General features: G+C 40.4%; 56 protein-coding genes (1 of these 56 running past the window's edge). 25 read left to right on the top strand and 31 right to left on the bottom strand.

Going from position 1 to position 57,671, the window contains the following annotated elements; genetic code table 11:
* The 3 genes in view from RM529_RS02425 to RM529_RS02415 are tightly spaced (at most 21 nt apart) and all read left to right on the top strand, a layout consistent with a single transcriptional unit that may run on beyond the window.
* On the top strand, positions 1 to 897 hold the final stretch of the coding sequence (locus tag RM529_RS02425; protein ID WP_311483154.1) for a xanthine dehydrogenase family protein molybdopterin-binding subunit. 1,377 nt of this gene lie to the left of the window's left edge; only the last 897 of its 2,274 coding nucleotides appear in the window; the start codon falls outside the window, past its left edge; it ends in the stop codon at positions 895 to 897.
* Between the two features lie 21 nt (positions 898 to 918).
* A complete protein-coding gene (locus tag RM529_RS02420) occupies positions 919 to 1,932 on the top strand; it encodes an XdhC family protein (RefSeq protein WP_311483153.1) in 1,014 nt (337 codons plus the stop codon).
* A gap of 1 nt (position 1,933) precedes the next feature.
* Positions 1,934 to 2,530: a nucleotidyltransferase family protein gene (locus RM529_RS02415; protein ID WP_311483152.1), complete on the top strand. Its 597-nt coding sequence runs from the start codon at positions 1,934 to 1,936 to the stop codon at positions 2,528 to 2,530.
* A 278-nt stretch (positions 2,531 to 2,808) separates the two neighbouring features.
* On the opposite strand, the gene RM529_RS02410 is transcribed toward RM529_RS02415, so the two are convergent.
* Positions 2,809 to 4,092, bottom strand: coding sequence for a UDP-N-acetylmuramoyl-tripeptide--D-alanyl-D-alanine ligase (locus RM529_RS02410; RefSeq protein WP_311483151.1), 1,284 nt, complete (start codon positions 4,090 to 4,092; stop codon positions 2,809 to 2,811).
* A gap of 62 nt (positions 4,093 to 4,154) precedes the next feature.
* Positions 4,155 to 5,837 (bottom strand): gliding motility lipoprotein GldJ, encoded by a 1,683-nt coding sequence (gene gldJ / locus RM529_RS02405; protein ID WP_432264523.1) that lies wholly within the window; start codon positions 5,835 to 5,837, stop codon positions 4,155 to 4,157.
* 430 nt (positions 5,838 to 6,267) lie between these two features.
* On the opposite strand from gldJ, the gene porV reads away from it, so the two are divergent.
* The 9 genes from porV (at position 6,268) to RM529_RS02360 (ending at position 15,745) form a co-directional block, all read left to right on the top strand.
* Positions 6,268 to 7,416, top strand: a complete 1,149-nt coding sequence (gene porV, locus RM529_RS02400) for a type IX secretion system outer membrane channel protein PorV (protein WP_311483150.1) — start codon at positions 6,268 to 6,270, stop codon at positions 7,414 to 7,416.
* Positions 7,417 to 7,505: 89 nt separating this feature from the next.
* On the top strand, positions 7,506 to 7,988 hold the full coding sequence (gene cdd, locus RM529_RS02395) for a cytidine deaminase (protein WP_311483149.1): 483 nt from the start codon (positions 7,506 to 7,508) through the stop codon (positions 7,986 to 7,988).
* A gap of 110 nt (positions 7,989 to 8,098) precedes the next feature.
* Positions 8,099 to 9,100 (top strand): pyruvate dehydrogenase (acetyl-transferring) E1 component subunit alpha, encoded by a 1,002-nt coding sequence (gene pdhA / locus RM529_RS02390; protein ID WP_311483148.1) that lies wholly within the window; start codon positions 8,099 to 8,101, stop codon positions 9,098 to 9,100.
* A gap of 3 nt (positions 9,101 to 9,103) precedes the next feature.
* On the top strand, positions 9,104 to 10,789 hold the full coding sequence (locus RM529_RS02385) for a pyruvate dehydrogenase complex dihydrolipoamide acetyltransferase (RefSeq protein ID WP_311483147.1): 1,686 nt from the start codon (positions 9,104 to 9,106) through the stop codon (positions 10,787 to 10,789).
* A 147-nt stretch (positions 10,790 to 10,936) separates the two neighbouring features.
* The gene (locus RM529_RS02380; protein WP_311483146.1) at positions 10,937 to 11,923 is read left to right on the top strand and encodes a M28 family peptidase; all 987 of its coding nucleotides are present in this window, start codon (positions 10,937 to 10,939) and stop codon (positions 11,921 to 11,923) included.
* Position 11,924: 1 nt separating this feature from the next.
* Positions 11,925 to 12,605: an SDR family NAD(P)-dependent oxidoreductase gene (locus tag RM529_RS02375; RefSeq protein ID WP_311483145.1), complete on the top strand. Its 681-nt coding sequence runs from the start codon at positions 11,925 to 11,927 to the stop codon at positions 12,603 to 12,605.
* Between the two features lie 6 nt (positions 12,606 to 12,611).
* Positions 12,612 to 13,211 carry a SprT-like domain-containing protein gene (locus RM529_RS02370; protein WP_311483144.1) on the top strand — a complete coding sequence of 200 codons (600 nt, stop codon included), beginning with the start codon at positions 12,612 to 12,614 and terminating at the stop codon, positions 13,209 to 13,211.
* An 11-nt stretch (positions 13,212 to 13,222) separates the two neighbouring features.
* The gene (locus tag RM529_RS02365) at positions 13,223 to 14,302 is read left to right on the top strand and encodes a mannose-1-phosphate guanylyltransferase (RefSeq protein WP_311483143.1); all 1,080 of its coding nucleotides are present in this window, start codon (positions 13,223 to 13,225) and stop codon (positions 14,300 to 14,302) included.
* 3 nt (positions 14,303 to 14,305) lie between these two features.
* Positions 14,306 to 15,745, top strand: coding sequence for a DUF389 domain-containing protein (locus tag RM529_RS02360; RefSeq protein ID WP_311483142.1), 1,440 nt, complete (start codon positions 14,306 to 14,308; stop codon positions 15,743 to 15,745).
* Between the two features lies 1 nt (position 15,746).
* Here the strand turns inward: RM529_RS02360 and RM529_RS02355 are convergent, their stop codons facing one another.
* A complete protein-coding gene (locus RM529_RS02355; RefSeq protein WP_311483141.1) occupies positions 15,747 to 16,511 on the bottom strand; it encodes an ABC transporter ATP-binding protein in 765 nt (254 codons plus the stop codon).
* Position 16,512: 1 nt separating this feature from the next.
* Positions 16,513 to 17,250, bottom strand: a complete 738-nt coding sequence (locus RM529_RS02350; protein WP_311483140.1) for an MlaE family ABC transporter permease — start codon at positions 17,248 to 17,250, stop codon at positions 16,513 to 16,515.
* A 112-nt stretch (positions 17,251 to 17,362) separates the two neighbouring features.
* Between RM529_RS02350 and pafA the strand changes: the two genes are divergently transcribed.
* Positions 17,363 to 19,012, top strand: a complete 1,650-nt coding sequence (pafA, locus tag RM529_RS02345) for an alkaline phosphatase PafA (protein ID WP_311483139.1) — start codon at positions 17,363 to 17,365, stop codon at positions 19,010 to 19,012.
* Here the strand turns inward: pafA and RM529_RS02340 are convergent.
* The 4 genes from RM529_RS02340 to gcvP form a co-directional block, all read right to left on the bottom strand.
* Positions 19,004 to 19,855, bottom strand: a complete 852-nt coding sequence (locus RM529_RS02340) for a glycosyltransferase family 2 protein (protein WP_311483138.1) — start codon at positions 19,853 to 19,855, stop codon at positions 19,004 to 19,006. The genes pafA and RM529_RS02340 overlap by 9 nt on opposite strands.
* A 193-nt stretch (positions 19,856 to 20,048) precedes the next feature.
* A complete protein-coding gene (locus tag RM529_RS02335) occupies positions 20,049 to 20,570 on the bottom strand; it encodes a methyltransferase domain-containing protein (protein ID WP_311483137.1) in 522 nt (173 codons plus the stop codon).
* Positions 20,571 to 20,575: 5 nt separating this feature from the next.
* Positions 20,576 to 21,634: a 3-oxoacyl-ACP synthase III family protein gene (locus RM529_RS02330; RefSeq protein WP_311483162.1), complete on the bottom strand. Its 1,059-nt coding sequence runs from the start codon at positions 21,632 to 21,634 to the stop codon at positions 20,576 to 20,578.
* Positions 21,635 to 21,885: 251 nt separating this feature from the next.
* Positions 21,886 to 24,729 carry an aminomethyl-transferring glycine dehydrogenase gene (gene gcvP, locus RM529_RS02325; RefSeq protein WP_311483136.1) on the bottom strand — a complete coding sequence of 948 codons (2,844 nt, stop codon included), beginning with the start codon at positions 24,727 to 24,729 and terminating at the stop codon, positions 21,886 to 21,888.
* 126 nt (positions 24,730 to 24,855) lie between these two features.
* Here gcvP and RM529_RS02320 point away from each other — a divergent pair, with 126 nt between their 5' ends.
* Positions 24,856 to 25,680 (top strand): UbiA prenyltransferase family protein, encoded by an 825-nt coding sequence (locus RM529_RS02320; RefSeq protein WP_311483135.1) that lies wholly within the window; start codon positions 24,856 to 24,858, stop codon positions 25,678 to 25,680.
* Positions 25,681 to 25,927: 247 nt separating this feature from the next.
* On the opposite strand, the gene RM529_RS02315 is transcribed toward RM529_RS02320, so the two are convergent.
* From RM529_RS02315 to RM529_RS02300, 4 genes are all read right to left on the bottom strand, one after another.
* Positions 25,928 to 26,479, bottom strand: a complete 552-nt coding sequence (locus RM529_RS02315; RefSeq protein WP_311483134.1) for a sigma-70 family RNA polymerase sigma factor — start codon at positions 26,477 to 26,479, stop codon at positions 25,928 to 25,930.
* Positions 26,480 to 26,602: 123 nt separating this feature from the next.
* Positions 26,603 to 28,636 carry a M3 family metallopeptidase gene (locus RM529_RS02310; protein WP_311483133.1) on the bottom strand — a complete coding sequence of 678 codons (2,034 nt, stop codon included), beginning with the start codon at positions 28,634 to 28,636 and terminating at the stop codon, positions 26,603 to 26,605.
* 210 nt (positions 28,637 to 28,846) lie between these two features.
* A complete protein-coding gene (gene purE, locus RM529_RS02305; RefSeq protein ID WP_311483132.1) occupies positions 28,847 to 29,332 on the bottom strand; it encodes a 5-(carboxyamino)imidazole ribonucleotide mutase in 486 nt (161 codons plus the stop codon).
* Positions 29,333 to 29,375: 43 nt separating this feature from the next.
* The gene (locus RM529_RS02300; protein ID WP_311483131.1) at positions 29,376 to 30,536 is read right to left on the bottom strand and encodes a 5-(carboxyamino)imidazole ribonucleotide synthase; all 1,161 of its coding nucleotides are present in this window, start codon (positions 30,534 to 30,536) and stop codon (positions 29,376 to 29,378) included.
* Positions 30,537 to 30,656: 120 nt separating this feature from the next.
* On the opposite strand from RM529_RS02300, the gene hpt reads away from it, so the two are divergent.
* The 4 genes from hpt to RM529_RS02280 all read left to right on the top strand — a co-directional run bounded on the left by hpt (position 30,657) and on the right by RM529_RS02280 (position 33,501).
* On the top strand, positions 30,657 to 31,187 hold the full coding sequence (gene hpt, locus RM529_RS02295; RefSeq protein ID WP_311483130.1) for a hypoxanthine phosphoribosyltransferase: 531 nt from the start codon (positions 30,657 to 30,659) through the stop codon (positions 31,185 to 31,187).
* A gap of 3 nt (positions 31,188 to 31,190) precedes the next feature.
* On the top strand, positions 31,191 to 31,766 hold the full coding sequence (locus tag RM529_RS02290) for an adenylate kinase (protein WP_311483129.1): 576 nt from the start codon (positions 31,191 to 31,193) through the stop codon (positions 31,764 to 31,766).
* 98 nt (positions 31,767 to 31,864) lie between these two features.
* The gene (gene obgE, locus RM529_RS02285; protein ID WP_311483128.1) at positions 31,865 to 32,872 is read left to right on the top strand and encodes a GTPase ObgE; all 1,008 of its coding nucleotides are present in this window, start codon (positions 31,865 to 31,867) and stop codon (positions 32,870 to 32,872) included.
* Positions 32,873 to 32,979: 107 nt separating this feature from the next.
* Positions 32,980 to 33,501 carry a DUF4136 domain-containing protein gene (locus RM529_RS02280; protein ID WP_311483127.1) on the top strand — a complete coding sequence of 174 codons (522 nt, stop codon included), beginning with the start codon at positions 32,980 to 32,982 and terminating at the stop codon, positions 33,499 to 33,501.
* A gap of 120 nt (positions 33,502 to 33,621) precedes the next feature.
* Here RM529_RS02280 and RM529_RS02275 read toward each other — a convergent pair whose 3' ends face one another.
* The 3 genes from RM529_RS02275 to RM529_RS02265 form a co-directional block, all read right to left on the bottom strand.
* Positions 33,622 to 33,774: a hypothetical protein gene (locus RM529_RS02275; protein WP_311483126.1), complete on the bottom strand. Its 153-nt coding sequence runs from the start codon at positions 33,772 to 33,774 to the stop codon at positions 33,622 to 33,624.
* A gap of 20 nt (positions 33,775 to 33,794) precedes the next feature.
* Complete coding sequence (locus tag RM529_RS02270; protein WP_311483125.1) at positions 33,795 to 34,130, bottom strand: hypothetical protein; 336 nt, start codon at positions 34,128 to 34,130, stop codon at positions 33,795 to 33,797.
* Between the two features lie 219 nt (positions 34,131 to 34,349).
* Positions 34,350 to 35,588, bottom strand: a complete 1,239-nt coding sequence (locus RM529_RS02265; RefSeq protein WP_311483124.1) for a 3-deoxy-D-manno-octulosonic acid transferase — start codon at positions 35,586 to 35,588, stop codon at positions 34,350 to 34,352.
* A 96-nt stretch (positions 35,589 to 35,684) separates the two neighbouring features.
* Here RM529_RS02265 and RM529_RS02260 point away from each other — a divergent pair, with 96 nt between their 5' ends.
* A complete protein-coding gene (locus RM529_RS02260; protein ID WP_311483161.1) occupies positions 35,685 to 36,821 on the top strand; it encodes a DegT/DnrJ/EryC1/StrS family aminotransferase in 1,137 nt (378 codons plus the stop codon).
* A gap of 289 nt (positions 36,822 to 37,110) precedes the next feature.
* On the opposite strand, the gene fabD is transcribed toward RM529_RS02260, so the two are convergent.
* From fabD to RM529_RS02235, 5 genes are all read right to left on the bottom strand, one after another.
* Positions 37,111 to 37,992 (bottom strand): ACP S-malonyltransferase, encoded by an 882-nt coding sequence (fabD, locus tag RM529_RS02255; protein WP_311483123.1) that lies wholly within the window; start codon positions 37,990 to 37,992, stop codon positions 37,111 to 37,113.
* Positions 37,993 to 38,083: 91 nt separating this feature from the next.
* Positions 38,084 to 38,584, bottom strand: coding sequence for a pyridoxamine 5'-phosphate oxidase family protein (locus RM529_RS02250; protein WP_311483122.1), 501 nt, complete (start codon positions 38,582 to 38,584; stop codon positions 38,084 to 38,086).
* Between the two features lie 101 nt (positions 38,585 to 38,685).
* Entirely contained in the window at positions 38,686 to 39,552 is an 867-nt protein-coding gene (locus tag RM529_RS02245; RefSeq protein WP_311483121.1) for a fructosamine kinase family protein, read from the bottom strand.
* Positions 39,536 to 40,021 (bottom strand): dihydrofolate reductase, encoded by a 486-nt coding sequence (locus tag RM529_RS02240; protein WP_311483120.1) that lies wholly within the window; start codon positions 40,019 to 40,021, stop codon positions 39,536 to 39,538. The genes RM529_RS02245 and RM529_RS02240 overlap by 17 nt, the downstream gene beginning before the upstream one ends.
* Before the next feature lie 5 nt (positions 40,022 to 40,026).
* On the bottom strand, positions 40,027 to 40,497 hold the full coding sequence (locus RM529_RS02235) for a 2TM domain-containing protein (RefSeq protein WP_311483119.1): 471 nt from the start codon (positions 40,495 to 40,497) through the stop codon (positions 40,027 to 40,029).
* Between the two features lie 36 nt (positions 40,498 to 40,533).
* On the opposite strand from RM529_RS02235, the gene RM529_RS02230 reads away from it, so the two are divergent.
* Entirely contained in the window at positions 40,534 to 41,616 is a 1,083-nt protein-coding gene (locus RM529_RS02230; RefSeq protein WP_311483118.1) for an aminotransferase class V-fold PLP-dependent enzyme, read from the top strand.
* 169 nt (positions 41,617 to 41,785) lie between these two features.
* Positions 41,786 to 42,076 carry an isoamylase early set domain-containing protein gene (locus tag RM529_RS02225; protein ID WP_311483117.1) on the top strand — a complete coding sequence of 97 codons (291 nt, stop codon included), beginning with the start codon at positions 41,786 to 41,788 and terminating at the stop codon, positions 42,074 to 42,076.
* A gap of 64 nt (positions 42,077 to 42,140) precedes the next feature.
* Here the strand turns inward: RM529_RS02225 and RM529_RS02220 are convergent, their stop codons facing one another.
* The 11 genes from RM529_RS02220 to RM529_RS02170 all read right to left on the bottom strand — a co-directional run bounded on the left by RM529_RS02220 (position 42,141) and on the right by RM529_RS02170 (position 51,860).
* On the bottom strand, positions 42,141 to 42,422 hold the full coding sequence (locus RM529_RS02220; RefSeq protein ID WP_311483116.1) for a DUF427 domain-containing protein: 282 nt from the start codon (positions 42,420 to 42,422) through the stop codon (positions 42,141 to 42,143).
* A complete protein-coding gene (locus tag RM529_RS02215; protein WP_311483115.1) occupies positions 42,419 to 42,682 on the bottom strand; it encodes a hypothetical protein in 264 nt (87 codons plus the stop codon). The genes RM529_RS02220 and RM529_RS02215 overlap by 4 nt, the downstream gene beginning before the upstream one ends.
* Positions 42,683 to 42,959: 277 nt before the next feature.
* Entirely contained in the window at positions 42,960 to 43,922 is a 963-nt protein-coding gene (locus tag RM529_RS02210) for an L-histidine N(alpha)-methyltransferase (RefSeq protein WP_311483114.1), read from the bottom strand.
* Between the two features lie 12 nt (positions 43,923 to 43,934).
* Positions 43,935 to 45,098, bottom strand: a complete 1,164-nt coding sequence (egtB, locus tag RM529_RS02205) for an ergothioneine biosynthesis protein EgtB (RefSeq protein WP_311483113.1) — start codon at positions 45,096 to 45,098, stop codon at positions 43,935 to 43,937.
* Positions 45,099 to 45,328: 230 nt separating this feature from the next.
* Positions 45,329 to 45,739 carry an energy transducer TonB gene (locus RM529_RS02200; RefSeq protein WP_311483112.1) on the bottom strand — a complete coding sequence of 137 codons (411 nt, stop codon included), beginning with the start codon at positions 45,737 to 45,739 and terminating at the stop codon, positions 45,329 to 45,331.
* A 35-nt stretch (positions 45,740 to 45,774) separates the two neighbouring features.
* Entirely contained in the window at positions 45,775 to 46,152 is a 378-nt protein-coding gene (locus tag RM529_RS02195) for a TonB family protein (RefSeq protein ID WP_311483111.1), read from the bottom strand.
* Positions 46,153 to 46,181: 29 nt separating this feature from the next.
* A complete protein-coding gene (locus RM529_RS02190; protein WP_311483110.1) occupies positions 46,182 to 47,006 on the bottom strand; it encodes a thymidylate synthase in 825 nt (274 codons plus the stop codon).
* Positions 47,007 to 47,557: 551 nt separating this feature from the next.
* Positions 47,558 to 49,267, bottom strand: a complete 1,710-nt coding sequence (locus RM529_RS02185) for a NupC/NupG family nucleoside CNT transporter (RefSeq protein WP_311483109.1) — start codon at positions 49,265 to 49,267, stop codon at positions 47,558 to 47,560.
* 80 nt (positions 49,268 to 49,347) lie between these two features.
* The gene (locus RM529_RS02180) at positions 49,348 to 49,974 is read right to left on the bottom strand and encodes a bifunctional nuclease family protein (RefSeq protein ID WP_311483108.1); all 627 of its coding nucleotides are present in this window, start codon (positions 49,972 to 49,974) and stop codon (positions 49,348 to 49,350) included.
* Positions 49,975 to 50,059: 85 nt separating this feature from the next.
* A complete protein-coding gene (locus RM529_RS02175) occupies positions 50,060 to 51,028 on the bottom strand; it encodes an electron transfer flavoprotein subunit alpha/FixB family protein (RefSeq protein ID WP_311483107.1) in 969 nt (322 codons plus the stop codon).
* Between the two features lie 85 nt (positions 51,029 to 51,113).
* Positions 51,114 to 51,860, bottom strand: a complete 747-nt coding sequence (locus tag RM529_RS02170) for an electron transfer flavoprotein subunit beta/FixA family protein (RefSeq protein WP_311483106.1) — start codon at positions 51,858 to 51,860, stop codon at positions 51,114 to 51,116.
* 318 nt (positions 51,861 to 52,178) lie between these two features.
* On the opposite strand from RM529_RS02170, the gene RM529_RS02165 reads away from it, so the two are divergent.
* The 4 genes from RM529_RS02165 (at position 52,179) to RM529_RS02150 (ending at position 57,630) form a co-directional block, all read left to right on the top strand.
* Positions 52,179 to 53,156 carry a pyruvate dehydrogenase complex E1 component subunit beta gene (locus tag RM529_RS02165; RefSeq protein WP_311483105.1) on the top strand — a complete coding sequence of 326 codons (978 nt, stop codon included), beginning with the start codon at positions 52,179 to 52,181 and terminating at the stop codon, positions 53,154 to 53,156.
* Positions 53,157 to 53,372: 216 nt separating this feature from the next.
* A complete protein-coding gene (locus RM529_RS02160) occupies positions 53,373 to 53,885 on the top strand; it encodes an inorganic diphosphatase (RefSeq protein WP_311483104.1) in 513 nt (170 codons plus the stop codon).
* Between the two features lie 118 nt (positions 53,886 to 54,003).
* Positions 54,004 to 56,310, top strand: a complete 2,307-nt coding sequence (locus RM529_RS02155; RefSeq protein WP_311483103.1) for a sodium-translocating pyrophosphatase — start codon at positions 54,004 to 54,006, stop codon at positions 56,308 to 56,310.
* Between the two features lie 63 nt (positions 56,311 to 56,373).
* Complete coding sequence (locus RM529_RS02150) at positions 56,374 to 57,630, top strand: MgtC/SapB family protein (protein WP_311483102.1); 1,257 nt, start codon at positions 56,374 to 56,376, stop codon at positions 57,628 to 57,630.
* Positions 57,631 to 57,671: the final 41 nt, after the last annotated feature.

Below are 57,671 nucleotides of genomic sequence, written 5' to 3'. Positions count from 1 at the left end.
ATATATTCCCGGGAGGATGATATGACCAACGGGGTATATCGCCCTGCTTACCACGTTACCTACCGGGCGGCCCTGGATGGGGATAACAATCTTACCGCCTTTCACGTCAATGCAGGGGGAGTTGGAGAAAGTCCGCTTTTTGCCAATCGTTTTCCGGCGGGAGCTGTAGATAATTACCTTGCCGAAAGCTGGATATTAGATTCTCAAATCTCCATAGGGGCTTTTAGAGCACCAAGATCAAATTTCATTGCGGGAGCAGAACAATCATTTTTAGATGAACTTGCAGAAGAAATGGGAAAAGATCCTATTCAGTTTCGCCTTGATTTGCTGAAACGTGCAAAAAATAATCCTGTAGGGGAAAACAATGATTATGATCCTTCCCGTTATGCCGGGGTTTTGGAATTGGTTAGAGATAAAGCCGATTGGAATAATAACAGCAGCTCTGCTTCAAGCCGGGGTGTCGCTGCCTATTACTGCCATAATTCCTATGTAGCACAGGTTTTGGAAATGAACTTACAAGATAATGAACCGGTCATTGATAAGGTTATCTGTGCAGTAGACTGTGGAATCGTAGTAAACCCAGATGCAGCTAAAAATATGGTAGAAGGTGGAACAATTGATGGAATTGGCCACGCCTTGTACAGCCAGTTGACCTTTGAAGATGGTGTGCCACAACAGAGGAATTTTGATACTTATAAGCTCATTCGCCACCGCCAGGCTCCTAAAAAGATTGATGTACACTTTATTGATAATGGGCAGGATCCCACAGGACTTGGAGAGCCGCCCTCTCCTCCGGTGCAGGGAGCTTTGGCAAATGCATTGTACAAAGCAACAGGACAAAGGATATATAAACAACCCTTTATAAATCAATTGGAAACTAAAAAAGTAGTAGGTTAAGCCTTCCTTATTAGCGGGATTATGACGCACGAGCTTAAAAAGATTATCCAGGCAGGCATCCGTAACAGGGAAAAGGGATTAAAAAGCGTTCTGGCTACAGTCGCGGCCCTGGACGGTTCTTCATACAGGAAGCCGGGCGTGCGAATGTTAATTGCAGAAGATGGTACTATGACAGGAGCTGTAAGCGGCGGCTGCGTAGAAAAAGAAGTCCTGCGACAGTCACAATCGGTTTTTAGTTCAAACCAAGCAAAGGTAATGACGTACGATGGCAGGTATCGTTTGGGTTGCGAGGGCGTTCTTTATATTTTGATTGAGCCGTTTTATATTTCTGAAGACCTTCAGAAGCAATTTCTGAAAAATTTTAAGGATAGAAATAAATTTCTGTTGCGTTCATATTTCAGAAAAGAAGAAGTTCAGGCTTCGGGGATGGGATCTCAGGTTTATTTTGAAAATGGGGAATCGGGGAGCTTTTCAGAAGTAATTACAGTAAACGAAAAGCTTGAAGTTTTCGAACAGGAGATGCAACCTCTTTTCCAGATTATTATAATAGGATCTGAACACGATGCCGTGCAAATGTGTTCTGCCGCTGCATTGATGGGTTGGGAAGTAAAAGTGGTTGCTTCGCCAGAAGATCCACGGGAAAAAGAAAACTTTCCGGGGGCAGGAGAACTGCTGAATATTGCACCCGAAGAAGCAAAAATGCTGACCATAGATAAAGAAACCGCAGTAATCCTGATGAATCATAACTACGCCAGGGATCTTAGGTTTTTGCTGGCTATAAAAGATGAGGATCCGGCCTATATTGGGTTGTTGGGATCTGTTAAACGTAGAGAGCAGCTTTTTAACGAAATAATAGAACTCCATCCCGAAATTGAGACTGATTTCCTGGATAAGATCTACGGTCCTGCCGGTTTGGATATTGGGGCTGTTACCCCACAGGAAATAGCAATTTCCGTTATTTCTGAAATTCTTACAGTAGTTCGCAAAAAAGAAGCGGTTTCACTAAGGCAAAAGCAGGGAAAGATACATTATTAGTTTGGAAAATATAGCAATAGTTATTGTTGCTGCAGGAAGTTCCAGCAGGATGAATACAGCTAAACAGCTGCTGCCCCTGGGAGATACCACGCTGTTGGGAAACGCGGTGGCGCAGGCAAAAAATTCAGATGCAGAGGATGTTTTTATTGTGCTTGGCGCCAATTCTGAAAAAATCAGATTGCAACAGGAGCTTTATGAAGCTGTATTTGTTGAAAATAAAGATTGGAAACAAGGCATAGGCTCTTCCATTGCCGCCGGAATAAAGTATGTTGCTGAAAATGGCAATTTTGAGGGCATCTTATTGATGCTGGGTGACCAGCCTTTAATTGATTCCTCTTACCTTAATCGAATAATTGCCGAATTCAGGAAAGATTCTTCTAAAATTGTTGCCACAAAATATCCGAAATCCAACGGTGTTCCGGCCATTTTTCCGAATAAATATTTTTCGCAGTTATTGCTTCTGAAAGGAGATACGGGTGCGAAATCGTTGCTGAATAGTAAAAAATCTTCTGTTTTAGCCCTGGATGCGGGAATAAAAATCATGGATGTGGACACTCCTGAAGAATATCGTGAGTTTTGCAAAAGGTATCGTGAATAAAGTCTTTTTTCTCTTTTCCGCAGTTCTCAAAAAAAAAGATTTGAAAGAGGGATAAAAACGACTTACGAATTTCCGTATTTACTCGATAATCAAGATTTTAATACTCCCGAGGCTTTCCTCGAAATGGAAAGTTATTTCTTCTTAATGCTTGGCGGGTTGCCCCAAAGCCATTTATTTTTAAAGATCTGCCTCAAAAATGTCAATTTTCGGTGCCTACAGTATAACTAATCCATAACAATGGCTGGTACAGGTATTTACCTTTCTGAAAAAGTTGGATATTATATTGCTGTTAGCATTTTTTCTAAAGCCATGGCTCTGGAACCCTTAATAAGGATGTGACAGTTCTTAAATTCGGTTTCTTCGAGGTGCTTCTTTAAATTTTCGTTGCTCTTAAACTTGATAATCGTACTTTTATTGGTTTTTGTACGATTAAAATTCTCCCCCAGAAGGTAACATTCTGTAAAGCTGCCTTTTTCAAGGATAGCAACAATTTCCTGGTGCTCTTCTTCCGAAGAAGCGCCTATTTCCAGCATATCCCCTAAAATGACAATTTTCGGCTCTGTGGTTTTTATCTCATCAAAGTTAGAAAGGGCGGCCTGCATGCTTGTAGGATTTGCATTGTAAGCATCCATAAAAATTGTGTTGCTTTCTTTCTTAGTGACCTGGGACCGGTTGTTGGATGGGTTGTATTCTGAAATAGCTTCTTTTACTAATTCAAAAGGCACTTTAAAATACAGGCCAATGCTTATTGCTGCGGCAATGTTCTGAGCATTGTGTTTGCCGGTTATTTTGCTCTGAAAAAGGGTGTCGTTGTAGTTTACGCCCGCGTAAGACTGATTGTCTGCATAAGAGAATTGTACTTTAGCATCTTTTGTGGTTCCAAAGGTAAAGGTGTGGTTATAATTTAGTTGTTTGCGTTGAACCACATCGTCGGTATTTAAAAAAAGTAATTTTTTGTTCTTTTTTATATTGGTGTAAAGTTCGCTTTTGGCTTCAATAACACCTTCGATGTTGCCAAAACCTTCTAAATGTGCTTTTCCGAAGTTGGTAATGTAGCCATAATCGGGTGTGGTAATTTTGCTCAGGGTTTCAATCTCCTTTAGATGATTGGCTCCCATTTCCACAATTCCTATTTCCGTATCTTCATCCATAGAAAGTAATGTGAGGGGAACCCCTATGTGGTTGTTGAGATTGCCTCTTGTGGCAACTGTCTTATATTTCTTTGAAAGAACGGTATTCACTAACTCCTTGGTAGTGGTTTTTCCATTGCTTCCGGTAATGGCAATAATGGGCAAATCGAGGTATTTGCGGTGGAAGGATGCCAACTCCTGGAGTGTCTTTAAAACATCTTTTACTATAATGAAGTTGCGGTTCGTAGCGTAAATTTCTTCGTCTACCACGGCTAGCTTTGCACCTTTTTCCAAAGCTTCACGGGCAAACATATTGCCGTTAAAGTTGGGGCCGCTTAAGGCAAAAAAGATACAACCTTCTGATAATTCCCGGGTGTCGATACAAGCTCCTGAGCTTATCAGGAAGTGCTGGTGAATTTGTGCTACGTTCATAAAATAAAGCTATAAAAAAAGCCCTAAAAATTAGGGCTTTATAAGTTTTTTAACCAAATATTCTAATTTCTGGCCGTTTTATTTTCCGTTTTGGATTTAGAACCTACTCTGGACATGGCATTTCTAAACCCAATATAATCTGTAGCCATATCCTGAGGGAAGTACCTTCTTTGTGCCGGATCCAACCAGTAAGCGCGGTCTCTCCACGATCCTCCTTTATAAACTCTTACTTCGTCGCTTATAAGTGTGGTCCTGGTTTCGGTGTCATAACCTCTTTGTGCAACGGTTCCTGTTGTATCGTTAAGTTGCACATTATCATAAGTAGGGGAATTATACATTCTTTTTGAAGGATCTGTTGCATCCTGGAAGGGCTGGTAATATCTCGTGGAGCTTTTATCACCATCCCGGAAATTTCTCTGGTCGCTTTCGGTGAAATTTGTTCTCATGTAAGTATCCTCTTCGGTCACCGGTACCTGGGCAATTTCACCTGGGAGATTTCTGGCTATCAGTTTTCCGTTTGCTAAAGTGTCATAAACCACTTCGTCTGCACCAAGTATTCTTACACTTCCGTCCTCATTAATGGCGTTTTTGGTGTAAACGTTTCCTCTGTAGTAATTAAAGTCGTTAAACTCATCATCTACTATAGGGCGGTACACATCTGCCACCCATTCTGCCACGTTACCGGCCATATCGTAAAGGCCAAAATCGTTGGGAGCGTAAGATTTAATTTCCGCAGTAATATCTGCGCCGTCATCACTCCATCCGGCAATTCCACCATAATCTCCATCACCTTGTTTAAAGTTGGCTAATTGATCACCCTGCCTTTTTACATCACCCGATCTTGTGTACTGCCCGTCCCAAGGATATTTTTTTCTACCTCTGTAGACGTTGTAGTTTCTTATTCCTACTAAGCCAAGCGCAGCATACTCCCACTCTGCTTCAGTAGGCAGCCTGTATTCCGGAGAAAGAAGACCGCTTTCCCGCGAAGCGTAAACTTTCCTTCTTGGGTTTCCTTCGTCGTTGGTATCCTCTAATCTCTCCTGTACTTCTTCACCCTGGCTTAACTCTGCGTTTCCGCCATAGACATTTTCGGGATCGTGGATATATCCTTCAGTATTAAAAAGTTCTCCCGGTCCTGCTTTATATTGTGCGCCTTCTGCAAGATAACCTTCTTCCATTAGCTTCATTTCATTTAACCTTTGAGTCCTCCAGTTGCTAAATTCATCTGCCTGGATCCAGCTTACCCCAACGACAGGATATTCTGCATAGGCAGGGTGGCGCAGGTAGTTGTTTACCATTGTCTCGTTAAAACCTAAGCGGTTTCTCCATACCAAAGTATCGGGAAGTGCTCCTTCATAAATATTTCTGTATCGTTGTTCTGAAGGGGGAGTATGACGCTTTATCCAGGAGAGGTACTCAAGGTACATTTTATTTGTGACTTCAGTTTCGTCCATATAAAAGGACTGTACGTGTTGCTGTGTAGGGGTGTTGTTCCAGTCGTGCATAGGGTCATCCTGGACCCGACCCATTGTAAAAGTTCCTCCCTCTACAAAAACAAGGCCCGGTGCCGTTTCCTGTTCTTTATAATCTGAATTGTATTGGAAACCACCTTCGTCGGAATTAATATCCCAACCGGTGGCACGGGAAGTATTTTTATAATCCCTCGAGTTGTTACAGCTTATCAGACCTACGCCGAAGGCAAATACAAAAAATGCTCTTATAGCAATATCTGTTCTCATGTTCATCATCTCTTTAGATAGATTTTTAGGCTTTGCAATATAGTAATTAACGCTAAATCTGCAAGATTATTTCATTATATTAAAAATGTCCTGAAAATCCTTTAACTGCCTGATGTGCTTGATGCTTACCAACTTTTTAGTAGGTCTGATGAAGCGCTAAAAGTAGTTGCTTTTGGACTTCCGGGCTGCGCAAAAATAACCCTTTTTTCTTTTAGTGCCTTCTTCTGGGTAAAAATAATGACTGGCATAAAAAGGCTGAAGCAATATTTTTTGAATTTAATAGTTATTACTAAGTGCCAGCCTGGATTAACTTGGCTTTTTCAATGGATTAAAGGTTTTGTTTTGTCTCGTTTCCATTGTTTTAATTGTAATTTTGGTAGGAAGGTTCTTTCTTAGCCAGAATTAAAATATATATTTGTTACAGATAATGTTCAGAATGAAAAAAATTACACTTATGCTGGTTGGAGCCAGTTTTTTGTCTGGTCTTTCATCTTTTGCTCAGGAAGAGCGGGACAGGGTAATTACAACCGCAGTTCCTTTTTTGCAGGTTGCGGCAGATGCACGTGCTGCGGGGATGGGTGACCAGGGTGTTGCAACTTCTGTAGATGCTTTTTCCCAACAATGGAACCCTGCAAAATATGCTTTTTCTGAAATGCAGCAGGGGATAGGTGTTTCTTATACTCCCTATCTTAGTAATATAGTAAATGATATTTTCCTCGGTAATTTTAGTTACTTCTATAAGCTGAACGATCGTAGCGCGTTTGCTTCCAGCCTCAGGTATTTTAGTTTAGGATCTATTGAAACGAGAAATACTTTCGAACAGGCCCCGCTGCAATTAAATCCCAATGAATTTACTTTTGATCTGTCCTACTCGCTTAAATTAAGTGAAAATGTTTCTATGGCAGTGGCGGGTAGATACCTGCGATCTGACCTCGGCTTGCAGGATGAAGAAGATGAGCCCGGTTCTAGTTTCGGTGTTGATATTGCGGCTTTTTACCAAAGTGATGTTATCTATATGAATAGCTTCGATGGGCGTTGGAGGCTGGGTGCAAATATTTCAAACATCGGTCCCAAGATAAAGTACGATGATGCGGGACAGGAGAATTTTATACCGACAAATTTTAAAGCAGGAGCCGGGTTTGATTTTATTCTGGATCCGGACAATCGCATAGGAACTTACATTGAGATAAATAAACTGCTGGTGCCAACTCCGCAGGATTTTAACGACGACGGGGATATTGATGCGGAAGATGATATTGAATATAATGATATAGGAGCTATAGAAGGAATCTTCACTTCTTTTGGAGATGCTCCCGATGGTTTTGGAGAAGAATTAAGAGAGGTCACTTTGGCTTTGGGTGCAGAATATATGTACAGGGATGTTTTTGCTTTTAGAGCAGGATATTTTTCTGAAAGTGAAACCAAGGGCTCAAGAAAATTTATTTCTTTTGGAGCTGGTTTTGTCTACGAAATAGTGGATATTGATATTTCTTACCTGTTTTCAACTTCAGATGTGCCGAGCCCGCTGGAGGGAACTTTGCGCTTTGGCCTTACCTTTAATTTTGGCCAGGAATTCGTTAACTAATGCTGAAGAAAATACAATCCCTTAAAAGTATCTTATCCCGATTTGATACTTTTTTTGTTTGAACTAACTTGGGTTTCCAATAAAATGCTATGAAATCTTTAAAAATCACTTCTCACCTGGAAGTTTACGATTCTCTCGACGAGCTGCCCCGGGAAGTCTCTGTGTTAATGCAAGAAGCTTTTGAGGCCAGGGATAATGCCTACGCGCCATATTCTGAATTTAATGTTGGTGCGGCAATTCTTCTGGAAAATGATGAGGTGGTAACAGGAAGTAATCAGGAAAATGCATCTTACCCTTCGGGACTTTGTGCCGAGCGTACGGCATTTTTCTACGCAGGATCAAAATATCCGGGGGTAAAAATGAAGAAAGTAGCTATTTCGGCAAAATCACTTAAGCATATAGTTGCTGCGCCCATTTCGCCCTGTGGTGCCTGCAGGCAGGTAATGGCAGAATATGAGGTGAACCAGGATGCCGCTATTGAGCTGTATTTTATGGGCGAAACAGGAAAAATTTTAAAAGCTAAATCTGTCAGGGATCTGTTGCCATTAATATTCGACAGGAACAGCTTATAAGGTTTTCGTTATTTTTTGCAGCAAAACTGTTTTTCATTCTTGTTGAAAATAGTATTTTTGTTATCCGCTTGGCAAAATCCATGTGTCCGGCCTAAATTTTATACTTTGATATGAAGAAAATCACAAAAGCCACCTACTTAAAGTGGTACGAGGATATGTTATTTTGGCGCAAATTTGAAGATAAACTTGCGCAGGTTTATATTCAGCAGAAGGTTAGAGGTTTCTTACACCTTTATAACGGGCAGGAAGCTATTCTTGCGGGAGCTCTTCACGCTATGGATTTGGAAAAAGATAAAATGATTACTGCTTACCGTAACCACGTGCAGCCTATAGGAATGGGTGTAGACCCTAAAAGGGTAATGGCAGAGCTTTATGGAAAAGGCACAGGTACTTCTCAGGGTCTTGGAGGATCTATGCATATTTTCTCTAAGGAACACAGATTTTACGGAGGTCATGGTATTGTAGGTGGACAAATTCCCCTGGGGGCAGGTCTTGCCTTTGCAGATAAGTATTTCAAAAGAGATGCTGTGACGCTAACTTTTATGGGTGATGGAGCCACGCGCCAGGGAGCACTTCATGAAACGCTTAATATGGCTGTAAAAATGGACCTTCCGGTTGTTTTTTGTGTAGAGAATAACGGGTATGCTATGGGAACATCTGTAGCCCGTACCTCGAAAGGAACAGATATCTGGAAACTTGGGCAGGGTTACGAGATGCCTTGTGGACCTGTAGATGCGATGAATGCAGTAAAAGTTGCTGAAGCTTTAGATGAGGCAATCGACAGGGCGAGAAAAGGAAACGGACCAACTTTTCTTGAATTAAAAACATACAGATATCGTGGGCACTCTATGAGTGATGCCCAAAAGTACCGTACCAAAGATGAGGTGGCCGAGTATCAGAAACTCGATCCTATCACCCAGGTGTTGGATGTTATAAAAGATAAAAAATACGCTTCTGAGAAGGAGATCAAAGAAATAGATAAACGCGTTAAAGATAAAGTATCAGAATGTGAGAAATTTGCTGAAGAGTCAGATTTCCCTGATAAAAATATTATGTACGACGTGGTTTATGAACAGGAAGACTACCCGTTTTTATCACATAAAGTAAACTAAATTATGGCTGAAGTAATTAATATGCCGCGATTGAGCGACACCATGGAAGAAGGTGTTGTGGCACAGTGGCTAAAGAAAAAAGGTGATAAGGTTGAAGAAGGAGATATTCTTGCCGAAATAGAAACCGATAAGGCGACTATGGAGTTTGAATCTTTCTACGAAGGTACCTTGCTCCATATAGGTATTGAAGAAGGTGAAACTGCACCTGTTGATACCCTTTTGGCTATAATTGGTGAAGAAGGGGAGGATATTTCTGACCTTATTAACGGCGGTGGCTCGTCTGATAAGAAAGAAGAGGAATCTTCTGATGATAAAAAGGAGAAATCTAAAGAGGAATCTGAAGAAGATGCTTCAGATGAAGATGATTCTGAAGAAAGTGGTGATGGTGAAATTCCTGAAGGAGTGGAAATCATAAACATGCCCCGCCTTAGTGACACCATGGAAGAAGGAACTGTGGCGAGCTGGCTTAAAAAAGAAGGTGATAAAGTTGAAGAAGGAGATATTCTTGCTGAAATTGAAACCGATAAGGCGACGATGGAATTTGAATCTTTCTATGAAGGAACTTTGCTTAAAATCGGGATCCAGGAAGGCGAAACTGCAAAAGTAGACAGCCTTTTGGCAATTATCGGCCCTGAAGGGACAGATGTTTCCGGAATAAGTGAAGGTGGTGCAAAGAAATCTTCAGGAAAATCTGATAAGAAATCTGATAAAAAAGAAGATAAAACTGCAGAAAAGCAGAAAGATATAGCTGCTACAGAAGAAAAAAGCGCTACAACTTCAGAATCTAAAGACGGCGGAAGAATTTTTGCTTCTCCGCTAGCCAAGAAAATGGCTGAAGAAAAAGGAATTGATCTTTCAAAAGTAGAAGGTTCCGGAGAAAACGGAAGAATTGTTAAGAAAGACATCGAGTCTTACAAACCTTCAGAAAAATCTGCTGAGCAAACGCAGGGTACTGCAGGTAGCGAAGAGCAAAGAGCTTCTGTACAGCCTTATGTTCCTGCCGGCGAAGAAAGTTTTGAGGAAGTGAAGAATTCTCAGATGCGTAAAGTGATTGCCAAGAGGTTAGGTGAATCTAAATTTACCGCTCCGCATTATTACCTTACTATAGAGGTGGATATGCAAAACGCGATGGCTTCCCGTAAGCAGATTAACGAAATGCCAGATGTAAAGGTTTCCTTTAACGATATGGTGATTAAGGCAAGTGCAATGGCGCTTAGAAAACATCCGCAGGTAAACAGCCAGTGGACCGGTGAGTCTATGAAACTTGCAAAACATATCCACATGGGTGTGGCCGTTGCAGTAGAAGAAGGGCTTGTGGTACCTGTGCTTAAATTTGCAGACCAGATGTCTATGACGCAAATTGGCGGTAACGTGAAAAACCTTGCCGGTAAGGCCAAGAACAAAAAGCTACAGCCTCAGGAGATGGAAGGCAGTACTTTTACAGTTTCTAACCTTGGAATGTTCGGGATTGTAGAATTTACAAGTATTATTAATCAGCCGAATTCCGCTATTCTTTCCGTAGGAACGATTGTAGAGAAGCCGGTGGTTAAAAACGGACAAATTGTAGTTGGAAACACCATGAAGCTTACCTTAGCCTGTGACCACAGAACTGTGGATGGAGCTACGGGAGCGGCTTTCCTTCAAACATTAAAAACATATATGGAGAACCCGGTAACTATGTTGGCATAACACCGGCTTTTTTCAATAAACACTATTAAAATCCCACACTAAGTGGGATTTTTTTATCTTTAGCGCCAACGGGTTTTAAACGGCCGCATCATTAACTATAGGTCGATATTTGCCATTTTTAAAGCACTTCTTAAATAGCTTAAAAACATGAAAAACAACATTTTTAAATTAACTGCGTTGCTTTTTGCAGCCGTTTTCCTGGCCTGTAACTCCACTCAGGATAAAACTTCAACAAATTCTGCCGTTCAGGACGCAGAAATGGCCGGTTTTGAGGTTTCAGAAGCCAAAATTGAAGAAAATTTAGGCTTTTTAGCTTCAGATGAGCTCCAGGGAAGGGCCACGGGGACTGAAGGCATAGAAAAGGCCGCAACTTTTATTGAAGAATACTTCCGTGAGCATAATGTAGAACCCTATTTTGAAGATTACCGGGACCGCTTTGAAGTTGAAGGGAAAGAGGCATTTAATGTTGTAGGTTTTTTAGAGGGTAATGATCCGGAATTAAAGGATGAATTTATAATAATAGGCGCTCATTACGACCATATTGGCTTCGGTGAAGCTGTGGGCAACGATTCTATTGCAAACGGAGCTAACGACAACGCCGCGGGCACTGTCGCGGTGATGGAACTGGCCGGAAAGTTTGCTGAAACGGACAATAATGGCCGGAGTTTGCTGTTTATCCTCTTTTCTGGTGAAGAATTGGGCCTTACGGGCTCTGAGCATATTGCGCAGAAGTTAAAAGCTGAAAATCTTGATCTGTACGCTGTGGTTAACCTGGAAATGATTGGTGTTCCCATGCAGGGAAAGGATCATTTGGCATATTTAACCGGTTACGAAAATTCAAATTTTGCTGAAAAGTTTAATGAATACGCCGGGGAGAAGGTCTTGGGTTTTTTACCGCAGGCTAAGGAATACAACCTCTTTCAGCGGAGTGACAATTATCCGTTTTTTGAAGAATTTAATGTTCCGGCACAAACCATTAGTACTTTCGATTTTACAAATTATGAATATTATCACCACGTTTCTGATGAGGCCGATAATATGAATTTTCAGCATATGGCCAATTTAATAGAAGCGATCTTTCCCGCAATATCAAAAATGACAACTACTGAAGAAAAAGAAATAAAATTGAATTAAAATGAAGCATGTGATTATCACCGGAACAAGCAGGGGAATTGGTTTTGAACTAACCAAAAAATTTGCTGAAGCAGGCCATAAAATTCTTGCCCTCTCCAGGGATACGAAGCCTGTTTCCAACCTTCATCTTAAGAATGTAGAAGTACTAGCCTGCGATATTACGAAAAAAGAAGATCTTGAAAAAGTAAGCAGGTTTGTTTCTTCAGAATGGGAAAAAGTTGATATTCTTGTCAATAACGCGGGGATGCTCATCAATAAACCTTTTCAGGAACTTAGTCTGGAAAATTTTAACAGCGTCTATCAAACAAACGTGATGGGTGTGGTGGGGCTCCTTCAGGAAATATTGCCTTTTATGAAGAAGGATGCTCATGTGGTGAATATAAGCACGATGGGCGGTGTACAAGGGAGCATGAAATTTCCTGGATTATCGGCCTATAGTTCCAGCAAAGCCGCCATAATTACTTTAACTGAGTTACTTGCTGAAGAATATAAGGAAACTGGACCTTCTTTTAACGTTTTAGCCCTGGGAGCAGTACAAACAGAAATGCTGGAAGAGGCTTTTCCCGGTTATAAAGCACCACTTTCTGCAGAAGAAATGGCAAAATACATTTTCAACTTCAGTTTAACAGGAAATAAATTCTACAACGGCAAATTATTACAGGTTTCCAACAGTACTCCATAAATTTTAATGAAGCATATTCTTGAGAAATATTTGCCCAGTCATGCGCTGGAGCCCGTTTTTGTGCTTATTCAGTCCAATAATGTGCACCTTAAAATTGTAAATGAACGCAGGACAAGGCATGGCGATTACCGGAAAATGCCAGACGGAGTACAGCAAATTACCATAAATGCGAACCTGAACAAATACCGGTTTTTAATTACCTTAATACACGAAATCGCGCACCTGGTGGCTTTTAACGAGTTCGGAAGGAATATTAAACCCCACGGCGCCGAATGGAAGATCACATTCCGCAATTTAATGCTTCCGTTTATTCGCCCTGAAATTTTTCCGACGAAACTTTTGCCCGTGATTGCCAACCATTTTCGTAATCCGAAGGCAAGCAGCGATACCGACGCGAGACTTTCTGTAGCTTTAAAAAGTTACGACCCACAGAACGATAAAAATTATATCTTCGAAATTCCTTTTGGAGGTGTTTTCAGAATTTACAATGGAAAGACTTTTAAGCGGGGCCCAAAAAGGATTAAGAGGTACGAATGTTTGGAAATTTCAACAGGAAAGGTTTACTTATTTCAGCCAAATGCTGAAGTAGAACTGTTAAAAAATTAATCAGAATTTAGATGAATAGTAACTATTATGCGATATTAATGGCCGGTGGGGTCGGTTCCAGGTTCTGGCCTGTGAGCACTTCTGCCTGTCCCAAGCAATTTCAGGATATTTTAGGCGCCGGTGAAACCCTTATCCAGACAACCTTTGCCCGCCTTTTAAAAATAGTTCCGCAGGAAAATATCTACATTCTTACCAACGCGCGTTATGAGGAAACTGTAAAAGATCAAATTCCCGGGATTAAACAGGAGCAAATTGTATTGGAACCGGTGATGCGCGATACGGCGCCCAGCATTTTGCTTGCTGCTCTCAAAATACAAGAAAGGAACAAAGATGCCAAAATGATAGTGGCACCCAGCGACCATTGGATACAGGGCGTAGATAAGTTTGTTGATGACCTTAATTTTGCTTTTGAAGCTGTTGATGATAGTGACAAACTGGTAACGCTGGGGATAAAACCAACTTTTCCAAACACAGGTTACGGATATATAAAATTTGAACAGTCTGAAGATAAAAGGCTTATTCCTGTAGAACAATTTACAGAAAAACCCACCTTCAAAAGAGCGGAAAAATTTCTGGAAGAAGGTAATTATGCCTGGAACGCCGGAATCTTTATCTGGAATGTATCTTCAATAATTAAAAACTTTGAAAAGTATCTTCCTGAGATGTTTAATCTTTTTCAGAAGGGAAAAGACTATTGGAATACAGAGGAAGAACAGGGGTTCATAAATGACAATTATCACCTTGCCAACAAAATTTCGATAGATTACGGCATTATTGAAAAAGCCGAAAATGTCTTTATGATCCCGGCCAATTTTGGATGGAACGACCTGGGGACCTGGGGATCTTTACAGGAGCAACTTCCGCAGGATGATGCCGGTAATACAGTAATAAATGCACGGTTGCTTCCATTTGAAGCTGAAGGTAATATTGTTAGGGCAGAAGAAAACAAAATTGTCGTCCTGGAAGGTCTTAAAGATTACATAGTTCTGGAGAACGAGCAGGTACTGCTTATTGTTCCGAAGAAAAATGAACAGGCGATAAAGGAAATACGACAAAAGGCAATAGAAAAGTTTGGGGATAAACTTGGTTAACAGATGGAAAACAAAGAAAATTCTTCAACTGATCCCGGAAGCGGGAACAGCAATGCAAAGCTCTCTTCAGACGCAAAACATCTGATAAAACACTCCCGGTCGTTCTTTTCAGAATTACTGGATATCCTTACCGACACCGACAGGGAGACCACCATAGAAATGGTGAAGAAAGATATTTCTTTTAAAGGGCATAACGCCTGGATCCTTATTTTCTCAATTTTTGTGGCTTCCATAGGTCTTAATGTAAGTAGTCCTGCCGTAGTAATTGGAGCGATGCTAATTTCTCCCCTAATGGGACCAATTGTTGGAGTTGGCTTGTCTGTTGCCATTAATGACATCGATACTTTAAAGCGTTCACTAATCAATCTTGCGGTAATGGTAGTGCTAAGCGTTTTAACCGCCTACCTCTACTTTCTTATTTCTCCAATTGAACAGGAGACGCCTGAACTTGTAGCGCGTACCTATCCTACAATCCTGGATGTTCTTGTGGCGATCTTTGGTGGTTTGGCTCTAATCGTGGCCAAGACAAAAAAAGGGACTATTGCCAGCGTAATTATGGGGGTTGCTATTGCGACAGCCCTTATGCCACCGCTCTGTACAGTGGGTTATGGTTTAGCCATTGCCAATTGGGAATATGCCGGGGGAGCTCTCTATCTTTTTGCCATAAATTCTGTTTTTATAGCCCTTTCTACATTTGTGGTGGCAAAAATCCTTGGTTTCCCATTAGTGAGGTATGCCAACAGTAAGCGGAGAAGAAATACGGCCAGGCTGGCTTCTCTACTCGCCGTCCTTGTAATGATTCCAAGTATTTTTCTGTTTATAAACCTCCTTAGGGAGCAGGTTTTTGTAACCAGGACCAGAGAGTTCGTAGAAAATCAGATCGATTTTCCCGGAGCTGAAGTTGTAAAATTTGCACAGGATTACAAAACTAAATTTGTGGATGTTTACCTAATTGGTCGCCCCGTTCCACAATCACAGATCCAGGACTGGGTGGAAGAAATAAAATCTTTGGATGAACTGCAGGATGTAAACCTTAGAATCCACCAGGGAACTGATCAAAGTTCTGAAATGGCAGAGCGCCTTTCTTCTGAAGTTAGGGCGGGCATACTTGAGGATCTTTATGTGAGGAACCAGCAGGTTGTGGAAGATAAGGATGCGCGTATCCAGCTTCTGGAAAATGAACTTTTGAGGTACAGGGCGGCAGGAATTCCTTTTGAAGCCATAAGCAGGGAAGCGCAAATTAATTATACTAATCTCGAGCAGATAAGTTATTCCAATAATATCGTAACTGATTTTTCACGTATAGATACTATTCCTACTTTTAATGTTAAATGGGATAATTCCCTTCCCAGGAATGCCCGGCAGCGGGAAATGGAAAAACTAAGGGACTGGCTTCAGGTGAGGTTATCTCTGGATACGCTTGCGGTACAATCTCTAAATTGATCTACAGCCCCTGGAGTTGCGCCTGTTTTACTTTTTTAAATAAATCTGAAGAATATACAAAATCCGTTACCGCCTCGTTGTCGGTTTTAAAAATCTCGCTTTTGTCACCTTTCCAGGCAAGTACGCCATCTTTAAGGAAAGCGATATTTTCTCCTATTTCCAGAACAGAATTCATGTCGTGGGTGATTACGACGGTAGTAATATCATATTCTACCGTAAGTTCGTGGATAAGGTTATCTATAACAGTGGCTGTTTTTGGATCAAGTCCCGAGTTGGGCTCATCACAAAACAGATATTTTGGCTTGTTTACAATTGCGCGGGCTATGGCCACCCTTTTTTGCATACCACCACTAATTTCTGCGGGGAATTTTTTTCCGTTACCGGTAAGGTTTACCCTTTCCAGAACTTCATTAACCCTTTCCAGATGATCTTTCTTGCGCCCCTTTTTAAACATTCTTAGAGGGAACATCACATTTTCTTCAACCGTCATTGAATCAAAAAGAGCACCTCCCTGGAAGAGCATTCCAATTTCTTTCCGAAGATCACGCTTTTGCTCCGGATTAAAACTAGAATAAGGTTTTCCGTCATATTCAATAGTTCCTTTTTCCGGAGTAAATAAACCCAGCATAGACTTCAACAGAACACTTTTCCCCGAGCCGGATTGTCCTATAATAAGGTTTGTTTTTCCGGTATCAAATACAAAATTGACCCCTTTAAGGACATCTTGTTCAGCAAAACTTTTATGTAGATCTTTAATTTCTATCATCTTAGCTAAGTAATAATTGGGTTACAACGTAGTTTGTGATAATTATAACAACGCTCGTCCATACAAAAGAGGTCGTACTTGCCTTCCCCACTTCCAGAGATCCTCCTGTCATGTAATAGCCGTGGTATGCAGGAACAGTGGCGAGGATCATGGCAAAGAGGAAGGTTTTGAAAAAAGCATAAAACACCTGAAAGCCTACAAAGTCGTCCTGTAACCCTGCAATAAATTCGTCGGGTACCACAAAGCCGCCCAATACAGCAGATGCGTAAGCTCCTACTATCCCCAGGAACATCGAAATAGCGATAACAAAGGGATAAGTGAGCATCGCAATAATCTTAGGTAAAACTAGATAATTAAGAGAGTTTATACCCATAACTTCTAGTGCATCAATTTGTTCTGTGACCCTCATGGAACCTATGCTGGAGGTAATAAACGAACCTACTTTTCCCGCCATAATAATAGAGATAAATGTAGGGGAGAATTCTAAAATTATGGATTGTCGTGCAGCATAAGCTATTAAAGCTTTTGGTATTAGGGGGTTATTAAGATTTAAAGCGGTTTGAAGAGCAACTACTCCTCCAATGAAAAAGGATAGAAAAGCAACAATCCACAATGAACCTATTATAAGTTCATTTATTTCTTTAAAAATTAATTCTTTCAGTACAGAGCGTTTGGTCATTCTCCCAAACACCCCTTTAATCATTAAAAAGTATTCACCAATAGAATGCAGATAACCCATCCAACAATTTTTGTAAAGCTAAAATACAAAAAAGTAGCACGAAAGTATTTAACGTAGAATTAAAGTTTATGGCTTTTAGTTTATTAATTTTGGGCTTCTGAATAAATTCAATATGAAACGGTTACTTTTTTTACTTATGGCGTTAATCTGTACATTTCCGCTAAGAGCACAGGAAAATGACAGGAATAAAACAAAACTGGTGGTTGGTATAGTGGTAGACCAAATGCGTTACGATTACCTCACCCGCTTCTGGGACCGGTATGGCGATGAGGGATTTAAAAGATTGGTTAACGAGGGCTATAACTTTAAAAACAACCACTTTAATTATGTCCCTACCTATACAGCTCCCGGCCATGCGTCTGTTCACACTGGTACCGGTCCTGCAAACCATGGGATAATCGGAAATAACTGGTACAATAAATTTGAGGATGAACTGGTCTATTGCACAGGGGACGAATCTGTGGAACCCATAGGTACAAATTCTAATGCGGGAAAAATGTCTCCACATAGAATGAAAGTTACCACTATTGCAGATCAAAATCGTTTGCACACTCAAATGCGGGGTAAAACCATTGGAGTTTCGATAAAAGACCGTGGATCTATACTACCTGCGGGCCATACAGCAAATGCGGCATACTGGTTTCTTGGAGGCGATGAAGGAAAGTTCATTACCAGCTCTTTTTATATGGAAGAATTGCCAAAATGGGTTAAGGACTTTAATAATTCCAATGCTGCGGAATCTTATTTTAAGACCTGGAATACGTTATATCCTGTGGGAAGTTATATAGAAAGCGGCATAGATGTTAACAATTTTGAATATGGATTTAAAGGTAAAGCAGATGCTTCGTTTCCTTATGATCTTGCTGCATTAAGAAATGATAACAGCGGATTTGATCTCATTACACAAACTCCCTTTGGAAATGATCTAACGCTGGATTTTGCATTGGCGGCGATAAAAGCCGAAGAACTTGGACAGGATGAAGATACAGATTTTCTTGCCCTTAGCTTTTCCAGTACCGATAAAGTGGGCCATAATTTTGGTGTAAATTCCAAGGAAATTGAGGACACTTACCTTAGATTGGATAAAAATATTGCCACCTTACTACAATATCTGGACGAAAATATAGGTAAGGAAGCCTATACCGTTTTTCTCACTGCAGACCATGGTGGAGGGGACGTTTCTGCATATCTGGAATCTGTGAAAATCCCTGCAGGATATTTTAATTCCGAAGATTTTATAGAAAACTTACATACTTATGTGATTGGGGAATTTGGGGAAACCAATCTTATTTCAGAAATTTATAATGATCAGGTTTTCTTCAATTATGAGGCGCTGTATGATGCGGAGATTAATGCTGACGAACTTGAAGATAAAATAGCACAATATATTCTTAAGCAGGATCAGATAGACCGGGTTTATACACGTTCTCAATTGGAAAATGGGAGTTATACAAGAGAAATGGGAGCTGCAATCCAGCAGGGTTTTAACCAAAAGCGCAGTGGCGATGTAGTTTACGTACTCGATCCCGCGGTGGTTTCTTATTCCAAAAAGGGCTCTATGCACGGTAGCGGCTTTACCTACGATACCCATGCACCGCTTATTTTCTTCGGAAATGGTGTTCAGCATGGCAGTACTACAGAGCGTTCGGAAATTGTGGATATTGCCCCAACCGTTTCGGCCCTGCTGGGAATTTCTTTGCCTAATGCAGCTACCGGTAAGCCACTGTATATGATGCTGGATCGAAAGGAATTATCAGAATAATTTTTTCCGGATATTCTTCCAACGGAAGTTTCTTATAAAGCGGCCTTCTTCTTCAGAAACAAGGAAAGGCTGCTTTTCTTTTTTAGCTTTAGAATAACCGGCAAGATATTCCTGAAGGATTTCCGCATCCTTGTAGTTTATACTCATTTTTAGAGCGCTGAGAAAAGCCAGTTTAAAGCCGTACCTCATTTTATATAGTGCTTCCCCCTGAAGTTTCTTTGCCTCCGGATTATAAGATTTGCCCGTGGGCCGCAGGTGCTTTACCTTCAGGCCGGGGATGGTTAACGTTCGAAAATTGTAATATTTTGCCAGCAATTCATCTACCGTGTCCCAGCCAATAGAAGCTTTTAATCCGCCGATTTTCTCAAAACATTCTGCTGAGTATAATTTTACAGGACCACGTATATGTTCTTTATCTGAAATCTTCTCGTGCACCCATTCTGATTTTTTATTTTGAACATAAACATTTCCGGCGCACATTCCCAAATCGGGATGTTTCTGAAAGTTTTTTACTATTTCCTGAAAATAATCTGGAGGAAGTAAAACATCTGCATCAAATTTTCCTATAAGATCGTAATTTCCGTTGCTGTGGGAAAGTCCGAAATAAAAATTACTAATTATTTTTGAGCCCGGCATGTGCAGGGATTCAGACTTGTGCCTGTACGCCTTGATCCAGGTATGTTTTCTACTAAACTCCTGCGCAACCAAAAAAGTTTTGTCTGTAGAATTGTCATCGGCAATAATTAATTCATCCGGCTGCCTTGTCTGGCTCACAAAAGAAGAAAGGCAATCTGCAATATTCGCTTCTTCATTATATGCCGGAATGATAATGCTGAGTTTCATGCAGGAATTTGCTTCAATTTTAATCCAAATATGAAGAAAAACATCCAGTTCTTTACAGGCTTCTGCTTTCTTTTTATCAAATCAGTTTTCGTTCAGCAGTATGAGGTAGGCTGTTATAAAAAAATACAAAATTCTTTACAAAATTTTAAGTGAGGAGGTAAAAACGGCAAATATCAGCCTAATCCGATGATTTTCACTTCCGTTCAGCGTACACCGCGTAATAACGCGGAGTAAATTTTCGTAATAGCGGGCGTATACCAATCTTTTTGACGGGATTAGTCCATTTTTTGGTCTTCTTGATCTCCCAGCCGGCCTTTTCTAATAACCAGTCGAACTGCCAGTCTTCGAATTCGTGATAATGACGGTCCCTCTTGTCTGTTTTACTCCTGTAGGCACTGGAAAACCACAATTTTAACGGAATAGTAGCTACCAGCTTCTCTGCCTGTATGTCTTTTAAAACATTATATGGAGCCACAAGGTGCTCAAAGATTTCAAAGGCGGTTACCACATCAAAATTGCCATTTTGGACTGCGCTTGTTTCTACATCCAAATCTTCGCCCATAGTATTTTCTACGGAATAGTTATGCTCCCGCATAATTTTTACAAATGGATTTTCTACACCTAAATCCAGGACCCTGGCCGGGGCCGGTACATTTTCCTTTAGAAAATCCATGGTTTTACGATACCTCTTATGCGGAAAATTATTTTCGTACATACTAATTAATATTCGTATACGATGGCATTAATGTTCATTCCCGCACCAACACTGGCCAAAATAACCACATCTCCTTTTTCCAGTGCCTGGTCTTTCATTTCTCCTTTTATTACCAGGTCCAGAAGGGTAGGCACGGTAGCCACGCTACTGTTCCCAAGTTCACGAATGGTCATTGGCGTTACGTTTGCAGGGGCTTTTTTTTCATACAATTTATAGAAACGATCTATAATGGCATCATCCATTTTTTCGTTTGCCTGGTGAATAAAAACCTTTTTTAGATCATCTATGGATTTACCACTGTTGTCGAGACAGGATTTCATAGCCTGCGGAACGTGTTTTAAAGCAAATTCGTAAATTTTACGTCCGTTCATCTTGATATACCGCACATCTTCAGGAGATTCGGTATTATTTGATTTTCCGAAGTAGATATAGTTCGCTTCTTCGTAAGAGTAAGTGGCGCTACTGTGACAAAGGATTCCTCCCATTTCTTCTGAAGCTTCCACAACTGCTGCCCCGGCACCATCAGAAAAAATCATGGCATCCCTGTCGTGCTTATCTACGACACGTGATAAAGCTTCGGCACCTATAACAAGGCACTTTTTTGCCATTCCGCAGCGGATAAAAGCTTGTGCCTGGATCATTCCTTCAATCCAGCCCGGACAGCCAAAAAGTACATCGTAACCAACGCAGGATGGATTTTTTATCTTCAATTCGTACTTCACGCGGGTAGCCATACTGGGCACCGTGTCACTTTGGAGGCTCTGGAATTTCACATCGCCATAATTATGCGCAACAATAATATAATCTAAGGTTTCGGGATCAATTTCCGAGTCTTTAATCGCCTTTTCTGCAGCGATAATTGCCATTTGGGAGGTGGTGAGCTCTTTATCAAGATATCGCCGCTCCTCAATTCCAGTAATGGCTTTAAATTTCTTTATTGTAGTTTCATTATCGTGCGGAAAAGTTGAACCGTCTGTATTGAAAAACTCGTGTTGATGAAAGTCGGCATTTTTCGTGATCACATTTGGGATATAACTTCCCGTACCGGTAATTTTAATATTCATCATGCATATTCTGATTATTGGCTTCTAATTTAACGAAATTTTAATAAATGTGTCGTTTACCGTGTAGGATAATTACGATGTCTGAAGAGTATTTCTTTTGCTGAAAAAAGAGGCTGTCTCAAAATTACAGTTTTCGGTAAACTGTTTTTTGATACAGCCTCTTTCTGCTTCCGGATTTCAATGTATTGAATTCCTGAAATTTATTCCGAATAAAAATTATTCCTTGCCTTTAGAAATACCTGCTTATATATTTAAGCATAATCTTCAGTAGGAGGGCAGGTACACATCAGGTTCCGGTCTCCAAAAGCTTCATCTACACGTCTCACACCTGGCCAGAATTTATTTTCGGCAATATAATCTAAAGGATAAGCAGCTTTTTCCCTGCTGTAAGGAAAAGTCCACTCGTCTGATGTTAGCATCTTCAAAGTATGAGGCGCATTTTTTAAAACGTTATTTTCTTCTTCGGCTGAAGTTTCACTAATTTCTTTCCTGATGGAAACAAGGGCATCACAAAACCGGTCAAGTTCGGCTTTACTTTCACTCTCTGTAGGTTCGATCATCACAGTTCCCGCTACCGGAAACGATACAGTAGGTGCATGAAAGCCATAGTCGATAAGCCGCTTCGCAATATCGCTCACTTCTATCCCGTTTGCTTTAAAAGGCCGGCAATCTACAATCATCTCATGGGCAGCCCGCCCTCTTTCTCCGGAATATAATGTTTTATAATGTTCATTTAAACGCTCCTTTACATAATTGGCGTTTAAAATAGCATGTTCTGTAGCTTTCTGAAGTCCTTTGCTGCCAAGCATTTTAATGTATCCGTAGGAAATAAGGCATACCAGCGCAGATCCCCATGGAGCCGAAGAAATAGCGCCAATCGCGTTTTCTCCGCCGGTTTTTATCACAGGATTTCCCGGTAAAAAAGGCGCTAGCTGTTTTGCCACACATATAGGCCCTACTCCGGGACCGCCACCGCCATGCGGAATAGCAAAGGTTTTATGAAGGTTAAGATGGCAAACATCGGCACCTATCGCACCTGGATTCGTAAGTCCAACCTGGGCATTCATATTTGCGCCGTCCATATAAACCTGCCCGCCGTTATTGTGGATAATCTGTGTAATTTCCTTTATGGCAGACTCAAATACGCCGTGAGTGGAAGGATAAGTAACCATCAAAGCAGCCAGGTTATCCTTATGTTTAATCGCTTTTTCCCGAAGGTCGTCCACATCTATATTTCCGTTTTCACTGGCCTTTGTCACTACCACCTTCATCCCCGCCATTACTGCAGAAGCTGGATTTGTTCCGTGAGCAGATGATGGTATCAGGCAAATATTACGATGTCCTTCCCCAATCGATTCCTGGTAGGCACGAATCACCATGAGACCGGCATATTCTCCCTGCGCACCGGAATTTGGCTGAAGTGAGGTAGCCGAAAAACCTGTGATTTCGGTTAATTGATCTTCCAGGCGCTTAAGGACGATCTGGTAACCTTCTGCTTGGTCTACAGGTGCAAAAGGATGAATATTTCCCCATTGCGGATTGCTTAACGGAAGCATTTCTGAAGCGGCATTAAGCTTCATGGTGCAGGATCCAAGAGAGATCATAGAATGTGTAAGTGATAAATCCTTTCGTTCCAGCTTTTTAATGTAACGCATCAATTCTGTTTCCGAACGGTAAGAATTAAAAACATCATGAGTTAGAAATTCAGTTTTCCTGCTTAATTCTTTTGGAATAGCTTCATTTTCCAGAAGTTCTACCAGAGAATCACATTCTTTTCCTGCAACTTCAGCGAAAACGGCAATTATTGCGTTAAGATCTTCTAGCGTGGTGGTTTCATTTATTGAAATAGAAACCGTTTCTGAATCTGGATAATAAAAATTAATTTCATTTTCTTCAGCTATAGTTTTTACGGCTGCAGAATCGGCTTTAAACCTTACCGTATCAAAATAAGTAGTATTTATCTGCTCAAAACCTAACTTTACAAGTTGAGCGGAAAGGTTTGTTGCGGAATAATGCACCGTGTCGGCAATATACTTAAGTCCATCAGGACCGTGATACACTGCATACATCCCCGCCATAACTGCAAGTAAAACCTGTGCAGTGCAAATGTTGGAAGTTGCTTTATCCCTTTTGATATGTTGCTCCCGGGTTTGTAGCGCCATTCTCAGGGCATGGTTTCCATCTACATCTTTGGTTACACCAATAATTCTTCCGGGTAAGTTCCTTTTATATTCTTCTTTTGTGGCAAAATATGCAGCGTGCGGTCCGCCGTAGCCAAGCGGAATTCCAAAACGCTGAGTGGTTCCCACCACAACATCTACTCCCAGTTCTCCCGGAGCTTGTAATTTTACAAGGCTTAGAATATCTGCTGCAACGGCTATTTTAATATCAGCTTCTTTACATTGAGAAACAAATTCTGTGTAATTGTGAACCTGCCCGTATTTCCCGGGATATTGAAGCAGCACTCCAAAAAATTCTGAAGAAAATTCAAATTCCTGATGATTTCCTATAACCAAATCGATCCCTAAGAAATCTGCCCTGGTGCTTAAAAGGGAAATGGTTTGAGGTAAAGTTTCTTCAGAAACAAAAAATTTATTTACATCATCTTTTTTCTGCTTTCTGTCCCTAACCGCGTGCAATAAGGCCATGGCCTCGGCTGCTGCTGTAGATTCGTCCAGGAGGGAAGCGTTTGCAATCTCCATCCCGGTCAAATCGCTTACCATGGTCTGGAAGTTGAGTAGCGCTTCCAGCCTTCCCTGCGCGATCTCTGCCTGGTAAGGTGTGTAGGCGGTGTACCAACCCGGATTTTCCAAAACATTACGCTGTATAACAGCCGGTAAAATTGCCTGGTGATATCCTAAACCAATATAAGTTTTGAAAATTTTATTTTTGGCAGCCAGTTGCCCGATATGCTCGGCATATTGATTCTCACTTAAGGCAGCCGGTAAGTTTAAAGGAGATTTTAGCCGAATGTCGTCCGGAATAGTTTCGTAAATTAACTGGTCCAGAGAGTCAACTCCAATAGTGTCCAACATTTCTTTTAGTTCGCTTTCCCTGGGGCCAATGTGGCGCAGTGCAAAAGAATCTGTTCTCATAAATATCGTTGTGGTTTTGTGCCGCGAAAATACGGATTTTAAATCTAAAAATTTATCATTTGAGGCTTTACAGATGTTAAGATTTAAGTCCTGCTGCTGGTGCATTTATTATGCTTAATTTTGACTATGGGTTTTCTCAAAAATTCTATAGATCTCTATATAAACAGCAGCATTCATGTAGCTTTGGCGGTCGTTTCCCTTAGCACAGTTACCATGCTGGAGTATAATATCTCACCAGATTATGACCTGCTTCTCTTTATCTTCTTCGGAACAGTTACGGGATACAACTTTGTGAAATACGCGGGTATTGCTAAACTAAAGCATTTAAGCCTCACGAGAAATCTTAGGAATATCCAGGTATTTTCGCTGTTTTGCTTTTTAGCGGGAGCTTACTTTTTTTTAATTCAGGACGTTCAAGTAATAGCAGTAGCCATTGTTCTGGGTCTCTTTACGCTATTTTACGCAGTGCCTTTCTTAGGAAAGAAGCGAAATTTAAGAAGCCTTAGCGGAATAAAAGTTTTTGTAATTGCTATTTCCTGGGCCGGGGCAAGCGTTCTGCTTCCAATAGTAAATTCTATGGATGCATTAACAGCAGATATTTTTATAGAATTCCTGCAGCGTTTCCTGCTAATGGTGGTTTTAATGCTGCCTTTCGAGATTAGAGATGTTAAGTACGACGCAACAGCGCTTTCCACACTTCCTCAGCAAATGGGGGTAGAAAAAGCCAAAGTTCTGGGTTACTCGGTTTTAATACTAATTCTTTTACTTGAACTTTTACAGGGGAATGTGATTACAATCAATTTCCTTGCACTGATTTTGATATTAGTAATAACGGGAGTTTTTCTTCTGAAATCGGAAATAGAACAGCATCCTTACTTTTCTTCCTTCTGGGTAGAGAGTGTGCCGATCTTTTGGTTGGTAATTTTGCTGCTTCTCAGGAATTTTGCTTAGCGAGTTCTTCTCTTATTCTTTCTTTCCAAACTTTCTTGTCTACTTTGCTGCAGGTTTTTATATCAGACCTTTTAATAAGTTTTGTGAGGCGGGAATTGCGAGAGGTATATTCTTTACAGCGGCGGCATACAGCAATGTGCATAAGCAATTTCAGTTTATTTATTCTGCCAAGCTCCTTGTACTGGGACTTATCGCAGGAGTTCTCTGCTTTTGAACAGTCAATAAGAAAGAAATTTTTAAACATAATTTAAAACCAGTTTTTTTCGAGACATGCGGCGAGGGATACCCGGGCCCTGTGTATAATTACCCACAGGTTAGACGGGGTGATATTAAACTCATTACAAATTACTTCAGTATCTGCACCATCAATCGTTTTCATTTTAAAAATTGCTGCCTGCTTTTCATTTATTTGATCCAGGCAGTCCAGGATAGCCATTCCCAACTCGGTATTCTCCATTTCATCTTCGGCATTGCGATCTGAATTATCTGCAACCTGCTCTTCCAGCCATTCACCGTCGCTAAAATCGTCAGAATAATTAATATGAACTTCAGCTTTTCCTTTTTTAGAATTTATTTTCCGATAATAATCAATTATTTTCCGCTTTAAGATGGAAATTAGCCAGGTACGTTCACTTGCTTCCCCTTTAAAATTTTTCATCGACTTTAATCCTGCCAGGAAAGTTTCAGAAATAAGATCATTAGCCACCTCGCGGTCGTTCACCCGAACAATCGTATAGTTAAAAAGATAATCTGAATATTTATCCACCCACTTGGTAGGGTCGAGGCTGTGAGCTGGCATAAGACATTTTCTTAATCAAAAATAGGAAAAGAAATATTCAAAAAAGTTATAAAAACGATAAGATTTTATGCTGAAAAGTGCAGCCAATTTCCTTATTAACTGGTAATTGGCTGCGTAATTTTCTTATTCCTTCGGAAGTAATCCTGCTCTTTTTAATAATGCCTCGGGCTGAGGTTCTTTTCCGCGGAATCTTTTATAAAGCGTCATTGGGTGCTCTGTACCGCCCTGTGATAAAATATTTTCCCTGAATTTATTTGCCACTTCCCTGCTGAAGATTCCCTGCTCCTGGAAATATTCAAAAGTATCTGCATCCAGCACTTCTGCCCATTTGTAGGAATAATAACCGGCAGAATAGCCGCCCTGAAAGATGTGACTGAAGGAAGTGCTCATGCAATTTTCGGCAACATCGGGATATAATTTTGTGGGTTCAAAGGCTTTATCTTCATGTGCTTTTACATCGGTGATATCTGTAGGATCTATCCCATGCCAGCTAAGGTCCAGCATCCCAAAACTCAATTGTCGTACGGTGGCCATCCCTTCATGAAAATTAGCCGATTCTTTTATCTTTTCTACCAGTTTCATCGGGATGGTTTCTCCTGTTTTGTAATGCTTTGCAAAAAGCTGAAGTGCTTCTTTCTCATAACACCAGTTTTCCAGAACCTGGCTGGGTAATTCCACAAAATCCCAATACACGTTTGCTCCCGAAATGCTTGGGTAAGTGGTGTTTGCCAATATCCCGTGCAGGGCATGGCCAAATTCGTGGAACAAAGTGGTGACTTCGTTAAATGTCAATAATGAAGGTTCTGTTTTTGAAGGTTTGGTGAAATTACAAACAATGGAAATATGCGGACGCTCATTTTTGCCATTTTTGATGTACTGCGGTTTATAACCGGTCATCCAGGCACCACCACGTTTCCCTTCCCTGGGATGGAAATCTGCATATAAGAGGGCGATAATGTTATTTTCCTCATCGGTTACCTGGTAAGTTTTTACATCGGGATGATATTTATCCACATCGGTTACTTCGGTGAAATTAAGTCCGTAAAGTTTGTTGGCGACAAGAAAAACACCATTTATAACACTTTCAAGCTCAAAATAAGGCTTCAGTTTTTCATCATTAAGGTTAAAAAGCTCCTGTTTTAGTTTTTCGCCATAAAAAGCAGCATCCCATTTTTGTAATTGATCGATCCTATCCAGCTTTTTGGCGAAATTTTCCAGTTCTGCAAACTCCCGGTCGGCAGCAGGCTTTGCTTTTTCCAAAATTTCGTTTAAAAAGCTGTCTACTTTCTCCGGAGTTTCTGCCATGCGCTGCTCCAGGACAAAATGCGCATGAGTTTCGAAGCCAAGTAGGTTTGCACGTCTATGCCTTAATTTGGCAATTTTCAGCACATAGTCCTGGTTATCGAGCTCATCGCCGTGAAATGCTTTGGAACCAAAGGCGAGTGCCATTTTTTTTCGAAGCTCCCGGTTTTCCACATATTTCATAAACGGAATATAGCTGGGATACTGCAGGGTGAAAATCCAGCCTTCTTTTTCTTTTGATTCGGCTACAGATTTTGCTTCTTCCTTAAAACTTTCCGGAAGGCCTTTTAATTCATCTTCATTTGTAATATGAAGTTCAAATTTGTTGGTTTCCTCCAGTACATTTTCCCCAAATTTAAGGCTTAGCGAAGAAAGTTGCTTGTCGATTTCCCTTAGTTCCTTCTGTTTCCCTTCAGGAAGATTGGCACCATTGCGGGAGAAAGCTTTATATTTTTTATCCAACAGTGTTTCTTGTTCTACACTTAGTTCCAGCTGATCCTTAATTTCATATACCTGTTTTACCTTTTTAAAAAGGGCTTTATTCAGGATAGTATCATTTTTAAATTCGGTTAAAAGCGGTGAAACCTCCTGTGCAATTTTCTGGATCTCTTTATTTGTTTCCGCAGAATTTAAATTGAAGAAAATACTGGTTACCCGATCCAGCTGTTTTCCCGAAAATTCCAGGGCAGCTATGGTGTTCTCAAAATTTGCTTCTTCTTTAGAGTTTGCAATACCATCAATTTCTTTACGGGCAGCATCTATCGCAGCCAAAATTGCGGGCTTAAAATGTTTATTCTCTATTTTGGAAAAAGGTGCGTAAGTAAATTCTTCAAGTAAGGGATTATTTGTAGTCATAGGATATTTCTTGACGTTATTAGATTATTTTATGATCGAAATCATATTTTAGATATTTTTTAACTACATTTACGCCTTCTTTAGAAAAGCATTAAGATGTAGGTTACTTTAAAAGTTGTGGATTAATATATTTAGAATGGTTAATAAATAAATTTTACACGTTTAAAAGGAAGTAACTACTACGCAAGCCACACGAAAGTGTGGCTTGTCTTATTTTTTGACCTTTTTGGCGCCTTCTATTACTTTCTCTTTTAACCCTTCTTTATAAACTAAAATTTTATCCTGTGTACATTTATCTGATGCACCAATAATCTGGGCGGCGAGGATTCCGGCATTCTTCGCGCCGTTTAAAGCCACAGTAGCAACTGGAACACCTCCTGGCATTTGTAGGATAGAAAGTACAGAATCCCACCCGTCGATAGAATTACTGGATTTAACAGGAACGCCAATCACGGGAAGAGGAGAGAGTGAGGCGATCATTCCCGGCAAATGGGCTGCCCCGCCGGCACCTGCTACGATCACCTGTATCCCGCGTTCATGAGCATTTTTGCCGTAATCGAATAATTTTTCGGGAGTGCGATGGGCAGAGACTATATCTACTTCAACTTCAATATCAAATCCTTCCAGGATGTCTATTGCGTCCTGCATTACCGGCATGTCGCTGGTGCTTCCCATGATTATTGCTACTTTTCCCATATGTTGATTTCTCGTGCTCACAAAAACAGATGTGAGATAATTGTTATTTTCTAGCTATTACTTTAATCGAATTTTTGACTTCTTCGGCAATCCTTCTCGCTTCATAAATTTGCTCATTTACAATCGTGACGTGCCCCATTTTCCTAAAAGGTCGTGTGATTTTTTTTCCGTAGATGTGGGGCGTTACCCCATCCATCTTCATTATTTTTTCGATATTCTCATAAACCACTTCACCTGTATGATTTTCTTCACCCACCAGGTTTACCATGATTCCGCCTACTTTACTGTCGGTATTTCCCAACGGAAGGTCGAGAATCGCCCGTATATGCTGCTCAAACTGGTTAGTGTAACTGGCTTCTATACTGTAATGTCCACTATTGTGTGGCCTGGGTGCAACTTCATTCACCAGGATTTCATCGTCTTTCGTCTGGAACATTTCAACAGCCAGAAGTCCTACATGTTTAAATGCTTCGGAAACTTTTTCGGCGGTTTTTCTTGCTTTTTCGGCTAGTTCAGGATCTATTCTCGCCGGACAAATCACATATTCTACCTGATTGGCAACAGGATGAAATTCCATTTCTACAACAGGATAAGTCTTTACCTGGCCTGAAGGATTTCTCGCCACAATCACCGCAAGTTCGTTTTTAAACGTAATCATTTCTTCAGCAATACATTCGACTTCGGATAAATCGTTTAAATCTTCTTCAGTTTTTATAACCGCCACGCCTTTGCCGTCGTAGCCGCCTGTTGTACTTTTCCAGACAAAAGGGAATTTTCGTTTCCCTTGCTCAATGTCCTTTAGTAATTCTTTTTTGTTCCTGTAAATCTGAAAAGCTGCTGTAGGAATTTCATTTTCTAAGTAAAAGTTCTTTTGAATTCCTTTATTCTGAATTTTTTCCAGTGTCCCGGCAGAGGGATAAGTTTTTACACCTTCTTTTTCCAGCTTCCTTAGTGCATCTACATTAACTCCTTCAATTTCAAAAGTCAGCACGTCTGCTTTCCTGCCAAAGTTAATTACGGTATCGTAATCCATCAGGTCTCCCTGCTCAAAATAATTGCATGCAATCCTGGCTGGGGCTTCTGCGTTTGGGTCTAAAACATTGGTTTGGATGTCGAATTTCCTAGTCTCGTAGAGCATCATTTTTCCCAGCTGACCGCCGCCGAGAATTCCCAATTTAAAGTCTGACGAAAAATAATTGAGCATATAAATTTCAGTTTCTACAAAAATAATTTTTTAAGGTGGAATGCACTACTTATTCTTATAGAAATCTGATGGTCTGGATGATTGAGAATCCTTATCTTTGCCTCTTTAAAATTTGATGTTTTGATTCAACTTCATGATTTACAATTTGAGCCTTATATTTCCGAAGAAGAGATTGAAGGTGCTGTAGAGAAAATTTCTGCCCGGCTTAATGCCGATTATAAAGACCAAAACCCGATTTTTATTGGTGTTTTAAACGGCTCTTTTATGTTTGCTTCAGAAGTTATAAAGCGCTTCAAAGGAGATTGTGAGGTAAGTTTTGTGAAAATGGGTTCCTATGAAGGGACTTCTACCACGGGAACAGTGAAAACTTTGGTTGGATTAAACCAGAAAGTGGAAGGAAGAAAAGTGGTAATCCTTGAAGATATCGTGGATACCGGAAATACGCTGGAGGAAATTAACAAGATCCTGGAAGCAGAAAATGTGGCCGATTATAAGGTGGCCACACTGTTTTTTAAACCTGAAGCCTACAAGAAATCGTTAAGTATAGCATATATAGGAATTGAAATTCCTGATAAATTTATTGTGGGGTACGGTCTGGATTATGACGGTTTGGGAAGAAACCTTACACAAGTATATAAACGCAAAGAATAAAAAATGACAAATCTGGTACTTTTTGGCCCTCCCGGCGCCGGCAAAGGAACACAAGCTTCAATTTTAAAGGAGAAATATCAACTGGTGCATATCTCTACCGGAGATGTTTTCCGGTACAATATCAAGAATGAAACGGAACTTGGTAAAAGTGCAAAATCTTATATGGATAAGGGGCAGCTGGTTCCCGACGAGGTGACCATAGAGATGCTAAAAGCAGAAGTGGAGAGCAACGAAGGTGCCAAAGGTTTTATTTTTGACGGATTTCCACGAACCCGTGCACAGGCAGAAGCATTGGAGGATTTACTTGCTTCTAAAGAGGAAGAGGTAGATGCGATGGTCGCGCTGGAAGTAGAGGATGAGGTTTTGTTACAGCGCTTACTGGAACGAGGAAAAACTTCGGGAAGGCCAGATGATGCAGATGAATCTGTAATAAGAGAAAGGATAAAAGTATATTACGAAGAGACTGCTATTCTTAAAGAGTATTATAAAAAGGACGATAAATATTACGGAGTAGATGGTGTGGGATCTGTCCAGGAAATCACCGAAAGGCTCAGTGCAGTTATAGATAAACTAGTTTAATAACTGAAGGAAAAGAGGCTGCCTCAAAATGCCAGTTTTCGACATACTGTTTAAAAAGTGACGAAAATAAAACTTGAAAGCCTCAAACCAGAACGAATATGACTGAAGGGAATTTTGTTGATTATGTGAAAATCCACGTTTCTTCCGGGAACGGGGGGAGTGGCTCTGCACATTTACACCGGGAAAAATATATTACAAAAGGAGGTCCCGATGGGGGAGATGGAGGCCGTGGAGGCCACGTGATTATTCGTGGCGATAAAAACCTGTGGACACTTTTCCATTTAAAATTTAAGAGGCACGTTCGGGCTGAACACGGCGGGAATGGCTCAAAATCCAGGAGCTCAGGTTCTGATGGATCAGATGAATATATTGATGTTCCTTTGGGAACTGTGATTCGGGATACCGAAACCCAGGAAATTATTCAGGAGATTACTGAAGATGGAAAAGAATATGTAGTAGCAGAAGGCGGAAAGGGTGGCCTTGGAAACTGGCATTTTAAAAGTTCTACCAATCAAACTCCTCGCTACGCACAACCGGGGATAGAGGGCAAGGAAGTGGATGTTACGCTGGAATTAAAAGTCCTTGCAGATGTGGGGCTCGTTGGATTTCCAAATGCAGGGAAATCTACATTACTCTCTGTAATTACTGCGGCCAAACCGAAAATCGCTGATTACGAATTTACTACTTTAAAGCCTAACCTCGGAATTGTACAATATCGCGACTTTAAAACTTTTGTGGTTGCCGATATCCCGGGGATCATAGAAGGAGCTGCGGAAGGAAAAGGGCTTGGTTATCGTTTTTTGCGGCATATCGAGAGGAATTCTACGTTGTTATTTTTAATTCCGGCAGATGCTTCTAATATTGCCAATCAATATGAAATCCTGGTGGACGAATTGAGAAGGTATAATCCTGAAATGCTCGATAAAGATCGTTTAATTGCTATTTCTAAAAGCGACATGCTGGACGCTGAACTTAAAGCAGAATTAAAGGCTGAGCTCGATGAGAACCTGAATGCAGATTATGTATTTATTTCATCAGTAGCGCAACAGGGACTTACGGAGTTGAAAGACAGGCTTTGGGAAATGCTCAATAGGAAGCCTGACTAAAACCACATTTCTTATCTTTTCATTTTCGGGATAGTTTTTGATTAACTTTAGAGAGTTTCCGCACTGCGGAAAAATTAGAAATAAAATCTTCCTAAAATGTTATGGATATGAAAATAATAAAACTTCTATTTATTTGCGTGCTTTTTGCCAGCTGTAATGCGCCAAAAATTGCTTACGATTACGACCAGGCTGCAAATTTTAATGCATATTCTACTTACTCACTCTTCCCCGATTTTCGGTCGGGCTTAAGCCAGTTGGATGAAGCAAGGCTGATAAGGGCCCTGGATAATGTGATGCAGCAAAAAGGTTTCTCTACAGCAGACGATCCTGATCTTTTTATCAATATATACACTGAAAAATTTCAGCAGCAGAGCGGGAATAGTATTGGCCTTGGAGTTGGAGGCGGAGGAGGCAACGTGGGAGTTGGAGTTTCCGGCGGAATACCTATTGGTGGACCGGAGAATTATTTAAAAATGACTATTGATTTTATAGATAAGTCTAAAGACAATTTAGTCTGGCAGGCTGTTGTGGATGTGAAGTTTAATCCTAATGCACGGCCGGAGCAGCGGCAGGCACTTTTTGATAAAGTGTTACAAAAAGCTTTAGATGGCTATCCACCAGAAAAATAATTCCGGAAGTACGGAAAGTAAGGAAATTTTTAAAAATTAAAGACTGTCTGAAAATTGAAATTTTCATCCCGCAGAAATAAATCCTGCAACATGAAACGCAATTTTCAGACAGTTTTTTTGTTAGTCCGTAGCATCTTCTACAGCGTCCCCAACATCGTCGGCAGCATCTTCCACATCGTCAGCGGCTCTTTCTACTCCAGATTTTTCCTCTCTGCAAGACGTGAAAACACTGGTAGAACATACAAGTGCAAGGATTAGCATTAACTTTTTCATGTAATTATTGATTTTAAAGATTAATTATCGTCTGTTGGATCACCATCCAATTCATTTTCTACCTGATTGGCGCCTTCTTCAATGGCGTCCCCGGTTTCACGTGCACCTTCTTCAATGGCATCTCCTGTTTCGCGAGCTCCTTCTTCTATAGCATTTCCGGTTTTGTCGGCTGTGTTTTCTATTCCTTCTCCTACACGATCCAGGTGGTTGCCGGTTTCTTCAGCTTCGTCCTCATCGACTTCCATCTCATTACTTTCCATTTCCACGTCATCGGTTTCATTTTCCACCTCCCGGCAGGAAGTAAAACTTGTACTGATAGCAAATACTAAAGCAAAAAATAAGACTGATCTTTTCATATTAACATATTTGGTGATTCGATTTTCTAAGCACTATAATTAAACAGTTTCAATTTTTCTGTAAGAACGCCGTCCAGTAAGAAGCCGGTTAATTCAACGCTTTCTAATCAATTACTTTTTGCCAAAATTAGTTATGTAAAGTATACGGAAGCCAAATTTGTTGCTAAATTCTTACACTAAAAAGTTAAATTATTGATAATTTGGAAAAGCTTTTGGAAATTAATCATTTTTATCAAAGAGGTAATTGCGTATGGCCGCTGTGGCTCCTGTATTACTATTAATAAAATGGCCAGAAATCATCCCGGTTTTTCTACGGAAGGCCTTATCATCTATTAATTTCTGAAATACAGAAGAAGCTTCCTGTGCAGTTGCGACCGAAAAAAGCCCTGCGAGCTGCTGAAGTTTAATTGCTTCAGGAAATTTTGAAAAGTTTGGACCAATAACGATTGGAATACCAAAGGTTGCAGGTTCCAGGATATTATGAAGTCCGGAATTTCCTGCGGCACCGCCCACATAGGCAACGTCTGCATAGCTGTAAATTTTGCCCAACAGTCCAATAGTATCAATTATCAAAACATCGAAACCAGCTAAATCCTGATGATTTTCAGTATAACGTACAGAGGTTTTCTTTAGCTTTTTTTGTAGTTCCTGTATCTTTTCTTCTTTTATCTCGTGCGGCGCAATAATAAATTTTACCTTTTCTGCAGCGGAATTGATGTAATCTATTAGTAAATCTTCATCTTCAGGCCACGTACTTCCGGCGACAATACAAAGTTTACCCTGAAGGAACTCTTCTACAAATGCTAATTTGTTATTGTATTCAATTTGTCGCGAAACACGATCAAATCTGGTGTCCCCGCTGATACTCACATTATCGAAATTGTGATTTTTAAGCAGTGCTTCAGAAGTTTTGTTCTGAACAAAAAAGTGTTCAAAAGTTTGTAAAGATTTCCGCATCCAGCCGCCATAACTTTTAAAAAAAACCTGATTCTCCCGAAAAACTCCCGAAATTAAGAAGTTGCGGATCTTCTGTTTGCGCAATTCCTTTAAATAATTTGGCCAGATTTCATATTTCACGAAGAAAACGAGCTCTGGAGCAACTATTTTCAGAAATTTCTTTACTTTTCTTGGTGAATCCATCGGTAAATAAGTAATAACATCAGCCAAAGGATGCTTTTTCTTGTTTTCGTAGCCTGACGGAGAAAAGAAGGTGACTAAAACCTTTCTATTGGGCATTTCAGCTTTAACCATTTCAATCACCGGAACGGCCTGTTCAAATTCTCCCAAGGAAGCAGCATGAAACCAGATCACCCGGTCATTTTGACCAATTTCGGCCTTCAGTTTATTAAAGACTTCTTTCCTGCCTTCAACAAATAGTTTAAGCCGGGGCTTAAAAATGGCAATTATCGGCAATAAGAATTCAGCTAAACCAACAAAAAAATTATAAAGGATATACAAAATGTGTTTCTTTAATACCGCTAAAATAGGCCTTTCCTCAAAATTGCATTGGCTGTAGGTCTGATATTTCGTATTTTCGTGAGACAAAAAAAGATGATGAGAAAGATACAAATGGTAGACCTTAAAGGTCAATATGAAGCTATAAAAGGCGAAGTAAACGATTCCTTTCAGGAAATACTCGAATCGTCGGCCTTTATAAATGGCCCTGAAGTTCAGAAATTTCAGAAGGAAATGGAAGAATACCTGGATGTAAAGCATGTAATCCCCTGTGCAAACGGGACAGATGCTTTACAAATTGCCATGATGGGACTGGACCTAAAGCCGGGGGATGAGGTAATAACCGCAGATTTCACTTTTGCCGCGACAGTAGAGGTAATCGCCCTGCTCCAGTTAACTCCGGTGCTGGTAGATGTAGAGCCCGATACTTTTAATATAGATCCTGAAGCTATTAAAAGAGCCATTACTTCAAAAACAAAAGCTATCGTACCTGTACACCTGTTTGGCCAAACGGCGAATATGGATGCGATTATGGAAATTGCCGGGGAACATGATCTTTATGTAATTGAAGATAATGCACAGGCGATTGGAGGGAATTATCATTTTAAAAATAGCGGAAGAGTTAAGGCCGGAGCAATTGGAGATGTTGCCGCAACTTCATTTTTTCCATCCAAGAATCTTGGCTGCTATGGCGATGGTGGTGCTATTTTTACCAATAATGATGATTTGGCGCACACGATTAGAGGTATTGTGAACCACGGGATGTACGAGCGTTATCACCATGATGTTGTGGGTGTAAATTCCAGGCTGGACAGTTTGCAAGCCGCTGTGTTACGTGCAAAACTTCCTAAGCTTGACTATTATAATAAAGCCCGCCGGGAAGCTGCAGAAAAGTATGATGAAGCCTTAAGAGGACAGGGATTTTTGGAAATTCCGGTAAGGGAAGGTGAGCCTGATACCCATGTTTTTCATCAATATACACTTAAGATCACCAATGGAAAACGGGATGAGCTGGTAAAGCATTTGCAGGAAAAAGATATTCCGTGCGGAGTTTATTATCCAATTCCTTTGCATAAACAGAAAGCTTATACTGACGAGCGTTACAATGAAGGGGATTTCCCCGTGACGAACCAATTGGTAAAAGAGGTGATTTCGTTGCCAATGCATACCGAACTTGAGGATGACCAGATAGCGTATATTACCAGTACCATAATTGATTTTTTGAAGAAAGGATAAAAATGAAAAAGGCACGAACGGTTTTATTTCGTGCCTTTAGTTTTTTCCGAAAAATGGAGCGCAGCTCTAAAATGGCAATTATCGGCATCTATAAGTTCGTGGTTTTTAGTTCGGAGTTCGTGGTTTTCTCGGTGACCATGTCGAGCGGAGTCGAGACATTTTTAGAGTTTCATGTTTCTGTCACCTCTTTTTTTTCCTTGAATGAAAAAGAAAACATAAATAGCCGGATCAAATTTAATATTGAAACAAAATTTCACCTTTCACCCTTCACTTCTCACTCTTCACAATTTTAAATCTCTCCGGAGCTTACTTCCACACTTCGGTCTATTTTCTTTACGAGGCCTTGTAGCACTTTTCCGGGGCCGACTTCAGTAAAAGTTTTTGCTCCGTCCTTGATCATATTTTGTACCGACTGTGTCCATTTTACAGGTGCAGTTAACTGGAAAACCAGGTTCTTTTTAATTTCTGCGGGATCTGTAACGGCAAACGTGCTTACATTTTGATAAATAGGGCAGGAGGGTTTATTAAAAGTCGATTTTTCTATCGCATCTGCTAATTCCTGTCGTGCAGGTTCCATTAAAGGAGAGTGAAATGCGCCGCCTACAGGCAAAATCATCGCCCGCCGTGCGCCTTTATCTTTCAATTCTTCGCAGGCTTTTTCCACAGCTTCCACTTCTCCCGAAATCACCAACTGCCCCGGACAGTTATAGTTGGCGGCGACCACTACTCCTTCTACATCTGCACATATTGCTTCTACAATTTCATCTTCCAATCCCAAAACTGCTGCCATTGTAGAAGCTTTTAGTTCACAGGCTTTTTGCATTGCCAGAGCCCGTTTATGCACCAGTTTTAGCCCTTCTTCAAAACTTAGAACTCCGTTTGCCACCAATGCCGATAATTCCCCAAGGGAATGCCCTGCAACCATATCGGGTTTAAAGTTCTCTCCTAAAACTTTGCTTAGAATAACAGAATGTAAAAAAACTGCGGGTTGGGTAACCCGGGTTTGCTTCAGGTCTTCAGGAGACCCTTCAAACATAATATCTGTAATCGAAAATCCTAGAATCTTGTTTGCATCGTTAAATAATTGTTGCGCTTCGGGGGATTTTTCATAAAGGTCTAAACCCATTCCGGAAAATTGTGCTCCCTGTCCAGGAAATATATATGCATTCATGTTTTGTCATTTAGGTAGCTAAAATATGCATAAAAAAAAAGACCTCATAATAATCAGATTATTACGAGGTCTTAATTTAGCAAAAATGAATTTAGATATTCAATTTTCCTTTTTCGCCTATATCTTCCTGGTCACCACCAAGGGCGGCCAATCCCATCTTGAAGAGGGTGATGTATTTGTTCTGTTTAGTATCCCAATAATAGGCTTCCTGTGGTACCACCTTAATTGCAGAAAGACTTGGATCGTCATGACCCGAGAACCACGCATCATCTACCTTAGAATAGAAATCTTCCAGAATTTCCTTATCTGTAACTATGGAAGCCCTTCCAAAAATGCTGATAAATTCCATGTCTTTATTGTCGCTGTAGAGTAGTTGCACGTCTGGGTCCTGAGCTATATCCCCATTATGATCGCTGTTCATGCTGCTTAAAAACCAGATATTGCCTTGGTCATCCACCTTTTTAGTAGACATGGGGATAGCGCTTACAGGTTTTTTAGTCAAGCCGGTGGCGAGAAAGCCCGTCTTTATATCATCTACAAGGTTAATTAATTTTTCTTTTGCTTCTTTATGGTTTAAGTTCTTTGTACTCATTGTCAATAATTTATTGTGAGGTTTGAAGATAATAAGCAGCTTCCAGCATCCTAGCTAATAAACTGCTAAAAGATAATTTTCTACTGTTAAGAATTGTGAAATCAGGTGTATTGCCGTATGATATTTTCGACAGAATTCTTGTAGCCTAATCCAAAGATGTTGAGGTGAACAAGGAGGTAATACAGTTGCCAAAGCGGAACTCTTTCTTCAAAACCGGACTCTAGCGGAAAATGCGAGTTGTAACTTTTAAAAAGTTCAGCGTCAAAACCTCCAAATAACTTCATCATAGAAAGATCCATTTCCCGTGGCGCATAAGCTACAGCTGGATCTATGAGACAGGGAAAACCTTCAGCATTAACAATGTAGTTTCCGCCCCAAAGGTCTCCATGGATGAGTGCGGGAGGTTCATCCGGAATTAACTCTGAGACATTTTTTAAGAATGTTGTAGTCTTTCCAAGGTCGTAACCGGAGTTTTGCGCCATTTTCAGCTGAGGTTCCAGGCGCTGTGAAACATAAAATTCTGAAGCTGAATCATATCTTTTATTGTACTGCGGAAGGCTGCCAATATAATTATCTGTTTTAAATCCAAATTTACTGGAAGTGGTTTTATGCAAAGCAGCCATTTGTTCTCCAAAAACTTCCCAGAATTCCGGAATTTTATTCGCTGTTTCTATGTAACGAAGAATCAGATAAGATTTTCCCTGCACTTCTCCGGTAAAGAGACCTTCCGGAACATCAATAACTTGGGCATTCCGAAGTTCCTCGAGACCTGATTTTTCTGCCTCGAACATGCCGGGGTATTTATTGCTGTCATTAATTTTAATAACCAGCTTTCTTAAAAAATCGGTTTCTATAAAAAAGACGTTATTAATATCCCCGCCCGTTAGGGACCGCATTTTTTTTACTGCAAAGCCATTTTCTTCCCCAGCCTGTTTTATTACTTCAGAAAAACTACTTTCGGCGTTCATAGGTAATATAGGTAAAGGAGTATTCGTGCCTCTCGTCCTTTGGGTGGAATTCTTCAGAAGATATTTGCCATTTTTCGGGGTCGACCTCTGGAAAAAAAGTATCTGCTTCAAAAGTACCGTGCACGCGGGTTAGCTCAATTTTATCTGCTTTTTCTATAGCAAGCTTATAAATTTCGCCGCCGCCAATTATAAAAATTTTCTCATCATTTCCGGTGGATTTCAGCGCCTCCTCAAGGGAATTTACAACTATTGTGTTTTCGGGCTGGTAATCTTTTTTCCTGGTAAGAATGATATGGGTGCGATTGGGAAGGAGCTTTGGAAAAGATTCAAACGTTTTGCGGCCCATAATGATGTGGTGACCGGAAGTAATTTTTTTAAAACGCTTAAAGTCATCAGGCAAATGCCAGACAAGGTCGTTCTCCTTTCCAAGTGCATTATTTTCGGCCGCCGCCGCTACCATTGTAAGCATAAGTTTTAAGAATTGTAGGGTTTACGGGGTTTTTCAGGATCAATACGTTTGTTTTGCGTCTCTACAGTCTCTGGTACCGGGTGATCTTTTTCTACCTGGCCCTGCATTTTTACTATTTTTTCCTTTTGCTTTTTTACCAATAACTCCATTTGCCTGTCCTGCCATTCCTTACCCATAAAGGTGTGAACTACAAAAACGTTAAAAAAGTGCACAAGGAAGATCAATGCCCATAAAAGCACCGCCCACACAAACCAGTTATAGCCCAGAGGCTGAAATTGTTCCTGATACCCTATAACCACATTTAAAACAATTAAAAAAACCGCCCCGATCAGAAATACCACGAAATGCTGAAAGAGCCTTTTTTTCTGAAGGGTACGCTTGCGCGCGTATTCATATAATTCCCTGTTTTCTGCGTCCAGTTTGGAAGTATTTTTCTTTTTAGAGAGCATAATTAAAAGTACATTAGTGTATATCAAATTTACATTTTTTTAAAAAAGAATTTCCCGTCACCTATGGATAATTTAAGAAAAGGCTTTCCTGTGTTAAAGCAGTACACCTATTTAAACACGGCAGCTTCAGGTCTTTTACCTGAAAAAGTATTTGAATACCGGCAGGATCACGACCTGGATTTCCTTGTTTCCGCGAGTATTTTAAAAGAAAAACAAGGAGAGGTTCTTACTGAAGTAAGGGAGACGGTTGGAGGCTTTTTTAATTGCGCGCCGCAGAGAGTGGCCCTTGTTCCTAATTTTTCCTACGGATTTAACACACTGTTGGAGGGCCTTGAAAAGCCTAAAAAAGCATTGCTTATTAAGAATGACTATCCCTCCATCAACTGGCCTGTGGAATCGAGAAATTTTGAATGTTTTTATACGGAAATTGACGCTTATCTGGAAGATAACATAAGGACCGCATTAAAAGCGCATCAACCTGATTTTTTTGCCTTCAGCATTGTGCAATATATAAACGGGGTAAAGCTGAGTATAGACTTTTTGAAAGAGTTAAAAAAGGAATTTCCCGACACGATTTTTATTGCTGATGGGACACAATTTTTAGGTACTGAGATCTTTGATTTTGATTCCACGGGAATTGATGTGGTAATTAGCAGTAGCTATAAATGGCTGAATGGTGGTTATGGTAATGGTTTTATTCTTTTTAATGAAAACATTGTGGGGAAGATTCATCCCAAACATTTGGGTTTTGGCTCGCTACAGGGAAAATATAAGGCCCACGAGGGGAACTTTATTGGTAAGTTTGAACCGGGGCATCAGGATACTTTAAATCACGGAAGCTTAAGTGTTGCTCTAAAATTGCTTCGGGATACAGGAATGGAGAATATTGAGGCGCAGGTTAATAAATTGAAAGATTTTGCAAAGGAAAAATTTTCTGAACTTGGGCTTCTTGAGGATTTTGTGGTAAAGCGTAACGAACACTCTTCGATCTATAATATAAAAGGAGACCATGAATTATTTAAGTCCTTAAGAAAAGCAAATATTATTATCTCACAAAGGGGAGAGGGGATTCGTGTTAGTTTCCATTTTTTCAACACTGTGGAAGAGGTGGAAAAATTGCTGGATGCACTTAAAACCAGACGCTAATTCACTAAAATATTTGAGGATTCATGAAAACCGGAGGTTGAAAATGAGCTTTCAGTAAAATCTGAAATATTTTTTGCAATTTCCATAAAAGTGCGGCAGCAGATAGATTCCCACTAGAAAATAATAATTCAATTATTACTTTTACCGGAGAATTTGTAAAATATAAATTATGGCGATCACCAAGCAATATTTAAAATCCAAACCGGAATGTAAGGTAACTTTTAATGTCCCTGCTAAAGAGGCTTCCTCTGTTGCCGTCTCAGGAGATTTTAATAATTGGAGAAAAACGGAATTAAAGAAACTTAAAAATGGCTCGTTTAAGGGGCAGTTAAATCTTCCTGTAGAAAAAGCTTATGAATTCCGTTATCTTGTTGACGGGGAATGGGTAAATGAAGCTGAAGCAGATCGTTTTACGTGGAATGACTTTGCTGCCGCAGAAAATGGAGTGCTGGAAGTATAATCCGTATTGGTAAGCAAAAAACCCGTTTTCAGTTTTTATCTTTGATGATGGTTAATGCCAAAACCTATTCTGTGACTTCTATTCCTTTCCAGAAGGCAACATAGTTTTCAATTGGTTTTGCTGCAAGGCTCGCAGAGGGATAAAACCATGCGGCGTCTTCGTTCTTTTCTTTGCCTACTTCTACATGAAAGTAGGAAGCTTTCCCCTTCCATGGACACCGCGTGTGGGTATTACTGGCTTTAAAGTATTCTTTCCTGATATCGTCCATCGGGAAATAGTGATTGTTTTCGACAATTTTAGTATTGTCACTTTCCGCAATAACAGTGTTGTTCCAGATTGCTTTCATAATTCTTCATTTGGTAATTCCACTAAAATACGAAATAAGCCGGAGTTTTCATCACGTTCAAATTCCGCACCCCGTATTTCAGTACTATTTATGTTAGTGAAGGAGCAACATTCATCATTCTTTCTTTCAGCATCTACCAACAGTGAAAAGGAAACAGCATCATTTACTTCTATAAGATATTCGAGAGATTCTGTTTCCCAGCCTATATCACCAATATTCAGGACGTTGTAATCATTTTCCGAAATAAAGTTGAAATCCACTTCAGAATCGTCAGATTGATTTGTGACCGAAATATCTTCTGCTTCAAAAGTGCCGTTGGTGAAGAGGTTTTCTCCTGTTTCGGCATCTACAAATTCAAAGTTAAAGGGCGGCGGCGGAGTAAAACAGCAATGTCCTCACAGTCGTCTTCGCAACCTGAAACTAAAAAGAGTACACCTATGCAGAATAGTAATTTTTTCATTTGGATATAATTTTGGAACTGTAAATAAGATGTACCCATTCGTAAATGGTTGTGTCATGGATTGGTATTTTAAAAAATTAATCTTTCCTGAACACGTAATTCTTGTAATATCCTTCTTTATCCGTAAAAAAGGTCTCAATCCTCAATCCAGACTCCCCGGCCAGCCATTGCACCACCTCGTCATCGTACTTTTGGGAAATTTCTGTGTGTATGGTTTCCCAGGGCTTAAAATGTGCAGTAAAATACAATTTTGGTATTTTTACTTCCTGTTCTGTTTTACTTACAAGAAAACTTTTTGCTGTTCCTGTTTCGGGATTATAAGTTTCCCAGTGCAGAAAAGAATCCAGGTCAAAATTTGCGCCTAATTCTTTATTGATCCTGCTAAGAAGATTTTTGTTAAAGGCTTCTGTTATCCCGGTGGGGTCATTGTAGGCATCCAGTATTTTCTGTGGATCTTTTTTCTGATCAAAACCCATAAAAAGCATGTCCTCTGCACTCATCGAGGATTTGATATTCTTTAGAAAATCTATGGCATCTTTGTGGAGTAGGTTGCCAATATTAGAGCCTAAGACAAGAATAACTTTTTTTCGGGTATTGTAATCAGATAGGCGCTCCAGAGTTTTAAAGTAGGTGCCTTGCTGGGTTTTTACCGTAATTTCCGGCAGTTCTTCCAGAAGAGAGGATTGCAACTCGTCCAGAACGCTTTGGCTAATGTCTACAGGCTGATAGGTAAAATCGTAATTTTTTTTAGCTAAATAACGTAAAAGAATTTTCGTTTTCTTACCGTCGCCGGCACCCAGTTCTATTAAATCAAAACCTTCAGGACCGTTAAACGAGTCAGCAATTGCCGAAGTATGTGCTTTAAAAATTTCAGTCTCACATTCGGTAAGGTAATACTCCGGCATGTCCATGATCTTCTGGAAAAGTTTATCCCCATGGTTATCATAGATATACTTGGAAAGTAAATATTTTGGGTGACTGTTAAGGCCTTTGTACGTGTCTTCCTCGAACGCAGAATCGAATTTGGTAATGGACTTCATGTATTCCTTTGATTATTTTGCCAGCCTAAGGCCTGTAAATTGCCAGCGGAGTTCCGGCTGAAAAAAATTTCTGTAAGTATGCCGGGCATGTTTTTCTGAAGTAGCCACAGAACTTCCCCTCAGTACTTTTTGGTTTACCATAAATTTTCCGTTGTATTCGCCCAAAGCGCCTTCGGCAGTTTTGAAGCCGGGGTAAGGAGAGTAGGCACTTTCTGTCCATTCCCAGCGGGTGCCCCAGTTAAATTGTTTCTGAGCAATCTCCCATTCGGCCTCTGTAGGTAATCGTATTTCTTTCCACTGTGCGAATGCAAAAGCTTCAAAATAGGAAATATGGCAAACAGGAGCATCAGGAATTAAATGAATTAAACCACTAAGAGTATATTGATGCCAATCTCCATTAATTTTATGCCAGTAAAGAGGAGCACTAATGTTATTGGTGTTTTTCCAATCCCAGCCTTCTGCGTGCCAGAGTAAAACATCTTTATAACCACCATCCTCAATAAATTCAAGATATTCCCTGTTGGTTACCAGTTTAGTCGATACTTTAAAGTTCGGGAGGTACGTCTTGTGGACCCCCAACTCATTGTCGTAACAAAAGTCGGTGGTTTTATGTCCAATTTCGTAAACACCTTCTTCAATGTTAATCCATTCGGCTTCAAAATCTTCGATCTGATTCTCCTCAAACTGTTTGTTGTAGACAGGCAGTAACGGATTATTACCTAAAATAAATTTGATGTCTGTTAAAAGTAACTCCTGATGTTGCTTTTCGTGATGGCAGCCTATTTCGAGTACGCCGCACAACTCTTTTGATATTTCATCTTCTTCGAGAAAGCGGGTTATAGCTTTGGTAACATAATTTCTATACGCGTAAACCCAAGCTACAGTTGGGCGTGAGAGATTTCCACGATCTGTCCTTACTACTTTATCTCCAACGCTCTCGTAATAACTATTAAAAACGTAAGCAGAATTTTGGTCGTAGAGTTCGTAATCTTCATTGCGCTTCTTCAGTACAAATTCTTCAAAAAACCAGGTGGTATGACCTAAATGCCATTTTGGGGGAGACACATTTTCTCTTGGCTGTACCACATAATCTTCGGTTTCAAGAAAAGAACAAATCAGTTCAGATTGTGCTCTGGTTTCCGTAAATAAAGACAATAACTCTTGTTGTGAAAGCATAAAAAAACAGCACTTTAATGGGTGCTATCCAAATTTACACTTTTTTGTTTATGCCTGAAACGAACGCTAGTTAATGCGAAGTTAAAGTGTGTTCGGGATTTTAAACTATGTGGAATTGAACCTTAATTCTTCTCTTTCCAGAGCAGAAAAAGGTTGAGGTATAGTCTTCTATGTTAAAAATCAGACCCTGTTTCTATCTTCTGCAGAAGTTTAGAAAAACTATCAAAAAGTTACAGAGTAAGTGGGATGGTGTATTTTATTGAAGTTGGTTTTCCTCCTTTCATGCCCGGCTGCATCTTGGGAATCTTCCTGATCATCGTCTCAGCCGCCTCGTTTATTTTGGCATTTTCGCCCTTTACAGAACGTACAACGACACTTCCTTTCTCATCAATAGCGAGTGCTACTGTTGTTTTTCCCCTCAGGAAATCTCCTGCTTCGTTCCTGGGATATTTGTAGTTCTCCTTAATGTGCTGCATAAGCTGTTGATTGAAACACTGCTTTTTATCATCACTACTTTCGCAGCCCGGCCATACAGGTGCCGATTCTTTAACTGTGATCGTGTTACCTTTAACTTTAACACCTTCCTGGGCTAAACCAATAGCGCCGGTAAACAACAGGAGAACTACTAATATCTTTTTCATATAAAAATTGTTATGGTAATATTTGGGGCATTACATTAAAAATTAAACGGAATAGTAAACTTTCTGTCATCAGGTTCTCCTTCCAGAGTTCCAGGTTCCATGTCGGGAATTTTTTCCAGCATTTCCCTGGCAGCCTGGTTTACCTCGGGTTTTGGTCCTTCAACAGAATTAATGACAACCTTTCCTTCTTCATCTACAGTAAAGGACACGGTTACTTTTCCGCGCACGTACTCTCCGGCGTCGTTTTTCGGGTATTCATAGTTTTCCCTTACGTGCTGCGAGAGTTGTTTGTTAAAACATGTTTTTACGTTTTCACTGCCTTCACAGCCGGGCCATACCGGGGAAGTTTGCTGCGCCTGTGCAGCGCCAATTCCTCCCAATAACATGCATGCGATAACCAGTAACTTTTTCATGATAAATAAATTTTAAATTAATCTGAATTTTAGACGGCAACCTTGCCTTTTATGGCAGGATGCGGATTATAATCCTCTAATATAAAATCTTCAAACTTAAATTCAAAAATATCTTTAATTTCAGGGTTAAGCTTCATTTTTGGCAATTTTCGTGGTTCCCGCGTCAGCTGCAGCTTTACCTGCTCCATGTGGTTGCTGTAAATATGGGCATCTCCAAAGGTGTGGATAAAATCGCCCGGCTGTAAATCGCAAACCTGGGCCATCATCATAGTGAGAAGGGCGTAGGAAGCAATATTAAAAGGAACTCCAAGAAATATATCGGCACTTCTCTGGTAAAGCTGACAGGAAAGTTTACCATCTGCTACATAAAATTGAAAAAAAGCGTGACACGGCGGCAAAGCAGCCTTGCCATTTTCCACATTTTCAGCAAAAGATTTGGAAGTATCGGGCAATACTGAAGGATTCCATGCAGAAACCAGCATTCTCCTGCTGTTCGGATTATGCTTTAAACTGTGGATAATTTCTTTTATCTGGTCAATTTCCTCACCATTCCAGTTGCGCCACTGGTGGCCGTAAACCGGACCCAAATCGCCATTTCCATCTGCCCACTCATTCCAGATCCTCACTCCGTTTTCCTGAAGGTATTTTATATTTGTATCTCCTTTTAAAAACCACAGCAATTCATAAATTATAGATTTTAAATGCAGTTTTTTGGTGGTGACCATTGGGAAGCCTTCGCTAAGGTCAAACCGCATCTGGTATCCAAAAACACTCTTGGTTCCGGTTCCTGTACGATCACCTTTTTCAGCGCCATTCTTCAGTACATGTTCTAGTAAATCGTGATATTGTCTCATTAAAATTGTGCTATAAATAGGTTCTAAAAATAAACAATTGTATGTTTTTCTCTGAATATTAGGCCATATACTTCTTAAGTATTTATTAACGAAAAGCATATCCCGTCTACACAAGATCTATAAGTTTTGCATACCCTGAAGGAACTATCGAATCCTGCAAGGGCTTTTTTTGACCTTGTAGAATTATTCTTTAAATTCAATTATAATCCTGATTTTTTTCGAATCTTTTGAGTGCTGCCTTAAATTTGTCAATTTTCGACCTGAATATTCTTTAGAAGCTGAAGTTGTTCTGCTCAAGATCTGCAAAATTTCACATATCTTCCGGGAACTCTTCAATCCTGCAAGATCTTTTTGACCTTGTAGGTTTATTTTCATGGATATCAATTTAAAACCTGAAGAAAAACCTGAATTTTCCAATGCTTTTCGGTGAGGCTTCAGAAATGTCAATTTTCGACCTGACTTCTAGCCTGTCTTTCCTCTCTCCTCTCTTTCAGGAAAAGCAATCAATAATTTCGAATTTAAAACAATAGAAGAGCCCAGAGCTTTTCTGCTTATCCCAATATCATTCCGGCAATAGTCGCTGAAAGCAAAGAAGCCAGTGTCCCGCCGATAAGTGCCTTCATTCCAAATTCTGAAAGCGTTTTTCTTTGTCCGGGGGCAAGGGAGCCTATCCCACCAATCTGGATTCCTATGGAAGCAAAATTTGCGAATCCGCACAACATATAAGTCGCCATAATTACAGATTTTTCATAAGTAAGGCTAAGGGCGTTGGCTGGATTCTTAAGTTCTGCCAATTGTACATAACCTACAAATTCGCTGGCCGCAAGTTTTATTCCCAACAATTGCCCCATTAACATCATGTCTTCTTTGGCTACTCCAATTATCCACATAAGCGGTGCAAAGATTAACCCCATTATCGACTCCAGCGAGAATTGTGCGTAAGGAGTATATTCTGCCATTAAATAATTAAGCTGAGTCCATCCGCCAATCCAACCCAGGACGTAATTTATCATGGCGATAAAAGCTATAAAGACCAGTAGCATTGCTGCTACATTAGCTGCCAGTTTTAGACCCTCGGTAGTACCGTTTGCTATAGCATCAAGTATATTTGAGCCTATTTTTTCTGAAGAAACTTCTACGTCGGAATTTACAGGTTCCTGCTGCGGATATAAAATTTTTGAAATTACAATAGCGCCGGGAGCGGCCATTACAGAAGCGGCAAGCAAATGCTTGGCAAACTGAAGTCTTAGTGCAGGATCATCCCCTCCTAAAAATCCAATATAGGCGGCGAGTACACCACCGGCTACCGTCGCCATTCCCCCAACCATCACCAGTAAAATTTCAGAACGGGTCATCCTTTCCAGGTAAGCCTTGATCATAAGTGGTGCTTCTGTTTGTCCCAAAAAGATGTTACCGGCAACACTAAGGCTTTCTGGCCCTGAGATACCCATTAATTTTGTGAGGACCCATGCCATTCCCTTAACTATAAACTGAATAATACCCAGGTAGAAAAGTACAGAGGTAAGTGCAGAAAAGAAGATGATGGTTGGCAAGACCTGGAACAGGAATATAAACCCAAAACTATCGACATCCATCATTCCGCCAAGCAAAAATTCACTTCCTGCGGCGGTAAAATCGAGGATCAATACAAATATATTTCCGACAAATTCGAAAATGCGCTGCACAAAAGCAATGCGCAATACTCCTATGGCTAAAATAAGCTGCGCTCCCAGGCCTATTAAAATAGTTCTCCAGTTTATAGCTTTTCTGTTGCTGCTAAAGAGAAAAGCTATAATTAAAAGCACAAGCATTCCCAAAGCCCCGCGGGCAACGCTTCCAAAGGAAGGCCCGTCACTGGGGATCATTTCTTTAGCCATTGGTGCCGGAACTGCTTCTTTCACGGTCTCTGACTTTTCCTGAAAGGTATATTGGTTGCTACCTTCAGAAACCGCCATATTGGACTCAGTTAAATTGGTAATCCGAAAGTTTCTAATGGTATCCTTAGGTTTACTATAAAAAAACACGAGAATATTATTCTGATAAATAAAATCCCCTGAAGCAATTGTGTCTTTTACATTGGCGCCTGTAACACTAAATCTGCCTTCTGATAAATTCAGGATATTTTCTGAAGTAAAAGCAGCGTGTGGGGACGATATGGAATCTTCATTTGGCTCAATTTCCCAGTTTTTGGTAATGCTCTGGGAAGAGGCGGTGGTTAGACCAAAAAATGTCAAAAAAAGGATGCACCAGATTTTATTCATCTAGAAAAAAGTTTTATAGGAAAAAATGGCAATTATCGGAAATCTAGCTGGCAAACGTGTAATTAAGTTGAAATTCACATTTACTTGCGTTTGGAAATTTCATCTCTTATGCGTGCGGCCTTTTCATAATCTTCGCTGTTTACGGCCTGGGATAAAAGATCTTTAAGTTCTGTAAGCGATAGCTTTTTGTAATTAGTATCGTCAGATTTTATTTCGATGTCATCAGGAAGTAATTCTTCAGAAATGATTTCCTCTTCTTCTTTACGGCTGGACTGGCTTCGCTGCGGCTCCTCACCTTTAAGAAATATACCTGCCTTGTCCAGGATATTTTTATAGGTAAAAATAGGAGCTTCAAATCTAAGCGCCAAAGCTATGGCATCACTAGTGCGTGCATCTATTATTTCCTCAATCTTATCACGTTCGCAAATAAGACTGGAATAAAACACACCGTCTACTAATTTATGGATAATTACCTGTTTTACGACAACATTAAACCTTTCCGCAAAATTCCGGAAAAGATCATGGGTCAAAGGTCGGGGAGGTTTTATCTCTTTTTCCAGGGCAATGGCAATAGACTGTGCCTCAAAAGCCCCGATAACAATAGGAAGTTTTCTTTCTCCTTCTACTTCGCTAAGTATTAAAGCGTAAGCTCCGTTTTGTGTTTGACTGTAAGAAATTCCTTTAATGTTAAGGCGCACTAAACTCATATTCCAGAAATTGAAAAAGGCTGTCTAAAATGAGGACTTTTTTCCAGATTTAGACAGCCCTTTTAAGGGGCACAAGTTATAAAAATTATGCGTTTTTAGCTTTAAATTCCTTCAATTTTTCATTGAGTTTAGGTACAATTTCAAATGCATCCCCAACAACTCCATAGTCAGCAGCCTTAAAAAAAGGAGCTTCGGGATCGTTGTTGATCACTACTTTGGTCTTGGCGGCATTAATACCTGCCAAATGTTGTATGGCTCCCGAGACACCTACGGCAATGTAAAGATTGGATGCCACAGGTTTTCCTGTTTGTCCAACGTGCTCACCGTGAGGTCTCCAGCCCATATCGCTCACCGGCTTGGAGCAGGCTGTCGCGGCACCAAGAATTTCGGCCATCTCCTCAATCATTCCCCAGTTCTCCGGGCCTTTTAATCCACGTCCTCCCGAAACCACGATTTCGGCGTCTGCTATGGTTACTTTATCTGTTGCTTTGTCCACAGATTCCACCTTTACCGTAAAATCCTCATCAGAAAGAGTCGGAGTGAATTCCTCTTCCTGAGCATCTGCCTGCTTTTCTTTTACTCCGAAAGCATTTTTCGATACGCCAATGATCTTAGTATCGGTATTGATTTTTGTAAAACTGAAAGCTTTGTTTGTAAAAGCTGTTCTTTTTACGGTAAAAGGCTCTGTACTTTCCGGTAGGGCAACAACGTTGGAAGCATAGCCCGCCTCCATTTGTACAGAGAGGATTGGCGCTAAATATTTGCTGTTGGAACTTTGGGAAAGAACAATCACTTTTGATCCTTCCTTTTCAGCTGCCTGCTTTAATGCATCAGCATAAGCTTCAGCATTAAATTTGGACAATTTATTGTTGGAAATAGCGAGCACTTTGTCAACGCCGTATTTTCCCAATTCTGAAGTGTCCTGTGCGTTAAAAGTAACTGCGGTTACTGTTGTTCCTGATGTGTTGGCAATTTCTTTGGCGTAAGAAGCCACTTCAAAGGATGCTTTTTTAAATTTTCCTTCTTCTGATTCTATATATACTAAAACTGACATTTTTCTTAAGTTTTTACTTCCGCCCGTAGCAGAAATTATTTTCTCATTTAGATATGTTGTTAATCACCTTGATCTAAGTCTTAATTTAGATCACTTTTGCTTCGTTGTGAAGAAGATCGATTAATTCGTCAAGATTTTCCGGATCAATAAGTTTTACATCCCCTTTAGGTGCCGGTTTCTCGAACTTAGCAGTTTCTGTTCTGCTTTCCGGTTGTGTGGGTTCAACTATATTTAAAGGTTTTTTTCGAGCCTGCATAATCCCTCTCATATTAGGAATTTTAAGATCACTCTCTTCCACCAAACCTTTTTGTCCTCCAACAACCAGCGGTAAAGAAGCAGTTAAAGTTTCCTTACCACCTTCAATTTCACGAATGGCTTTAGCTTTTTCATTTTCGATTTCCAGGCCAATGCAGTTGTTTACAAAATTAGCTTTAAGAAGCGTTGCCAGCATTCCCGGTACCATGCCTCCATTATAATCAATAGATTCACGACCGGCAATTACAAGGTCATAACCTCCATCTTTAGCAACGTTTGCCAGTTCTTTGGCTACCTGAAAACCGTCCGTTGGTGCTGTATTCACTCTTATGGCAGCATCGGCGCCAATGGCAAGTGCTTTTCTTAAGGTAGGCTCTGTTTCGGGTCCTCCCACGTTTATTACATCTACCGTGGCACCTTGTTTTTCTTTAAACCACATGGCGCGGGTAAGTCCGAATTCATCATTGGGATTAATTACAAATTGAACCCCATTAGTATCAAATTTGCTATCACCATCAGTGAAGTTAATTTTTGATGTAGTATCAGGTACATGGCTAATACATACTAAGATTTTCATATATCGTGTAGTTTATTTAGTAAAAATTGTGTTCACTCACGAAGATACGTATTTTAATTCGAAAATACTATGCGTGCATAATAAAATTTCAGAAAATACAGGCTTGTCTCCGGTTACTGATTCTTCTGAAGAAAAATAGGAGCATGGCCAAAAATCAGGGGGGATAAACGGATAGTATCAGCTCGAAAACTGACATTTTAGAGCCTCCTTTTAATAATTGCAGGAAACTCCGAAATTTTTGTACTGGTATTATGGTAAAAACTTTATTGAATTACTATTTTTGTTCTTTCAAGTTATACAATAACATAATACACTATAATGAAGACAATTCAATTTAGGGAAGCCGTTCAGCAGGCAATGAGCGAAGAAATGCGCAAAGACGACACCATTTACCTTATGGGGGAGGAAGTAGCAGAATATAACGGAGCCTATAAAGCCTCTAAAGGTATGCTGGATGAATTTGGTCCTGAACGTATTATCGATACGCCTATTTCTGAACTTGGATTCTCGGGAATTGGAGTAGGAAGTGCCATGAATGGTAACCGCCCGATAATTGAATTTATGACTTTCAATTTTTCTCTGGTTGGGATCGACCAAATTATTAACAATGCGGCTAAAATGCGGCAAATGAGTGGTGGCCAGTTTAATATTCCTATTGTTTTTCGTGGTCCAACCGGTTCTGCGGGGCAATTAGGGGCAACACACTCCCAGGCTTTTGAAAGCTGGTACGCAAACTGTCCCGGTTTAAAGGTAATCGTTCCTTCTAATCCATATGATGCAAAAGGCCTGCTTAAATCTGCAATTCGGGATAACGATCCGGTAATATTTATGGAAAGTGAGCAGATGTATGGTGATAAAGGAGAAGTTCCTGAAGAGGAATATGTAATTGAAATTGGTAAAGCAGATATTAAACGTGAAGGAACAGATGTGACCATTGTTTCCTTCGGAAAAATTATTAAAGAAGCTTACAAAGCAGCTGAAGAATTAGAGAAAGAAGATATTTCGTGCGAAATTATAGATTTAAGGACCATCCGTCCAATGGATCATGAAACAATTCTGGAATCTGTAAAGAAAACCAATCGTCTTGTAATTCTTGAAGAATCCTGGCCTTTTGGGAATATTTCTACTGAAATCACATACCAGGTCCAGGAAAAAGCATTCGATTATTTAGATGCACCTATTATCAAAATAAACACTGCAGATACACCTGCACCTTATTCCCCGGTCCTTTTAAAAGAATGGTTGCCAAACAGCGACGATGTGATAAAAGCTGTTAAAAAAGTAATGTACAAATAACAGGAGCGGCTTATAAAATTTTCAAGAACTTCACCTTATCCGGTGGAGTTTTTGTTTTTAATTTGCTTCTGTTCAATTCTTTGTCTTACTGAAGTTTACAAAATCCTGGTCAGTTAGTGTTTAATTTCAATTCTGCGGCTTTACCTTTTTAATAACATGATATAAAGTCTGGATTACTTATATTTACCGCCTTTAAAATTTGAAAACAATAATAAAATGTCTGAAACTTTTGATGTATTAATAGAGATCCCCAAAGGGAGTAGAAACAAATACGAGTACGATTTTAAACTGAAAAAGGTACGTTACGACCGGATGATTTTCTCATCTATGATGTACCCCGCAGATTATGGATTTATACCAAATACCCTTGCACTGGACAGTGACCCGCTGGATGTACTGGTTTTGGTATCTGAGCCAACTTTTCCTGGAATTGTAATGGAAGTAAAGCCAATTGGTGTTTTCCATATGGCCGACGAAAAAGGACCTGATGAAAAAATAATTTGTGTACCCGTTTCCGATCCAATCTGGAACAGGCTTAGTGATCTTAATGAATTAAATGGGCACATGCTTAAAGAAATCGAGCATTTCTTTAAAGTATATAAGGATCTTGAAAAGAAGAAAGTGGATACAGGAGATTTTGGAGATGCAAGCGAAGCACGTGAGATTATAAGACAATGCGTACAACGTTTTGAAGAATATGACGGCGACAAAAGCAGATTTGGGATATAATCCGCAATTTTAGTCTTTAAAAATTGAATATTTAAAAGCAATAACCTTAAAAAGTTATTGCTTTTTTAATTATCATTGATTTAGTACATTAGCTTCATTAACTAATTTTTAACGCTATATGGAAGCAATGATGATTTACGTGCCAGCGATATTGGCCATTTTGGGACTATTGTATATGTGGTTCAAAAGATCCTGGGTAATGAGGCAGGACTCCGGGGGCGGAAAGATGCTGGACATCTCCTCGCATATCTATGAAGGTGCTCTGGCCTTTTTAAAGGCAGAGTACAAACTACTTACCATTTTCGTTATTGGGGCAAGTATAGCCCTCGCTGGCATTGCCTTTGTCGTGCCTACCACACACTGGCTTATCATCGTAGCTTTTATTTTTGGCGCTTTCTTTTCTGCCCTCGCAGGGAACATGGGAATGAAAATCGCCACCCAAACCAATGTAAGAACAACCCAGGCAGCACGTACCAGTCTTCCGCAGGCTTTAAAAGTTTCTTTTGGCGGAGGTACCGTCATGGGACTTGGAGTTGCCGGTTTGGCCGTTCTGGGCCTTAGTGCATTTTTTATTTTCTTCTTTCATTATTTTATGGGCGGTGAATGGACCAATACCGGGCAAATGACGGTTGTGCTGGAAACCCTCGCCGGCTTTTCCCTTGGAGCAGAATCTATAGCGCTTTTTGCCCGCGTTGGTGGGGGGATATATACTAAAGCTGCAGATGTTGGTGCCGACTTGGTAGGAAAAGTTGAAGCAGGAATTCCTGAAGATGATCCCCGAAACCCCGCGACTATTGCAGACAACGTTGGTGATAATGTGGGTGATGTTGCAGGAATGGGAGCCGATTTATTCGGAAGTTACGTTGCAACAGTACTTGCGGCCATGGTCTTGGGGAATTATATTATTGAAGATATGGGCGGCGATATTACTTCTGAAGGTTTTGGAGGGATTGGTCCCATTCTGCTTCCCGTAGCCATTGCCGGTGCAGGAATTATTATCTCCATCATCGGGACACTACTGGTTAAAATAAAAGATAATTCTGCAAAAGAAGATGAAGTACAGCGGGCTTTGAATATTGGTAACTGGGTTTCCATTGCACTGGTGGCCGTTACCAGTTTCTTCCTGGTAAAATGGATGCTTCCGGAAACCACTATGAAAATGGGCTTTTTTGTGGGCGGAAGCGAAGGATTTAATTATGTAACTATTCCTGCAATGCGCGTATTCTATGCTACTTTAGTGGGAATTGGAGTAGGGGGCATTATTTCTGCTTTTACCGAATATTATACCGGACTTGGTAAAAAACCGGTGCTTTCTATTGTTCAGAATTCCAGTACAGGTGCGGCGACTAACATTATCGCCGGACTTTCTACCGGAATGATCTCTACCTTTTCTTCGGTTTTACTTTTTGCTGCTGCGATCTGGGCTTCTTATGCTTTGGCGGGATTTTATGGCGTGGCCATGGCAGCTTCAGCTATGATGGCTACCACCGCAATGCAGCTTGCTATAGATGCTTTTGGTCCAATTGCCGATAATGCAGGCGGTATTGCAGAAATGAGTGACCTTCCTGCCGAGGTAAGGGAAAGAACAGATATTCTTGATTCGGTAGGAAATACAACGGCTGCTACGGGTAAAGGCTTCGCAATTGCCTCCGCTGCCTTAACTTCACTGGCGCTTTTTGCAGCTTATGTCACCTTTACCAGAATTGATGGGATTAATATATTTAAAGCTCCGGTACTCGCCATGCTTTTTGTTGGCGGCATGGTGCCGGTAGTATTTTCGGCCCTCGCCATGAGTTCTGTAGGAAAAGCAGCGATGCAAATGGTGAACGAGGTGAGAAGGCAGTTTAAAGAGATTCCCGGAATCCTGGAGGGAACCGCAAAACCTCAGTACGATAAATGTGTAGAAATTTCTACAAATGCAGCCCTTAAAGAAATGCTGTTACCGGGGGTATTAACCATCGGATTCCCTATTGCGATTGCTTTTCTGCCAATGATTTTTGGATACGATAACTTGTTAATTGCCGAAATGCTGGGTGGTTATATGGCTGGTGTTACGGTAAGCGGAGTACTTTGGGCGATTTTTCAGAACAATGCCGGCGGCGCCTGGGACAATGCCAAAAAATCCTTTGAAGCCGGTGTGATGATCAACGGGGAGATGACCTACAAAGGATCTGATGCTCATAAAGCTGCCGTAACCGGCGATACTGTTGGCGATCCTTTTAAAGATACTTCGGGACCATCTATGAACATCCTTATTAAACTCACCTGCCTTATTGGTCTTGTCCTGGCTCCAATTCTGGGGGGCCATACGGTAGATGCAGAGGAAACCCGTGAAGAAGCCACTGAAGTTTCTGTAAATATTTCCGAAGCTGAAGAAAATCAGGATGAAACGATAGCTTTATTTACTTCAGAAAAAAATAGGTGAACTGTTAATTTCGTGATAAGGCTTATATGTTAATCTGCCGCATTCCTTATTTTCACTCTTTCTATGAATTATGAAGATCTAACAATTTTAGGAATTGCCCTGGGCCTGGGAATGTTGGTTGGTTTACAGCGTGAGCATTCCCACCAGCGCATTGCGGGCGTACGTACTTTTACTTTAATTGCTATCCTTGGTACCGTAGCCGGGTTTCTTACGCGGGATATGGGCAACGAATTTATTCTGCCTGCCCTGGGTCTTTCCCTGGCCGTACTGGTATATGCAGGTGGAAAAAATACAAATCCTGAGGCAGATCCCGGTAAAACAACAGAGGTGGCAATTCTGCTTATGTTTGCCATTGGTGCCTACCTGGTGCTGGGCGACCGTGTGGTTGGCGTGGTTGCCGGCGGGCTCCTTACGATGTTGCTTTATGCAAAATCCCATTTACACAACTTTATCGACAGGCTAAAAGATTCAGATATTTCGGCGATAATGACCCTTGCGGGGATCTCCCTTATTGTTTTGCCAATTCTTCCAGACGAGACGTACGGTCCTTATGATGTGCTGAATCCGCAGAATATCTGGCTGATGGTAGTCTTTATTGTGGGCTTAAGTGTTGTGGGATATTTCATATATAAATTCGTCGGAAGGGATTCCGGTGTTATTTCTAACGGTATCCTGGGAGGTTTGATAAGTAGTACCGCTACCACTGTTAGTTTCGCACGAAAACAAAAACAAGCACCCGATATTTCAAAAATTGCAGTTTTTGTAATAACAACAGCTTCAGCCATTGCCCTGGCCAGGGTGATGATAGAGATTTTTGTTGTTGCCCCCGGTGAATTTCCGGCGCTGGCAATGCCTATAGCTTTTAATTTTGTGATAATGTCAATTATTTGCGCCTGGCTCTTTTACATTATAAAAAGAGATAAGGGAGCTGAAGAATTACCCGAACCCGAAAATCCTGCACAGTTTAAAGCCGCTCTTATCTTTGGTTTGCTCTACGGATTAATTTTGTTGCTCGTTGCTTTTGCCAAAGAGCAGTTTGGAAGTAGTGGATTGTACATTGTGGCTATAATAAGCGGATTAACAGATGTAGACGCGATCACACTTTCTATGGCGCAAATGATTAAAGGTGGCGAGGTAGAAACCAATCTCGGGTGGAGGTTGATTTTGCTGGCTTCCCTGGCAAATCTGCTTTTTAAAGGTATTATGGCGGCGGTTATTGGCACCGGGAAAATTGTAAAGTGGCTGGCGATTGCCTTTGGCCTTTCTATCGCCATAGGGCTTCTAACAATATTCTTATGGCCGGAGGCCTGGCATTTCTAAAGGCCGATAATTGCCATTTCCAGCACCTCCCTTTTATGGTT

The sequence above is a fragment of the Autumnicola edwardsiae genome (genome assembly GCF_031846505.1).
In the GTDB taxonomy this organism is placed as follows: domain Bacteria; phylum Bacteroidota; class Bacteroidia; order Flavobacteriales; family Flavobacteriaceae; genus Autumnicola; species Autumnicola edwardsiae.
Note: the sequence above shows the minus strand (reverse complement) of the source record. Positions and strands in the feature narration are given on the sequence as shown.

Bases quoted from the DNA above. Each gene is read 5' to 3' on its own strand.
- RM529_RS02270 (WP_311483125.1), bottom strand. From the start codon at position 34,130: ATGAAAAGATCAGTCTTATTTTTTGCTTTAGTATTTGCTATCAGTACA.
- RM529_RS02300 (WP_311483131.1), bottom strand. From the start codon at position 30,536: ATGCTCAATTATTTTTCGTCAGACTTTAAATTGGGAATTCTCGGCGGC.
- RM529_RS02250 (WP_311483122.1), bottom strand. From the start codon at position 38,584: ATGAGTACAAAGAACTTAAACCATAAAGAAGCAAAAGAAAAATTAATT.
- RM529_RS02150 (WP_311483102.1), top strand. From the start codon at position 56,374: ATGAATTATGAAGATCTAACAATTTTAGGAATTGCCCTGGGCCTGGGA.
- RM529_RS02370 (WP_311483144.1), top strand. From the start codon at position 12,612: ATGAAGCATATTCTTGAGAAATATTTGCCCAGTCATGCGCTGGAGCCC.
- RM529_RS02220 (WP_311483116.1), bottom strand. From the start codon at position 42,422: ATGAAAGCAATCTGGAACAACACTGTTATTGCGGAAAGTGACAATACT.
- pafA (WP_311483139.1), top strand. From the start codon at position 17,363: ATGAAACGGTTACTTTTTTTACTTATGGCGTTAATCTGTACATTTCCG.
- RM529_RS02375 (WP_311483145.1), top strand. From the start codon at position 11,925: ATGAAGCATGTGATTATCACCGGAACAAGCAGGGGAATTGGTTTTGAA.
- RM529_RS02165 (WP_311483105.1), top strand. From the start codon at position 52,179: ATGAAGACAATTCAATTTAGGGAAGCCGTTCAGCAGGCAATGAGCGAA.
- RM529_RS02160 (WP_311483104.1), top strand. From the start codon at position 53,373: ATGTCTGAAACTTTTGATGTATTAATAGAGATCCCCAAAGGGAGTAGA.
- RM529_RS02170 (WP_311483106.1), bottom strand. From the start codon at position 51,860: ATGAAAATCTTAGTATGTATTAGCCATGTACCTGATACTACATCAAAA.
- RM529_RS02310 (WP_311483133.1), bottom strand. From the start codon at position 28,636: ATGACTACAAATAATCCCTTACTTGAAGAATTTACTTACGCACCTTTT.
- RM529_RS02225 (WP_311483117.1), top strand. From the start codon at position 41,786: ATGGCGATCACCAAGCAATATTTAAAATCCAAACCGGAATGTAAGGTA.
- RM529_RS02280 (WP_311483127.1), top strand. From the start codon at position 32,980: ATGAAAATAATAAAACTTCTATTTATTTGCGTGCTTTTTGCCAGCTGT.
- porV (WP_311483150.1), top strand. From the start codon at position 6,268: ATGAAAAAAATTACACTTATGCTGGTTGGAGCCAGTTTTTTGTCTGGT.
- RM529_RS02335 (WP_311483137.1), bottom strand. From the start codon at position 20,570: ATGTACGAAAATAATTTTCCGCATAAGAGGTATCGTAAAACCATGGAT.
- RM529_RS02190 (WP_311483110.1), bottom strand. From the start codon at position 47,006: ATGAGACAATATCACGATTTACTAGAACATGTACTGAAGAATGGCGCT.
- RM529_RS02290 (WP_311483129.1), top strand. From the start codon at position 31,191: ATGACAAATCTGGTACTTTTTGGCCCTCCCGGCGCCGGCAAAGGAACA.
- RM529_RS02385 (WP_311483147.1), top strand. From the start codon at position 9,104: ATGGCTGAAGTAATTAATATGCCGCGATTGAGCGACACCATGGAAGAA.
- fabD (WP_311483123.1), bottom strand. From the start codon at position 37,992: ATGAATGCATATATATTTCCTGGACAGGGAGCACAATTTTCCGGAATG.
- RM529_RS02340 (WP_311483138.1), bottom strand. From the start codon at position 19,855: ATGAAACTCAGCATTATCATTCCGGCATATAATGAAGAAGCGAATATT.
- egtB (WP_311483113.1), bottom strand. From the start codon at position 45,098: ATGCTTTCACAACAAGAGTTATTGTCTTTATTTACGGAAACCAGAGCA.
- gldJ (WP_432264523.1), bottom strand. From the start codon at position 5,837: ATGAACATGAGAACAGATATTGCTATAAGAGCATTTTTTGTATTTGCC.
- RM529_RS02380 (WP_311483146.1), top strand. From the start codon at position 10,937: ATGAAAAACAACATTTTTAAATTAACTGCGTTGCTTTTTGCAGCCGTT.
- gcvP (WP_311483136.1), bottom strand. From the start codon at position 24,729: ATGAGAACAGATTCTTTTGCACTGCGCCACATTGGCCCCAGGGAAAGC.
- RM529_RS02360 (WP_311483142.1), top strand. From the start codon at position 14,306: ATGGAAAACAAAGAAAATTCTTCAACTGATCCCGGAAGCGGGAACAGC.
- RM529_RS02320 (WP_311483135.1), top strand. From the start codon at position 24,856: ATGGGTTTTCTCAAAAATTCTATAGATCTCTATATAAACAGCAGCATT.
- RM529_RS02155 (WP_311483103.1), top strand. From the start codon at position 54,004: ATGGAAGCAATGATGATTTACGTGCCAGCGATATTGGCCATTTTGGGA.
- RM529_RS02365 (WP_311483143.1), top strand. From the start codon at position 13,223: ATGAATAGTAACTATTATGCGATATTAATGGCCGGTGGGGTCGGTTCC.
- RM529_RS02245 (WP_311483121.1), bottom strand. From the start codon at position 39,552: ATGAACGCCGAAAGTAGTTTTTCTGAAGTAATAAAACAGGCTGGGGAA.
- RM529_RS02260 (WP_311483161.1), top strand. From the start codon at position 35,685: ATGAGAAAGATACAAATGGTAGACCTTAAAGGTCAATATGAAGCTATA.
- RM529_RS02195 (WP_311483111.1), bottom strand. From the start codon at position 46,152: ATGAAAAAGTTACTGGTTATCGCATGCATGTTATTGGGAGGAATTGGC.
- RM529_RS02240 (WP_311483120.1), bottom strand. From the start codon at position 40,021: ATGCTTACAATGGTAGCGGCGGCGGCCGAAAATAATGCACTTGGAAAG.
- RM529_RS02410 (WP_311483151.1), bottom strand. From the start codon at position 4,092: ATGAACGTAGCACAAATTCACCAGCACTTCCTGATAAGCTCAGGAGCT.
- RM529_RS02275 (WP_311483126.1), bottom strand. From the start codon at position 33,774: ATGAAAAAGTTAATGCTAATCCTTGCACTTGTATGTTCTACCAGTGTT.
- RM529_RS02175 (WP_311483107.1), bottom strand. From the start codon at position 51,028: ATGTCAGTTTTAGTATATATAGAATCAGAAGAAGGAAAATTTAAAAAA.
- obgE (WP_311483128.1), top strand. From the start codon at position 31,865: ATGACTGAAGGGAATTTTGTTGATTATGTGAAAATCCACGTTTCTTCC.
- pdhA (WP_311483148.1), top strand. From the start codon at position 8,099: ATGAAGAAAATCACAAAAGCCACCTACTTAAAGTGGTACGAGGATATG.
- RM529_RS02180 (WP_311483108.1), bottom strand. From the start codon at position 49,974: ATGAGTTTAGTGCGCCTTAACATTAAAGGAATTTCTTACAGTCAAACA.
- RM529_RS02210 (WP_311483114.1), bottom strand. From the start codon at position 43,922: ATGAAGTCCATTACCAAATTCGATTCTGCGTTCGAGGAAGACACGTAC.
- RM529_RS02355 (WP_311483141.1), bottom strand. From the start codon at position 16,511: ATGATAGAAATTAAAGATCTACATAAAAGTTTTGCTGAACAAGATGTC.
- RM529_RS02185 (WP_311483109.1), bottom strand. From the start codon at position 49,267: ATGAATAAAATCTGGTGCATCCTTTTTTTGACATTTTTTGGTCTAACC.
- RM529_RS02315 (WP_311483134.1), bottom strand. From the start codon at position 26,479: ATGCCAGCTCACAGCCTCGACCCTACCAAGTGGGTGGATAAATATTCA.
- RM529_RS02350 (WP_311483140.1), bottom strand. From the start codon at position 17,250: ATGGGTTATCTGCATTCTATTGGTGAATACTTTTTAATGATTAAAGGG.
- RM529_RS02230 (WP_311483118.1), top strand. From the start codon at position 40,534: ATGGATAATTTAAGAAAAGGCTTTCCTGTGTTAAAGCAGTACACCTAT.
- purE (WP_311483132.1), bottom strand. From the start codon at position 29,332: ATGGGAAAAGTAGCAATAATCATGGGAAGCACCAGCGACATGCCGGTA.
- RM529_RS02330 (WP_311483162.1), bottom strand. From the start codon at position 21,634: ATGAATATTAAAATTACCGGTACGGGAAGTTATATCCCAAATGTGATC.
- cdd (WP_311483149.1), top strand. From the start codon at position 7,506: ATGAAATCTTTAAAAATCACTTCTCACCTGGAAGTTTACGATTCTCTC.
- RM529_RS02420 (WP_311483153.1), top strand. From the start codon at position 919: ATGACGCACGAGCTTAAAAAGATTATCCAGGCAGGCATCCGTAACAGG.
- RM529_RS02200 (WP_311483112.1), bottom strand. From the start codon at position 45,739: ATGAAAAAGATATTAGTAGTTCTCCTGTTGTTTACCGGCGCTATTGGT.